At 47.5% G+C, this 57,671-nt stretch carries 48 protein-coding genes, 2 pseudogenes and 2 riboswitches (1 of these 52 running past the window's edge); of the genes and pseudogenes, 33 read left to right on the forward strand and 17 right to left on the reverse strand.

The genetic code is table 11. The features are described from left to right. A pseudogene (locus tag KVT36_RS16600) lies at positions 1-951 on the reverse strand (glycine dehydrogenase (aminomethyl-transferring)); the annotation flags it as partial. Between the two features lie 354 nt (positions 952-1,305). Between KVT36_RS16600 and KVT36_RS16605 the strand changes: the two are divergent. Beyond that, on the forward strand, positions 1,306-1,797 hold the full coding sequence (locus tag KVT36_RS16605; RefSeq protein WP_217604599.1) for a YkgJ family cysteine cluster protein: 492 nt from the start codon (positions 1,306-1,308) through the stop codon (positions 1,795-1,797). Between the two features lie 126 nt (positions 1,798-1,923). Here the strand turns inward: KVT36_RS16605 and KVT36_RS16610 are convergent, their stop codons facing one another. After that, complete coding sequence (locus KVT36_RS16610; protein ID WP_217604600.1) at positions 1,924-3,180, reverse strand: MFS transporter; 1,257 nt, start codon at positions 3,178-3,180, stop codon at positions 1,924-1,926. A 211-nt stretch (positions 3,181-3,391) separates the two neighbouring features. Between KVT36_RS16610 and KVT36_RS16615 the strand changes: the two genes are divergently transcribed. The 3 genes from KVT36_RS16615 to KVT36_RS16625 all read left to right on the forward strand — a co-directional run bounded on the left by KVT36_RS16615 (position 3,392) and on the right by KVT36_RS16625 (position 7,421). Continuing rightward, positions 3,392-4,597 carry a sorbosone dehydrogenase family protein gene (locus KVT36_RS16615; RefSeq protein WP_217604601.1) on the forward strand — a complete coding sequence of 402 codons (1,206 nt, stop codon included), beginning with the start codon at positions 3,392-3,394 and terminating at the stop codon, positions 4,595-4,597. Between the two features lie 84 nt (positions 4,598-4,681). Then, complete coding sequence (locus KVT36_RS16620) at positions 4,682-6,814, forward strand: carboxy terminal-processing peptidase (protein WP_217604602.1); 2,133 nt, start codon at positions 4,682-4,684, stop codon at positions 6,812-6,814. A gap of 88 nt (positions 6,815-6,902) precedes the next feature. Next, the gene (locus KVT36_RS16625; RefSeq protein ID WP_217604603.1) at positions 6,903-7,421 is read left to right on the forward strand and encodes an N-acetyltransferase; all 519 of its coding nucleotides are present in this window, start codon (positions 6,903-6,905) and stop codon (positions 7,419-7,421) included. Positions 7,422-7,491: 70 nt separating this feature from the next. Here KVT36_RS16625 and KVT36_RS16630 read toward each other — a convergent pair whose 3' ends face one another. Both KVT36_RS16630 and topA read right to left on the reverse strand, forming a co-directional pair. Beyond that, entirely contained in the window at positions 7,492-8,364 is an 873-nt protein-coding gene (locus KVT36_RS16630; protein ID WP_089913692.1) for a transglutaminase-like domain-containing protein, read from the reverse strand. Positions 8,365-8,452: 88 nt separating this feature from the next. Next, positions 8,453-10,804 (reverse strand): type I DNA topoisomerase, encoded by a 2,352-nt coding sequence (gene topA, locus KVT36_RS16635; RefSeq protein WP_217604604.1) that lies wholly within the window; start codon positions 10,802-10,804, stop codon positions 8,453-8,455. A 227-nt stretch (positions 10,805-11,031) separates the two neighbouring features. On the opposite strand from topA, the gene KVT36_RS16640 reads away from it, so the two are divergent. The 4 genes from KVT36_RS16640 to KVT36_RS16655 all read left to right on the forward strand — a co-directional run bounded on the left by KVT36_RS16640 (position 11,032) and on the right by KVT36_RS16655 (position 14,091). Continuing rightward, positions 11,032-11,802 carry a Rossmann-like and DUF2520 domain-containing protein gene (locus tag KVT36_RS16640; protein ID WP_217604605.1) on the forward strand — a complete coding sequence of 257 codons (771 nt, stop codon included), beginning with the start codon at positions 11,032-11,034 and terminating at the stop codon, positions 11,800-11,802. A 151-nt stretch (positions 11,803-11,953) separates the two neighbouring features. After that, complete coding sequence (locus KVT36_RS16645; RefSeq protein WP_089913683.1) at positions 11,954-12,475, forward strand: HAD family hydrolase; 522 nt, start codon at positions 11,954-11,956, stop codon at positions 12,473-12,475. Between the two features lie 81 nt (positions 12,476-12,556). Further along, positions 12,557-13,498, forward strand: a complete 942-nt coding sequence (locus tag KVT36_RS16650; protein WP_217604606.1) for a geranylgeranylglycerol-phosphate geranylgeranyltransferase — start codon at positions 12,557-12,559, stop codon at positions 13,496-13,498. Beyond that, complete coding sequence (locus KVT36_RS16655; protein WP_217604607.1) at positions 13,498-14,091, forward strand: nucleoside triphosphate pyrophosphatase; 594 nt, start codon at positions 13,498-13,500, stop codon at positions 14,089-14,091. The genes KVT36_RS16650 and KVT36_RS16655 overlap by 1 nt, the downstream gene beginning before the upstream one ends. Before the next feature lie 57 nt (positions 14,092-14,148). Here KVT36_RS16655 and KVT36_RS16660 read toward each other — a convergent pair whose 3' ends face one another. Then, on the reverse strand, positions 14,149-15,330 hold the full coding sequence (locus KVT36_RS16660) for a homoserine dehydrogenase (protein ID WP_217604608.1): 1,182 nt from the start codon (positions 15,328-15,330) through the stop codon (positions 14,149-14,151). Positions 15,331-15,424: 94 nt separating this feature from the next. After that, entirely contained in the window at positions 15,425-16,603 is a 1,179-nt protein-coding gene (locus KVT36_RS16665) for a PLP-dependent aspartate aminotransferase family protein (protein ID WP_217604609.1), read from the reverse strand. 118 nt (positions 16,604-16,721) lie between these two features. Further along, positions 16,722-16,840: riboswitch (SAM riboswitch) on the reverse strand. 138 nt (positions 16,841-16,978) lie between these two features. On the opposite strand from KVT36_RS16665, the gene KVT36_RS16670 reads away from it, so the two are divergent. Further along, positions 16,979-18,277: a DUF2851 family protein gene (locus KVT36_RS16670; protein WP_217604610.1), complete on the forward strand. Its 1,299-nt coding sequence runs from the start codon at positions 16,979-16,981 to the stop codon at positions 18,275-18,277. Positions 18,278-18,427: 150 nt separating this feature from the next. Here KVT36_RS16670 and KVT36_RS16675 read toward each other — a convergent pair whose 3' ends face one another. Next, on the reverse strand, positions 18,428-18,835 hold the full coding sequence (locus tag KVT36_RS16675) for an OsmC family protein (protein ID WP_217604611.1): 408 nt from the start codon (positions 18,833-18,835) through the stop codon (positions 18,428-18,430). 222 nt (positions 18,836-19,057) lie between these two features. On the opposite strand from KVT36_RS16675, the gene KVT36_RS16680 reads away from it, so the two are divergent. The 5 genes from KVT36_RS16680 to KVT36_RS16700 all read left to right on the forward strand — a co-directional run bounded on the left by KVT36_RS16680 (position 19,058) and on the right by KVT36_RS16700 (position 26,927). Beyond that, positions 19,058-19,867, forward strand: coding sequence for a hypothetical protein (locus tag KVT36_RS16680; RefSeq protein ID WP_217604612.1), 810 nt, complete (start codon positions 19,058-19,060; stop codon positions 19,865-19,867). 120 nt (positions 19,868-19,987) lie between these two features. Then, a complete protein-coding gene (gene lipA, locus KVT36_RS16685; protein WP_089913659.1) occupies positions 19,988-20,884 on the forward strand; it encodes a lipoyl synthase in 897 nt (298 codons plus the stop codon). A 285-nt stretch (positions 20,885-21,169) separates the two neighbouring features. Continuing rightward, positions 21,170-22,498, forward strand: a complete 1,329-nt coding sequence (locus KVT36_RS16690) for a TolC family protein (RefSeq protein ID WP_217604613.1) — start codon at positions 21,170-21,172, stop codon at positions 22,496-22,498. Between the two features lie 68 nt (positions 22,499-22,566). Then, a complete protein-coding gene (locus tag KVT36_RS16695) occupies positions 22,567-23,694 on the forward strand; it encodes an efflux RND transporter periplasmic adaptor subunit (RefSeq protein ID WP_217604614.1) in 1,128 nt (375 codons plus the stop codon). A 53-nt stretch (positions 23,695-23,747) separates the two neighbouring features. After that, positions 23,748-26,927, forward strand: a complete 3,180-nt coding sequence (locus KVT36_RS16700; RefSeq protein WP_217604615.1) for an efflux RND transporter permease subunit — start codon at positions 23,748-23,750, stop codon at positions 26,925-26,927. A 69-nt stretch (positions 26,928-26,996) separates the two neighbouring features. Here KVT36_RS16700 and KVT36_RS16705 read toward each other — a convergent pair whose 3' ends face one another. The 4 genes from KVT36_RS16705 to KVT36_RS16720 all read right to left on the reverse strand — a co-directional run bounded on the left by KVT36_RS16705 (position 26,997) and on the right by KVT36_RS16720 (position 31,713). After that, positions 26,997-27,392, reverse strand: coding sequence for an SdpI family protein (locus KVT36_RS16705; protein WP_217604616.1), 396 nt, complete (start codon positions 27,390-27,392; stop codon positions 26,997-26,999). Positions 27,393-27,484: 92 nt separating this feature from the next. Beyond that, the gene (locus KVT36_RS16710; RefSeq protein WP_217604617.1) at positions 27,485-30,154 is read right to left on the reverse strand and encodes an AsmA-like C-terminal region-containing protein; all 2,670 of its coding nucleotides are present in this window, start codon (positions 30,152-30,154) and stop codon (positions 27,485-27,487) included. A gap of 121 nt (positions 30,155-30,275) precedes the next feature. Beyond that, entirely contained in the window at positions 30,276-30,752 is a 477-nt protein-coding gene (locus KVT36_RS16715) for a cytochrome P460 family protein (protein WP_217604618.1), read from the reverse strand. A 13-nt stretch (positions 30,753-30,765) separates the two neighbouring features. Next, positions 30,766-31,713, reverse strand: coding sequence for a heme-binding domain-containing protein (locus tag KVT36_RS16720; protein WP_217604619.1), 948 nt, complete (start codon positions 31,711-31,713; stop codon positions 30,766-30,768). Between the two features lie 171 nt (positions 31,714-31,884). Between KVT36_RS16720 and KVT36_RS16725 the strand changes: the two genes are divergently transcribed. The 7 genes from KVT36_RS16725 to KVT36_RS16755 all read left to right on the forward strand — a co-directional run bounded on the left by KVT36_RS16725 (position 31,885) and on the right by KVT36_RS16755 (position 37,262). Then, positions 31,885-32,463: a Crp/Fnr family transcriptional regulator gene (locus KVT36_RS16725; RefSeq protein ID WP_217604620.1), complete on the forward strand. Its 579-nt coding sequence runs from the start codon at positions 31,885-31,887 to the stop codon at positions 32,461-32,463. Positions 32,464-32,505: 42 nt separating this feature from the next. After that, entirely contained in the window at positions 32,506-33,123 is a 618-nt protein-coding gene (locus KVT36_RS16730; protein WP_217604621.1) for an RNA methyltransferase, read from the forward strand. Positions 33,124-33,577: 454 nt separating this feature from the next. After that, the gene (locus KVT36_RS16735) at positions 33,578-34,024 is read left to right on the forward strand and encodes a MarR family winged helix-turn-helix transcriptional regulator (protein WP_217604622.1); all 447 of its coding nucleotides are present in this window, start codon (positions 33,578-33,580) and stop codon (positions 34,022-34,024) included. 266 nt (positions 34,025-34,290) lie between these two features. Then, the gene (locus KVT36_RS16740) at positions 34,291-35,544 is read left to right on the forward strand and encodes an MFS transporter (RefSeq protein ID WP_217604623.1); all 1,254 of its coding nucleotides are present in this window, start codon (positions 34,291-34,293) and stop codon (positions 35,542-35,544) included. 32 nt (positions 35,545-35,576) lie between these two features. Continuing rightward, positions 35,577-36,149: an isochorismatase family protein gene (locus KVT36_RS16745; RefSeq protein ID WP_217604624.1), complete on the forward strand. Its 573-nt coding sequence runs from the start codon at positions 35,577-35,579 to the stop codon at positions 36,147-36,149. Between the two features lie 24 nt (positions 36,150-36,173). Further along, positions 36,174-36,737, forward strand: coding sequence for a Crp/Fnr family transcriptional regulator (locus KVT36_RS16750; RefSeq protein WP_217604625.1), 564 nt, complete (start codon positions 36,174-36,176; stop codon positions 36,735-36,737). Positions 36,738-36,872: 135 nt separating this feature from the next. Next, positions 36,873-37,262, forward strand: a complete 390-nt coding sequence (locus tag KVT36_RS16755) for a RidA family protein (RefSeq protein ID WP_217604626.1) — start codon at positions 36,873-36,875, stop codon at positions 37,260-37,262. A gap of 60 nt (positions 37,263-37,322) precedes the next feature. On the opposite strand, the gene KVT36_RS16760 is transcribed toward KVT36_RS16755, so the two are convergent. Both KVT36_RS16760 and KVT36_RS16765 read right to left on the reverse strand, forming a co-directional pair. After that, entirely contained in the window at positions 37,323-39,704 is a 2,382-nt protein-coding gene (locus tag KVT36_RS16760) for a ribonucleoside-diphosphate reductase subunit alpha (protein ID WP_217604627.1), read from the reverse strand. 95 nt (positions 39,705-39,799) lie between these two features. Then, a pseudogene (locus KVT36_RS16765) lies at positions 39,800-40,771 on the reverse strand (ribonucleotide-diphosphate reductase subunit beta). A gap of 120 nt (positions 40,772-40,891) precedes the next feature. After that, positions 40,892-41,050: riboswitch (cobalamin riboswitch) on the reverse strand. 175 nt (positions 41,051-41,225) lie between these two features. Between KVT36_RS16765 and KVT36_RS16770 the strand changes: the two are divergent. Continuing rightward, positions 41,226-41,864 carry an ATP-binding cassette domain-containing protein gene (locus KVT36_RS16770; RefSeq protein WP_217604628.1) on the forward strand — a complete coding sequence of 213 codons (639 nt, stop codon included), beginning with the start codon at positions 41,226-41,228 and terminating at the stop codon, positions 41,862-41,864. A 91-nt stretch (positions 41,865-41,955) separates the two neighbouring features. Continuing rightward, on the forward strand, positions 41,956-43,065 hold the full coding sequence (locus KVT36_RS16775) for a hypothetical protein (RefSeq protein WP_217604629.1): 1,110 nt from the start codon (positions 41,956-41,958) through the stop codon (positions 43,063-43,065). A gap of 6 nt (positions 43,066-43,071) precedes the next feature. On the opposite strand, the gene KVT36_RS16780 is transcribed toward KVT36_RS16775, so the two are convergent. Next, on the reverse strand, positions 43,072-43,635 hold the full coding sequence (locus tag KVT36_RS16780; protein WP_217604630.1) for an NADPH-dependent FMN reductase: 564 nt from the start codon (positions 43,633-43,635) through the stop codon (positions 43,072-43,074). A gap of 53 nt (positions 43,636-43,688) precedes the next feature. Further along, positions 43,689-45,098, reverse strand: coding sequence for a hypothetical protein (locus KVT36_RS16785; RefSeq protein WP_254640055.1), 1,410 nt, complete (start codon positions 45,096-45,098; stop codon positions 43,689-43,691). 391 nt (positions 45,099-45,489) lie between these two features. Between KVT36_RS16785 and leuC the strand changes: the two genes are divergently transcribed. From leuC to KVT36_RS16810, 5 genes are all read left to right on the forward strand, one after another. Further along, positions 45,490-46,887, forward strand: coding sequence for a 3-isopropylmalate dehydratase large subunit (gene leuC / locus KVT36_RS16790; RefSeq protein ID WP_217604632.1), 1,398 nt, complete (start codon positions 45,490-45,492; stop codon positions 46,885-46,887). 16 nt (positions 46,888-46,903) lie between these two features. Further along, entirely contained in the window at positions 46,904-47,650 is a 747-nt protein-coding gene (locus tag KVT36_RS16795; protein ID WP_217604633.1) for a class I SAM-dependent methyltransferase, read from the forward strand. A 4-nt stretch (positions 47,651-47,654) separates the two neighbouring features. After that, positions 47,655-48,254 carry a 3-isopropylmalate dehydratase small subunit gene (leuD, locus tag KVT36_RS16800; RefSeq protein ID WP_217604634.1) on the forward strand — a complete coding sequence of 200 codons (600 nt, stop codon included), beginning with the start codon at positions 47,655-47,657 and terminating at the stop codon, positions 48,252-48,254. An 83-nt stretch (positions 48,255-48,337) separates the two neighbouring features. After that, the gene (gene leuB, locus KVT36_RS16805) at positions 48,338-49,417 is read left to right on the forward strand and encodes a 3-isopropylmalate dehydrogenase (RefSeq protein ID WP_217604635.1); all 1,080 of its coding nucleotides are present in this window, start codon (positions 48,338-48,340) and stop codon (positions 49,415-49,417) included. Positions 49,418-49,448: 31 nt separating this feature from the next. Further along, positions 49,449-50,954, forward strand: coding sequence for a 2-isopropylmalate synthase (locus KVT36_RS16810; RefSeq protein ID WP_217604636.1), 1,506 nt, complete (start codon positions 49,449-49,451; stop codon positions 50,952-50,954). Between the two features lie 73 nt (positions 50,955-51,027). On the opposite strand, the gene KVT36_RS16815 is transcribed toward KVT36_RS16810, so the two are convergent. Both KVT36_RS16815 and KVT36_RS16820 read right to left on the reverse strand, forming a co-directional pair. Next, complete coding sequence (locus KVT36_RS16815) at positions 51,028-52,761, reverse strand: thiamine pyrophosphate-dependent enzyme (RefSeq protein WP_217604637.1); 1,734 nt, start codon at positions 52,759-52,761, stop codon at positions 51,028-51,030. Between the two features lie 406 nt (positions 52,762-53,167). Further along, positions 53,168-53,872 (reverse strand): M15 family metallopeptidase, encoded by a 705-nt coding sequence (locus KVT36_RS16820; RefSeq protein WP_217604638.1) that lies wholly within the window; start codon positions 53,870-53,872, stop codon positions 53,168-53,170. 112 nt (positions 53,873-53,984) lie between these two features. Between KVT36_RS16820 and KVT36_RS16825 the strand changes: the two genes are divergently transcribed. The 5 genes from KVT36_RS16825 to KVT36_RS16845 all read left to right on the forward strand — a co-directional run. Next, entirely contained in the window at positions 53,985-54,767 is a 783-nt protein-coding gene (locus KVT36_RS16825) for an SDR family NAD(P)-dependent oxidoreductase (protein WP_217604639.1), read from the forward strand. Positions 54,768-54,801: 34 nt separating this feature from the next. Continuing rightward, complete coding sequence (locus KVT36_RS16830) at positions 54,802-55,554, forward strand: hypothetical protein (RefSeq protein WP_217604640.1); 753 nt, start codon at positions 54,802-54,804, stop codon at positions 55,552-55,554. A 105-nt stretch (positions 55,555-55,659) separates the two neighbouring features. Beyond that, positions 55,660-56,511 carry a fumarylacetoacetate hydrolase family protein gene (locus tag KVT36_RS16835; RefSeq protein ID WP_217604641.1) on the forward strand — a complete coding sequence of 284 codons (852 nt, stop codon included), beginning with the start codon at positions 55,660-55,662 and terminating at the stop codon, positions 56,509-56,511. A gap of 35 nt (positions 56,512-56,546) precedes the next feature. After that, positions 56,547-56,882, forward strand: coding sequence for an L-rhamnose mutarotase (locus KVT36_RS16840; RefSeq protein ID WP_217604642.1), 336 nt, complete (start codon positions 56,547-56,549; stop codon positions 56,880-56,882). Positions 56,883-56,966: 84 nt separating this feature from the next. After that, positions 56,967-57,671 carry the 5' portion of an amidohydrolase gene (locus KVT36_RS16845; RefSeq protein ID WP_217604643.1) on the forward strand. The gene runs 126 nt beyond the window's last position, so 705 of the gene's 831 nt are visible here — the first part of the coding sequence; its start codon is at positions 56,967-56,969; the stop codon falls past the right edge of the window.

A 57,671-nucleotide genomic window follows, 5' to 3' on the forward strand; every position in this document is an offset into this window, starting at 1 on the left:
GCGTTTATTGTGCTGCTCGCGGATTTGCAGGGCTATACGCAGTGCGCGGTTGCCCTGGGCGTCAATACTTACGCCAATGATACGGCCGGGAATAGCGCGTTTAAAATCATCTTTCACAGCAAAAAAAGCAGCGTGCGGGCCGCCAAAGCCTAAGGGTACGCCAAAACGCTGGGCAGATCCCAGGGCAGCATCCGCACCCAGCTCACCCGGAGGGGTAAGCAGGGTAAGCGCCAGCAGGTCTGTAGCCATGGCTACATAAGCGCCGGCAGCATGTACCTTTTCAATAAAGGCGCGGTAATCTTCTACTGCACCCAGATCATTGGGGTATTGCAGCAGGGCGCCAAAATAGGAATCATCCGGCTGGGCGGTTTTATAATCGCCGTACACCACTTCAATATCCAATGGGGTAGCGCGGGTAAGCACTACATCTTTGGTTTGCGGGAATACGTTGTTATCTACAAAAAATTTAGGACGGGCCAGGTGATCATGATCGCGGTTCAGCGCGTTGAAGAACATGGTCATGGCTTCTGCTGCAGCGGTAGCCTCATCCAGCAGGGAAGCATTGGCAATAGGCAGGCCGGTAAGGTCGCTCACCATGGTCTGGAAGTTCAGCAGGCTTTCCAAACGGCCCTGTGAAATTTCTGCCTGGAAAGGCGTATACGGGGTATACCATCCCGGGTTCTCAAAAATGTTACGCAATATCACGCTGGGGGTAATAGTATCGTAATAACCCTGGCCAATATAGTTACGGAACACTTTGTTCTTCAGTGAAACCTCTTTCAGATGACGCAGGTAGTCGCTTTCACTCATGGAAGCCGGTATAGCCAGCGGCTGCTGCATGCGGATGTTACCGGGTACGGTTTTATCCACTAAAGCTTCCAGGGAGGGTACGCCGATGGTGTCCAGCATCTGGTTGGTTTCAGATTCATTTGGCCCGATATGACGGGACACGAACTCATTTTGTTGAATATCAAAAAGATTCATGATATAAAAGCAGGTAGTTTGAATAGAATGTGCAAAGCTATAACGATTTTAAGCAACTGCCAAACGGGCGGCAGGGTTGTGGAAACTGTGGTGATAAATGAGTGATTGGAAGCTGTTCTATTGTCATGGATTTGTTGCTTCGCTGTCACTACGCGGTCGATGGTCCATCGTCCATGGCATACACCAAGGTGAAGGTACTGCGAATGAATGCAGTAATCAGGCAGGTGTGCAGGGATTAATACCTCCATTCCCCGAAGGGCTCGTTCCCATGATCTATGCAATGGACGATGGACCATCGACTTTTCTTACCTTTGCGCTCAAATGAACCACTTACTAGAGAACTGGGAGCTGAAGGCAAAAGAAAAGCAGAAGGCCAACAAGCAATTCCTGCAAAAGCTGCAAACCAAAAGAGGCAAGGGCGTAGAAAAGCTGTTGCCGGAGCTGCATGAGGAAGCTTTTAGCCATATTGACTGCCTGCAATGCGCCGGTTGCTGTAAAACCATTAGCCCCCGGTTTAAAACGCCGGATATTAAACGCATTTCCAAACACCTGGGCCTGAAAGAATCCGTATTCATTGAAACCTATCTGCGCCTGGATGAAGAGGGCGATTATGTAGTGAAAAGAACGCCCTGCCCTTTCCTGGGAGCAGATAATTACTGTGGCATTTACGACGTGCGTCCCGGCGATTGTGAGAATTACCCCTATACAGATAGTTACGATTTCTTTAAACGGCCTAATACCACTTTCCTGAACAGTACCATTTGCCCGGCAGTGTATTATGTGCTGGAACGGTTAAAGACGATCATGAAATGACCGGGAAAGCAGGATCTAAGAGGTAAGCTGGATGGCCTGACGTGGACTTCACCAGGGATGGACCAGGGAAAAACATGGGATCTAGTAGGGAAAGACATGAGAAACTCATGGGAAACCCATGAAGTTTTACGCCTTCAGATCCAGCTTGCGCATAGCCGGTGAAATAATGTAAGTAGTGATCACCACTCCCAGGGTTACACATCCGCCAAACACCACAGAGGGCACCAACCCCAGCGCCCGCGCCATAAACCCGCTTTCAAAAGCGCCCAGCTCATTGGACGATCCTACAAACATAGAGCTTACAGAAGCCACGCGGCCCCGCATATCATCCGGTGTTTTCAGCTGCAGGATAGTTTGACGGATGATCACACTAATACCATCCAGCATACCGCTTAGCAGCAGCGCAAAGAACGACAGGTAAAAGCTTGTGGATAAACCGAAAATAATAATACACAACCCAAAGCCGAAAACTGCCGCCAGCAGCTTAATGCCTGGCTTGTTCACCAGGGGCCGGTAAGCCAGTATGAACATAGTAACCAGCGATCCCACAGCCACTGCCGCCCGCAAAAAGCCAAATTCCAGTGAGCCCACATGCAGCACATCTGTAGCAAAAGCAGGCAGCATAGCGGTGGCGCCGCCAAATAATACGGCAAACATATCCAGCGCCATAGCGTTCAGCACTACCTTGGTATTCCAGACAAAACGCATGCCTTTGGTAAGGCCTTCTATAAAACCTTCGCCCTGTGATTTATAGTAAATGGGTTTGGGCTTTATCTGCAACAGGCAAAACATAGACAGTATAAAAAACGCCACTACCACCAGCATAGACCAGTGCACGCCAAACAGGTGTATGAAAAGCCCGCCCAGCGCAGGACCCGTCATGCCGCCTATTTGCCAGGCGCTGCTGCTCCACGTAGAGGCATTGGCGTATAATGAACGCGGTACCAGTAACGCCAGCATAGAAAAGTTGGAAGGGCTGGTAAATGCCCGCACAATACCACCCAGGAACACCAGCGCGTAAATAAGGTTCAGCACCAATTGGGTAGAGAAACCCTGCACAGCACGGTCCCAGGTAAGCAGGAACAAACCGGTGCCTATTACAATGTAAGAGATAATACAGGCCAGCAGCATGCCCCTTTTTTCCCGCTTATCTACCATATGGCCGGCAAAAGGAGCCAGCAGCACGGCGGGTATCACCTCTGCCAAACCTATTAAGCCTAATGTAAAGGGATCATGGGAAAGAGCATACACCTTCCATTCAATAATGGTGAACTGCATGCTAAGGGCAAATACAATTGCAAAACGGATAACAAGGTAAAAGTTAAATTCCTGTATGCGTAGGGAGGCATATGGATCATTCTTTGCAGGAGTCGCCGTGTCCAAGCTGATGCGTTTTATTGAGTGATAAGGTGATACAAATTTAAAATAATTGCTGAAAAGTTAAGAACGAATTATGGAAATGCGCTACAGCAGCGGGCTGCAGCGTATCTGTATTATACCCGGAAGGGAATAACCTGAACGGAGTATAATAATTGTTGAACGGTAGCAGCTATCACTTTAAGATGATTATTTTTATAGTAAAGAAGCTCCGTTTATGAATGCATTTCGTTTATTGATGGCCGTACCTGTGCTGGCCTTTTCCATTGCCTGCCAGGCTGCCCCTTTATTGAAAGAACCTCCTGCGCGTAAAGCCCGTTTACAACTGGTAACCAATAAATTCATTTCTCCTGTAGCATTGGGCGTACCGGGTGATGGCAGCGGGCGTTTATTCATTTGCCAGAAAGAAGGAAAAGTATGGTTAATACAGAACGGGCAAGTTGCCGCACAGCCTTTCCTGGATGTAAGCAGTGAAATGGTGAAGATCAACCCCGGTTATGATGAACGTGGATTGCTGGGCATAGCTTTTCATCCGCGGTTTAAACAAAACAAAAAGTTTTATGTGTATTACAGCGTGCCTTCCAATACGGCCGGCAGCAACCATAAAAGCCGTATTTCAGAATTTACGGTATCAGCCAGTAACCCCAATGTAGCTGACCCGGCCAGCAAGCGGGTAATAATGGAAATAGAGCAGCCGGAATCCAACCACAATGGCGGCGACCTGGTATTTGGCCCTGATGGTTATTTATACATAGGCCTGGGCGATGGCGGCGGCGGTGGCGATAAACATGGCACTATAGGCAATGGCCAGAACCTGAATACTTTGCTGGGTAAAATTTTACGTATAGACGTTAACGGTAATCCGTACAATGTACCAAAAGATAATCCCTTTGTAGGTAAGCCAAATGTACGGCCGGAAATATGGGCCTATGGCCTGCGAAACCCCTGGCGTATTTCTTTTGACAAAGCCACCAAACGGCTGTTTGCCGGCGATGTGGGACAGAACAAGTATGAGGAAGTGGATGTTATTACCAAAGGTGGTAATTACGGCTGGCGTATTATAGAAGGTTATCATGATTTTAACGTACCGGCTGGCGCAGATAAGAGTAAGCTGATAGCCCCTATTGATGAATATAGCCACGACCTGGGGATTAGTGTTACAGGCGGGTATGTGTACCGTGGAAAGGCCCTGCCGGCCCTGAAAGGCAACTATGTATTTGGCGATTATAACGGTAAATCCTGGGTGCTGGTACAAAATGGCAGTAAATGGGAACGGGCCGACCTGGAGCTGGAAGGGCGCCCCGCCGAAGGCTTACAAATATTAAGTTGGGGCGAAGATGAAGCAGGTGAGCTATATATGCTTTGCAGTTCTTCTACAAGTGAAGGTTTTAAAGGATCCGTGTATAAATTGGTAGGATTTTAGCGGTAATGTTTTGTTAAACCAACGCTAACCCGCTCTGACGGGAGCCAATTTTAGTTTAAATTTGATAAAGTTCAATTGTTCCATATGAGAAGAATGAAAGTGATTATTCCGGTGTTGCTAATAGTTATCTCCGGCGGCGTACTGGCTTTCAATAAGTTAGGCAAAACAGACGATCCTCCCGGGCGGTATGAGATTATCATGAACCTGGTAGGGCAAATATTAAAAGAGGGCCATTACCAGCCCAAAGCACTGGACGATGCATTTTCTAAAGAGGTATTTACCAAGTATTTGAAAGACCTGGACAGTGAAAAGAAGTTCCTCCTGAAAAGTGATATACAGAAGCTGAGCACTTTATCAACCCACGTTGATGACGAGCTGCAGGGCGCTCCGCTGGATTGCTTTAACAGCGTAAATGCCATCATTAAACAACGGGTAAGCGAAGCCGCTTTGTTATACCCGGCCATTCTGTCCCAGCCTTTTGATTTTACCAAAGATGAAAAAGTAGTGTTGGACCCCGACAAAATAGATTACCCGGCTGATGAAGCAGCCCGCAAAGAAGCGTGGCGCAAAGTGCTGAAATACCGCACCCTGGAAAAATTAACCGATCTGCAGGAAATGCAGGCAAAAGATAAATCCAAACCGGACGCTAAACCCAAAACCGACGCAGAGCTGGAAGTAGAAGCCCGGGCCAAGGTAAAACAGCTGTACGACCGTTATTTTGACCGCCTGAAGAACAAACAGGATGATAACGACCGCTTTAGCCTGTATGTAAATGCCATTACCACTACCATGGACCCGCACACGGACTTTATGCCGCCTGCAGAGAAAAGGTATTTTGAAGAGCAGATGGCCGGTAAGTTCTTTGGCATTGGCGCTCAGCTGAGGGAAGAAGATGATAAGATCAAGATCGCGAGCGTAGTAACCGGCAGCCCCAGCTGGAAACAAGGCCAGCTGAAAGCAAATGATGTGATCCTGAAAGTAGCGCAGGGCGATAAGGAGCCGATAGACATTACCGGTTATACCGTAGAAGATGCCGTAAAGATCATCCGCGGGGCTAAAGGATCTACCGTTAAGCTGACCGTAAAAAGTACCGATGGTACGGTAAAAGAAATAGCCATTGTGCGGGATGAGATCGTGCTGGATGACACCTTTGCAAAATCTGCCATTATCAATGGCCAGCATAAAATAGGATACATTTACTTACCGGAATTTTACGCTGACTTCCAGGACAGGAACGGCGCACGTTCTGCAGTAGATGTAGCTAAGGAAGTACAGAAGCTGAAAGCGGAAAATGTAGAAGGCATTATCCTGGATCTGCGCTATAATGGCGGCGGTTCCCTGCAGGATGTGGTACAAATGGCCGGCCTGTTTATTCCGGATGGCCCCATAGTACAGGTACGCTCCCGCGGTGGTGATAAGGTTGTACTGCCTGATCGTGATAAGAATGTACAGTATGATGGCCCGCTGGCTATTATGGTAAACGAATACAGCGCCTCTGCCTCCGAAATTATGGCAGCAGCCATGCAGGATTATAAACGTGCAGTGATCATAGGCAGCGGATCTACCTTTGGTAAAGGCACCGTGCAGCGCATGTATAACCTGGACGACTTTTTCCCCAGCAAGCCTGAAATTGGCGCGCTGGGCGCTTTGAAACTTACTGTGCAGAAGTTTTACCGTGCAAACGGTGGATCTACCCAGTTAAGAGGTGTGAGCTCTGACATTGTATTACCCGATCCGTATGCTGAAGTAGGGGAGAAGAAAGATGAAGATGCGCTGGCCTGGGATGAAATACCCAAAGCTAACTACACCACCTGGTACGATCCCGTGAATGTAGAAGCGCTGAAAAAGAAAAGCGAACAACGGGTAGGCAGCAGCGAAGCATTTAAGACCATGACGGAAAATATCAGCGCCATTAAGAGCATAGACAAACAGGAATCTTACCCGCTGAATATGCAAACGTATAAGACCGAACAAAAGAACAATACCGCAGCATTGAAGAAATATGATTCTGTAAATGATAAGGTGAAGGAGCTGAATATTGCCAGCCTGAAAACAGACCTCGACAAGCTGGGTAATGATACCGGCAAAGTGGCCCGTAATAAGGATTGGTTAAAATTCCGCGCAAAAGATCCTTACCTGGATGAGGCTGTGAATGTGATGAATGACCTGATCGTAATGTCTTATCCCAAAATGAAAGGAAAACAGGAAAGCAATTAAAAGCTTAATGCAAAACATATAATGCAGAACGCTGATCACCACGAAGGGATCGGCGTTTTGCTTTTTATATTATCAACCACCAGTGTATATGAATGCCAAATTCACTATTGCCACCCTTAGCAGCCAGCCGGCAACTATTGCCGCCCTGGCAAACCTGATCATTGACACGGTTGCCAATGGCGGCTCCATTAGTTTTATGCACCCCTTAGCGCCTGAAAAAGCTACCGCCTTCTGGGAGGCCTCACTGGCAGCTGCCGGCCGTGGAGAACGGGTAATACTGGGCGCCTATGAGGGCAGCCTGCTGATCAGTACTGTAACCTTGTTGCTGGATTGCCCGCCCAACCAGCCACACCGCGCAGAAATAGCCAAAATGATGACCCGCGTGGAATACCGCGGCCAGGGTGCGGCCCGTATGCTGCTGCAGGCGGCAGAGCGTATTGCTGTTGAACAAGGTAAAACCCTGCTTACGCTGGATACTGCGGAAGATGAAGGTGCGGCAGGGCTGTATGATAAAATGGGGTACCAGCGGACCGGGGTTATCCCGGATTTTGCATTAAAGCCACACGGCGGGCTTACCGGTACTATTATTTACTGGAAACGTTTATAAACACAAACGCTGATTGCGGCATTGTTATATGCACCAATCAGCGTTTGGCGTTAAGCTTTAGCATTCAGCGTTAATCCGCCAGCATATTGATCAGGTTCACCAGCTCATCATACCTGTACCGTTCTTTATCTTCCTGGAAACATTTGGCCAGCTCCTCCAGCAAAAAACGGATGATCTGTTTATTGGATTGCGGGCGGTAGTAGGCCGGCACCGGCGGTACAGATACCCTTTTCAGGTAGGTTTCTACATCCTGGTGGGAGTAGATCTGCCCCTGCATGGGATCTATGAAGAACAGGATGCGGTAATCATCCGGTTTGGGCGGTTCCGCAAAATCGTAAAAGGAATCAAAGTAAGCCAGTATGAATTGCCGGGGAATGTTTACGGCATATACCGGCAGGTCCAGCATGGCGCACAGGCTTTGGTAAATAATGCCGTTAGTGATGGGGTTACCCCTTTTGGCTTCCATTACCTGGTTAATGAAGAACTGGTTCTTACGCATGTAAGCCACTTCCTCGCCCTTTAGCCCAAAGTAGTTATAGATCATGCTGTTGAGCACATTGATCTGCTCCAGCGGGGTAAGATAGTTGTTCAGCTCTAACCAGATGTTGCGTTTAATGCGCTCAATCTCTGTCATTACCGGGTTGGGCTGCATATCCGGGAACTGGTAGCGGGCTACCAGCATGGCGCCCTGCAGCAGGTCCGGTGTTTCTGCGCGGGTCCAGTGTTGTATAGCTATCTGCAGGTCCTGGTAATGTACGCGGTGTATAAGCTGTTCTATCCGTTCCTGGATAGATTCATCAATTGTATTCTCCCACAAATTCTCCAGGTTGGGTATGATTTCTTTCCCAAACAGCAATATTTTACTGGCTACGGTATCAAATACTTCCTGATCCGGGTCGTCCAGCAAATGGAACAGAGCATTAATTTCTTTTGTTTCATTCATACGCGTCACAATGTGCTAATGTGCTGATATGCTAATGTGCTGATGTGGCGGAAAGTATTGCAACAGCATATATTTGCACATCTGCAAATTATTCAGTCTTCTTCTTTCTAGGCGGTGCCTTTTTCTTGGGTGGGTTGGCCTTTACATCTTCAATAATGGCTTTGGCTTCTTCCACGGTAATATCCGCAGCGTGATCAATCCTTTCCTTCGGTATCTTATAGTTCTTCAACCCTTGCTTTATATATGGGCCGTAAGGGCCTTTTAAGATCTGGATCTTTTCTTTTTCAAATACCTTGATCGTACGTTCGTCTTTGGCAGTACGTTTTTCCACGATCAGGGGCCCTATTTCTTCCAGCTCTACGGTGTAAGGGTCCATTTCCTTTTTAAGGGAGTAGAACTTCTTATCGTGCTGTGCATAGGGGCCAAAGCGGCCTATGTTCACCGTTACTTCCTGGCCTTCAAACATGCCCAGGTTACGGGGCAGGCGGAACAGCTCCATGGCATCTGCCATACTAATGGTTTCAATGCTTTGGGTGGCTTTCAGCTTGGCAAAACGGGGCTTTTCCTCATCTTCAGCCTTGCCTATCTGTATCATGGGGCCATAGCGTCCCATGCGGGCTACTACAGGCTTGCCGGATTCAGGATCCTCGCCCAGTAAACGCTCACCCTTCACCCGTTCTGCCTTTTCCAGGGTATTGGCTACATCCTGGTGAAAGGGCTCATAGAACTCGTTGAGCATTTTGTTCCAAACCTTTTTGCCGTTGGCTATTTCATCAAACTCCTCTTCAATTTTGGCGGTAAAGCCATAGTCCATTACAGAATCAAAGTACTGGTTCAGGAAGTCGGTAACGATCATGCCCAGATCTGTAGGGAACAGTTTAGACTTTTCTGCGCCGGTATTTTCTGTATCGGCGGTTTTAGTGATATTATCCGCTTTCAGCGTCATGATACGGAACTCACGTTTTATCCCTTCTTTATCGCGCTTTTCCACATAACTCCGTTTCTGGATGGTGGTAATGGTAGGCGCGTAGGTAGAGGGGCGGCCTATGCCCAGCTCCTCCAGCTTTTTTACCAGGCTGGCTTCCGTATAACGGGGGGCCGGGCGGGTAAAACGTTCGGTAGCCTTCATTTCTTTCAGGTCCACCACCTGTTTTACTGCCAGGGGAGGCAGCACGCCTTCCTGGTCTTCTTCATCCGAATCTTCATCATCGCGGCCTTCCATATATATTTTCAGGAAGCCGTCAAATTTCAGCACTTCACCGCTGGCTGTCAGCTCCTCGTGATTGGTGGAAATATCAATTTTAGCGATGGTTTTTTCCAGTTCTGCATCGGCCATCTGGCTGGCAATGGTACGCTTCCAGATCAGCTCATATAAACGGCGGGTATCGCTATCATCAATAGTAGCATTGTCCATGTAGGTAGGACGGATGGCTTCGTGCGCTTCCTGGGCCGATTCGTTCTTGTTCTTGAACTTACGGTGCTGGTGGTAACGCTGGCCATAGCTCTTTTCAATGGCTTGTTTAATATCAGTAAGTGCGGTATCGGACAGGTTTACGGAATCCGTACGCATGTACGTGATCTTACCGCTTTCGTACAATTTTTGGGCCAGCAGCATGGTTTTGGAAACGCTGTAGCCCAGCTTACGGCTGGCCTCCTGCTGCAGGGTGGAAGTGGTAAAAGGCGCTGCCGGCGATTTTTTGGCCGGTTTTACCTGTATATCCTTTACCGTATAGGTAGCGCCTATGCACTGTTGCAGGAATTTTTCCGCATCTTCCGCCGTTTTAAACCGGGAAGGGCCTTCGGCCTTAAAGCTCAGGGATCTACCCTGGTTATCCTTAGCGGTAAAAAAGGCTTCTACCCTAAAGCTGCTTACTGAGTTAAAGGTATTGATCTCCCGCTCCCGCTCTACAATGAGCCTTACGGCTACTGATTGTACGCGGCCGGCAGAGAGGGAGTTGCGCATGCTCATTTTGCGCCATAGCACCGGAGACAGCTCAAAACCCACAATACGGTCCAGTATACGGCGGGCCTGCTGGGCATTCACCAGGTTCATATCCAGCAAACGGGGCTGTTGTACGGCCCTTTCTATGGCAGGTTTGGTAATTTCATGGAAAACTATGCGTTTGGTGGTCTGGGGGTCCAGCCCCAATACCTCACATAAATGCCAGGATATGGCCTCCCCCTCACGGTCCTCATCCGTTGCCAGCCATACTTCGTCGGTATCCTTGGCTAACTTCTTTAACTCCTTCACTATCTTTTCCTTATCTTCGGGAACAGCATATTTAGGTTTGAAGTTATTATTAATGTCGATACCCATATCGTCCTTTTCCAGGTCGCGTATGTGACCAAAACAAGATTTTACCTCAAAGTCACTTCCTAATATCTTTTCTATGGTCTTAGCCTTGGCCGGGGACTCAACTATAACTAGATTTTTTGCCATGAATGCCTTCTTTATTGCGAGCTAAATATGCAAAATTTAATATAAAAAATAACAATACGATTTTTGCAAGTATAGAAATTAAGGGTGAAAATAAAAAATAAGGCTTTGTTTTATTGCGTTATAGGTTGTTTTAATGTGAATAATGGCAAGGGGAAGGTTACATATGGCCGTATATTCATATATTCGGCGTCGCAGAAGATTAAAAACGGATAAAAAGGACCAATTCTATGGAGATTGTAATTATAGGTGCCGGTAATGTAGCACATGCTTTCGGACAATTATTAAAGATCAACGGGCACCAGATCAAGCAAGTCATCAGTCGCAGCGCAGAGAGCGCTAAAGAGCTGGGCGAGGTATTACATGCGCCTGCTACCAACGATCTACTGGATATTTATATGGAGGCGGATGTGTATATACTGGCGGTAAATGATACGGCCATACCGGCGTTGAATGATGAGCTGCGCCTGGGCCGGCGCATAGTAGCGCACACGGCAGGGGCCGTACCTCTGGATGCTATTAGCCGTATATCCACCCACACAGGGGTATTATATCCGCTGCAATCCCTGCGGAAGGAAATTAAGACCCCGCCACCCATTCCAATTATGCTGGAGGCCGGTAATGATGAGACCCTGCGCCGTTTACAGTCCCTTGCGCAAAGCATTGCTTCCCGCATAGAGATCGTAGACTCGCACCAGCGTCTGCAATTACACCTGGCTGCGGTGCTGTGTAATAACTTTACCAACCACCTGATTGCCCGGGCAAAGGTATATTGTGAGCAGGAGGGGCTTGATTTTAGCCTCCTGCAGCCTATTATAAGGGAAACTTTTGAGCGCCTGGATAAATATCCGCCGGAGGCGGTGCAAACAGGGCCGGCTATGCGGGGCGATACAGCTACCATGCAGCTGCACCAGCAGCTATTGGGTAATGATGCCCTGTTCCAGCAGCTTTACAAAGTACTGTCAGACAGTATTTACCAATTCCAGGCAAATAAACTTTAGCCAATAAAACATATTTTTGCGATCTGCTGAGTAACCTGTATTACGCGAATGCCACACCATATATATAATATGGTCACGCGCGCACTACAGGTTACCCAGGTATCATTAAAAAGACACACTGATTTCCCGCTTCCAATCATTAAATCAAAGAATGAACGTTTTATCACTTTTCAAGCCTATCACCACGTTTGTATTGGATGTGGACGGTGTGCTTACAGACGGTACGGTGCAATTGCTGCCCGGTGGGGAAATGTCCCGGAAAATGAGTGTAAAGGATGGTTATGCGCTGCAGCTGGCTGTGAAAAAAGGCTACCGGATCGTGATCATTTCCGGCGGCAGGTCTGAAAGCACGGTGAGCCGCCTGCAGGGGCTGGGTATAAAAGATATATACCTCAACGTTACCCATAAAGAAGAACGCCTGCAGGATTATGTAATAGAACATGACCTGCGCTGGGAAGAAATGTTATATATGGGGGATGATATACCGGACTACCGCTGTATGCAAATGGTAGGGCTGGCAGTGTGCCCGGCTGATGCGGTGCCGGAGATCAAAGGCATTTGCCGTTATATATCACCTCTTAATGGCGGCAACGGCTGTGTGCGGGATATACTGGAAAAGGTATTGAAGCTGAACGGGCATTGGGAAATTGATGAAACCATCGCGTCGAAATAGTTACAGTTGCCAGTTTGGAAATACTTTATATTGCCAGCTACAACCAATTGCAACTATATATTCAAATTGTGAAGAACTTTTATGAAACTACTGGCTGCATTTTTAAAGCTGATACGCTACCCCAACCTGATCTATATCGGGTTAACGCAGTTTTTACTGCAATTCTGCGTAGTAGCGCCGGTACTGGCAAACAGCGGGGAACGCCCTTCTCTTTCTGTGCTATGTTTTGTGCTATTATGTATTTCCACGGTGCTGGTAGCTGCCGGTGGTTACATTATTAACGATTATTTTGATATTAATATAGATATCGTTAATAAGCCGGATAAAATGGTGCTGGACAAGATCATCAGCCGCCGCTGGGCCATGGCCTGGCATACCCTGTTTAATATGGCCGGCGTATCCATCGGGTTTATAGTGGCCTGGAAAATAGGGCAGATCTACCTGGGCTTTACCCAGGTGCTGTGCTCCCTTTTATTATGGTTTTACTCCACCTCTTTTAAACGGCAGGTGCTGATAGGCAATGTGGTGATCTCTTTATTAACGGCCCTGTCTGTAGTGGTGGTGGGCTTTTATGAAAAGCAGATCTACGAAAGCCTGGAAGCCATTATGTCTACGGCCGGGCGTAAGCTGATACAGATCATTGGTGTATATGCAACCTTTGCCTTTGTAATATCTATGATACGGGAAGTGGTGAAAGACCTGGAAGATATGATCGGCGACAGTAAAGACGGCTGCCGTACTATTCCTATTGTATGGGGTGTGCTGCCGGCCAAGCGCTTATGTTATGGCCTGCTGCTGGTATTGCAGGTATTGCTGCTGCTGGTGGAGATCAGGGTAGCTATACCCGGCTGGTACCTGGCCATTGCCTATTTGCTGCTGCTGGTGCAGGCGCCTGCTATTTATATATGGTTCCTATTAAAGAAGGCGCATTTGACGGAACATTATCATAAAGTAAGCTCGCTCATAAAATGGGTAATGCTTAGCGGCATTTTATCCATGATATTCTTTAAAATCTATCATTAATGTATAAGGGACAACGTGTGGTATTGGCATCGCAATCGCCCCGGCGTAAGCAATTGCTGGAGCAGGCAGGCATTCCTTTTGAAGTGAAGGTGGTGGAAACAGCGGAAACTTTTCCGCCGGATATGCATATACCGGATGTGCCCGTACATATAGCCCGCCAAAAGGCAGCTGCCGTAACGGTGCTGTGCGATAGTAATGATATTATAATTGCGGCAGATACCGTAGTAGTGCTGGATGATACTATTATTGGCAAACCCAAGGACCGGGAAGATGCTGTTAACATTCTTACTACCCTGAGCGGCCGCATTCACCAGGTAATGACGGGTGTAGTTATTAAACAGGGCCCTGCCCATGAGGTTAGTTTTGTAGATATTACAGAAGTGCATTTTAAACCCCTTACACAGGAACAGATCATTTATTATATAGATCATTACAAACCCTATGATAAAGCCGGCGCCTATGGGGTGCAGGACTGGATAGGCGCTGTGGGCATTGACCGTATTAACGGCTGCTTTTACAATGTAATGGGGCTGCCGGTAAGCAAGGTAGTAGAGCAGCTAACACGGTTGGCAACAGCAGCAGCAGTGCAATAATAAAAAACGGTCCACCGCCTAAAAGGCCGTGGACCGCGGACTGTGAACCGTGGATACTTATTCCAGCACCAGTAAGTTCACATCTTTATTCCTCAGCCAGTTATTTTCTTTCAACTTTTGCAGGTTAATAATGCCTACTACATAGCGGTAGGTAGGGGATTCGTATTTCTCTGAAATGTTGTAGAACGCGGTCAGGTCTACCTGGTCAGGTGTTTTATAACGCAGGTATACTTTCAGCTGCACATCGTTTGTAAAGGTGGGCTGGTTGTTTTGCTTGATCTTTTTATACTCGTAGCGGTAGTTATACAGCAGCGCTGAAATATCAGACAGCACTGCGCTGCCGGTGGCTGTACCACCTGCGCCCTTGCCTACAAAGAACTGCTTATCTGTAAACGCGCTTTCCAGCAAAATACCGTTATACTCGTTGTATACATCATACAGCAGGTTATGCTCTTTAATAAGGTGTGGCAGCACATAAGCATTTACATGCCCGTTCTGCCGGCGGCAGTTACCAATGAGCTTGATGGTGGAGTCGCGCTGGCGGGCAAACTGTATATCAAAATCATTGAGGTGATGAATGCCGAAGTTGAATACTTCTTCCGGTTTTACAAAGGTGCCAAAAGCATGCAGCAGCAGGATCACTATTTTAAACTTGGGGTCATAACCTTCAATGTCCAGCGTAGGATCCGTTTCTGCAAAACCCAGCTCCTGCGCCTGTTGCAGGGCGGTTTCAAAGCTCAGGCCTTCTTCAAATATTTTGGTGAGTATATAGTTGGTGGATCCGTTGCAGATGCCTTCTACTGCATTCAGCAGATCATTGTCATAATACTCTTCCAGGTTGCGGATAATGGGAATACTGGCGCAGCTGGAAGCTTCATACAGGAAGGGTACCCTGTTCTCTACCTGCAGCTGGTACAGAGCGGGCAGGTTTTCCGCAATCATACGTTTGCTGGCGCTTACTACGGCTTTGCCATTACGCAGGGCGGTGCTTACGATCTCAAAAGCTGCTTCTGTTTCGTTGATCAGCTCTACCACTACATCAATGGTAGGGTCTTCCAGTATCTCGTTCTTGTCCGTGGTGAAATAGCTCATGTCTATAGGACGAGCTTTGTTAGGGTCTTTAATGCATATTTTTTTGATGCGGGCATTAATGCCTTTTGTTCTGTTCAATACTTCGTAAAGTCCCTGTCCTACGCATCCAAATCCGAAAATGCCAAGGTTAATGATCTTACTTTCCATAATTTAATTTAATGCTTAGTGCTTAACGCTTAATGCTGAACGCTTCCTGCCATGCTTAAAGGCGTTTTGCGTTAAGCGTTCGGCGTTTAGCTTGCTATTGTAAAACGGTGGTTTGTTTGCCAGATGGTTGGTTTAATTTATCTAAAGCCTGTTTCAGGTCGCTGATCAGGTCATCTGCATCTTCAATACCTACAGACAGGCGTATGCAGCTATCCTGCAGGCCGGCACGCTTACGGAAGTCTTCCGGTATGTTACGGTGCGTCATGGTAGCCGGGTGATCCAGCATACTTTTTACGCCGCCAAAACTTTCTGCCAGCTTAAACAGGCGCGTTGCATTTACAATACGGATGGCGTTTTTGATATTGTCGCTTTTAAGGGAAAAGCTCACCAGGCCGCCATACAGCTTTTGCTGCTTGCGGGCTATGTGATGGTTCTTGTGGGTGGCCAGGCCCGGGTAAAATACTTTATCTATCGCCGGGTGGGTAGCCAGCCAGCTGGCTATGGACTGTGCATTGCTGCACTGTTTTTCCAGGCGCAGGTACAGGGTTTCAATACCCCGTATGGTAAGCCAGGCTTCAAACGGGCTCAGGATGCTACCGGAAATGTTCTGGTTAAAACGCAGCTGGTCGGCCAGTGATTTGTTGTTCACCACTACCAGGCCTGCAATTACATCCGTATGGCCGGCCAGGTATTTGGTGGCGCTGTGTATTACAATGTCGGCCCCCATTGGTATGGGCTGCTGCAACAAGGGCGTACACAGGGTATTATCTACTACCAGCAGGGTGTTATGCTGCTTGGCTATTTTGCTGATGGATTTAATGTCGGAGATCTTCAACGTAGGGTTGGTGGGTGATTCCAGCCATATGAACTTTGTTTTGGGCGTAATGGCGGCCGTTACGTTATCAATGTTGCTGGTATCTGTAAAGTTCACTTTAATGCCAAAACGCTCAATCATGTGGTTGAACATCTGGAAAATGCCGCCGTAGGTATCTTCTACCGCCAGTATTTCGTCGCCGGTCTTTAACAGCTTTAACACCGCATCTATGGCTGCCATACCGCTGGCAAAGGCAAAACCTGCATAGCCTTCTTCCAGGGTGCAGATGAGGTTTTCCAATACTTTGCGGGTGGGGTTGTTGGCACGGGAAAACTCAAAACCTTTATTAATGCCGGGCGATTCCTGCACAAAGGTGGAGGTTTGATAGATGGGCACAGAGATGGCGCCTGTGAGCTCATCTACCGGGATGCTATGAATGAGTTGAGTGGCTGTTTTCATGCAAATAAAAAAGTTCTTTTTAATGGTGTTATCCGGAAAGGGGTGGAAATAAAAAAGGGCTCTTCCTGTAGTTGGAAGAGCCCCTTTTAAATATTATGCGGGAAGAATTACCTCTGCCAACTTATCTTTCCCCGGTATGTACCGGGGCAGGAATTAGCACCTTTTTTCTGCTGGTAACAGCAGAATTGGTTGCTAAGGCATCGCAGGGCCAAGTCCCTCCGCCTTTCTGGATAAGTGATGTTTAAGAACTGGGTGCAAAGGTAATAGTACTTTTATGAATTTTCCAAATTTGGAAAACCGGAGGGAGGGATGTATATTGCTAATAATTTTAGCAAAGAGAGTGCTTTTATTGTTGACCTTTAAACACCAAAACCAATGATCGCAAGCGTTAGCCCTTTATTAACCGAAGATCTTTTTCAGCATATCTGGAAATGCCGTTTATTTAATACTACCGGTTTAACAACGATTGATGGGGTTCCGGTAGAGGTGCAGTATACCGGCGTGCATAACCATGATGCAGGGCCTGATTTTACGGCAGCTAAAATAAAGATCGGTAATACCCTGTGGGCCGGCAATGTGGAGCTGCATGTGCGCACATCTGACTGGTACCGCCACGGGCACCAGCACAACCAGCAGTACAGCAATGTGATCCTGCATGTGGTATTTGAGCATGATGTAGATGTTTATGATACGGATCATATGCCCCCCTGTATAGCCCTGGAGCAGCAAATTCCAAAAATGTTGCTGAGCCGTTATGAGGATTTCCGGCAAGCATCCGTGTTTGTACCCTGTGAATACAGTGCCAGTGAGGTGCCGGACCTGATCTGGCATAACTGGAAAGAGCGCTTACTGATAGAACGCTGGGAGCGTAAAACCACTACCCTGCATACCTGGCTGCTGCAAACTAAATATAACTGGGAAGAAGTTTGTTACCGGGCCATTGCCCAAAGTTTTGGCGTGCCGGTAAATGCACCGGCGTTCTTACAGCTGGCGCAAAGCTTACCCCATAATTTGCTGACCAGGCACCGGCCCAGCCTTTTACAGCTGGAGGCTTTGTTATTTGGCCAGGCCGGTATGCTGCAGGAAGCCTTTGAAGATGAATATCCGCTGGAACTGCAACAGGAATATAATTACCTGCGGCATAAATATAAGCTGCAGCCTATACCCACACATTTGTGGAAATGGCTGCGCATGCGCCCTGCCTCATTCCCTACCTTACGTATAGCTTCCCTGGCGGTTTTGCTGCATAAAACGCCTCACCTGTTCTCTAAAATACTGGAAACGGAAACTATTACCGGGTTTGAGCAGCTGTTTTCCATACAGCTCTCTCCCTATTGGCATGAACATTATCATTTGGATGGGCCGCTTACGCAAACTTATTGCCCCGGCAAGCTGGCCGTACATAATATATTGATCAATACTATACTGCCCCTGTTATTCCTTTATGGCCGTGAGAAAGGATTGAGCTATTACCAGGACCGTGCATTAGACCTGATAGAACAGCTGCCTGCAGAAGAAAACCGCATTACCCAGGGCTGGGATGATATTGGCGTTTGCCAAAAAAGTGCGCTGGATTCCCAGGCGCTGTTACAGCTAAAGCAAAACTACTGTGATAAAAAGCGCTGCCTGGAATGCGCAATAGGAGCTAAGCTGCTGCGGCAGGGAATAATCTGATGTGCAGATGGAAGATGTGCAGATATGCAAATGAATGTGCTCGTGCTAATGTGTTGGTCTTTGTTGATGAGTGATAGTGATATATGGTTGGTGATTGTGTGAATGTATTTCAACAAAAACCAGCACATTAGCATACCAGCACACTAACAATTACCAGTTAAAAGTTACATCCTGTAATATATCCGGGTGTACGCTTTTAGCTACCGGGCAGGTAAGGGCCGCTCTTTCCAGAACAGTCTTTTCCTTATCACCTAAAGTATGGTTGGGCGGAAAGTCAAACACCACCTTTACGCCGGTAATACGGCGGGGCTCTGTGCCCATGATCTTTTGTATACCTACCTGGGTGCCTTCTATCGACCAGCCATTTTCGCGGGCCTTAATACCCATAATAGTAAGCATGCAGGATCCCAGGGCAGTAGCTACCAGGTCAGTTGGGGAAAAACGTTCCCCCTTGCCGTTATTGTCTACCGGGGCGTCTGTTTCTATGGTAGTGCTGCTTTGCAGGTGTGTGGCGGAAGTCCGTAATTCGCCGTTATATACGATCTTGGAGGTTTGCATATGATAAGAGTTTTATTGGCTGCTGGTTTAATTAAAATGTAAAGTAAAAGCATTTTTTATAATGGACCAGGCCAATTTATATATGCACAGAAAATCGGGTAAGTTTGTAACAATAAATGAAAACCGGCGTTTATTATAGGAGGCGTTTGAAGAGGAGAGTTTGGGATTTTCATTACATTTGATACAAATAGCCCAATTACTGTGAAAAAATTACACTTATTCTTGTTCTTATTATTAGTGGCAGGCAGCTTGCAGGCCCAGTCTGATAAAGAAACCAAAAAACAGGAGCGGGAACAAAGAAAGCTGAAACGCATTTCCCTGTTCAGGGAGCTGGAAGAAGGGGAGAATAATTATGACCGGGAGTTTTCTATAGGGGGCCGGCTAAACACAGACGGTTGGAGCGGCTTTTTTGAGCTGGGCTACCGCAAGAACCGGAAAATAGTGAACTACTTCCAGTTTGAATTTGCAGAAAAGAAAGACCCCAAGGAAGATAAAAAACCGGGCGCCTTTGTACCGGTAGGCGACTTTGCTTATTCAGAAAAGCCTTACATCTACGGGAAACAAAATAATTTTTACCAGGCCAAACTGGGTATAGGCCAGCGCTACCTGATAGGCGGCAAAGGCAATAAGAATGGGGTAGAGGTAAATGCCATTTATTATGGTGGTATTTCTATAGGCCTGCAGAAACCCTATTACCTGAAAGTAGAAACCCCCAGCGGAGAAGTAAAGGATATTAAATATGGTACGGATCCTGACCTGGACACCGCCTTTATTACGCCCTCCAAGATCATTGCCGGCGGCGGTTTTGGCAAAGGCTGGGGCGAGCTGACCGTGGTACCCGGGCTGCACGCCAAAGCAGGCCTGCGGTTTGACTGGGCCAAGTTCAATGAAGTGGTAAGCGCCCTGGAAATAGGTATAAATGCAGAATACTATACTAAAAGTGTACCCATACTGGTGTACCAGGATAATAAAAAGTTCTTTTTCAACGCGTACCTGAGCCTGCAGTTCGGCAAGCGTTGGGATAAGAAGTAAATTATTGGATGGTTATATTGTTAAATGGTTGATTATCTGATGGATAATAGCCCTGCAACGGTATAACCATTTTTAGTGAATAATAGGTAACTTTGTTGCTCTTAAAGAAAGGAGTTAGCGATGCAAGAACAAACCGTATGTGGAACACCGGCAGCAGCCCCCAGGACCAAAAAACCAGATTGGCTGCGTGTGAAATTACCAATAGGAGAAAGCTACAAACAGGTACGTAACCTGGTTGATACCCATAAATTACATACTATTTGCGAAAGCGGTAACTGTCCTAACATGGGAGAATGTTGGGGCGCAGGCACCGCTACCTTTATGATACTGGGCAACATTTGCACCCGTAGCTGCGGCTTTTGCGCCGTGGCCACCGGCCGCCCTGAAGCAGTTGACTGGGATGAGCCCCAGCGTGTGGCAGAAGCCATTTATTTAATGAAGGTGAAACATGCCGTGTTAACCTCTGTAGACAGGGATGAGCTGAAAGATGGCGGCTCCATCATCTGGGCCAATACCATCAAAGCCATCCGTGCCCTGAATCCTGATACCACCCTGGAAACCCTGATCCCCGATTTCAGAGGCCAGTGGGAAAATCTGCAGCGCATTATAGAAGTAGCGCCGGAAGTAGTATCCCATAACCTGGAAACAGTGGAAAGGCTCACCAAGCAGGTACGTATCCAGGCCAAGTACCACCGCAGCCTGGAAGTTATCCGCCGGTTAAAAGAAGGCGGCATGCGTACCAAAAGCGGTATTATGCTGGGATTGGGTGAAACCAAGGAAGAAGTGATACAGGCTATGCAGGACCTGTATGATAATGGGGTAGATGTAATAACCCTGGGCCAGTACCTGCAGCCCACCCCCAAACATTTACCGGTAGTACGCTTTGTACACCCCGATGAGTTTGCAGAATATCGTGAAATTGGCTATGCCATGGGCATTGATTACGTAGAATCAGGCCCGCTGGTACGCTCCTCTTACCATGCGGAAAAACATATTCATAGCGGACGTAATAAATAATGCATGGTTAAATAGGTATTTAACCACTTAACCAGATATCCATATAAATTTGGATTGCATTGCTATCTTTGCGTAACATTTAACACCTAAAACCTACCTGATACGCAGTTGGGGCATCGCCCAACGGCTTAGCAACCTTAATAGCGGGCTATTAGCGGATTTAATATTCCGTTAATCAACTTTTTGTAATAATTGTATAAATTATTACGAAGTGGCGTACTTATAACCATTTACGGGTGCCCGTTGTTATATTCTGATTGGTATAAGATGAATTGATCGTTAAATATGAAAAAAACACTTTTCCTGGCGGTGATAATAGGTATGGCTTTCCATACCAGTTATACATACGCACAGCAATTACCTGATTCATTATTGCCCGATGCCAATTTACGCGATTGTATCAAGTATGCATTATCTCACCAACCGGTAGTAAGGCAGTCCATGATAGATGAAGCGATTACGGAAGCTACGATCAAAAGTAAGCTGGCAGACTGGTATCCGCAGATCAACCTGGATTATAATATTCAGCATTACCTGCAGGTGCCCACCAGCTATTTTAACGGCAGCCCCATTAGGGCAGGGGTGGAAAACAGCTCCACAGTAGGCTTTTCCCTGAATCAAAACCTCTTTAACCGCGATGTACTATTGGCCAGCCGCACGGCAAGGGATGTACGTAACCAGGCTAAGCAAAACACCGCCAGCAGCCAGATAGATGTGATCACCAATGTAAGCAAGGCCTATTATAATGTGCTGCTTACCAAACGGCAGATCTCTGTGCTGGAAGAGGACATTATTCGCCTGGAGCGCAGCCAGAAAGATGCGTATAACCAATACCAGGGCGGCATTGTAGATAAAACAGATTACAAGCGCGCCAACATTTCCCTGAACAATGCCAAAGGCCAGCGCAAAACCGCGCAGGAACAGCTGAACAGCGCCTATGCACAGCTGCGCCAGCTAATGGGCTACCCCAATACCGGCGACCTGAAGCTGATAGATGATACGCTGCAAATGGAAAGCGAAGTATCGCTGGATACATCCGTTACCGTTACTTACGAGAACCGTATAGAATACCAGCTGCTGCAAACACAGCAACGTTTGCTGCAGGCAGAGCTGACCTATAATAAATGGAGTTTTTTGCCCACCGTATCGGCCTTTGCCAACTATAACGCCGCATACCTGAATAATGAGTTCTCCAAACTGTACAACAATAATTTCCCTAACTCTTTCTTTGGGTTAAAATTGTCTGTACCTATTTTCCAGGGCACCAAACGTACGCAGAACATACGCGCAGCAGAGCTGCAGCTGAAACGTACCGACTGGGATTTTGCATCGCTGAGAAGCCAGATCAGTACAGAGTATACGCAGGCCATGGCCGCTTATAAAAGTAACTTCTATAACTATACGTTACAGCGGCAAAATATGCAGGAAGCCAAAGAGGTGTATGACCTGATTGCCCTGCAATACAAGGAAGGTGTAAAAACCTACCTGGAAGTGATCACCTCTGAAACAGACCTGCGCAGCGCACAGCTGAATTATTTTAATTCACTGTACGATGTACTGTCCAGCAAAATAGATCTGCAGAGATCATTAGGAACGTTAACAGCTAATAATTAAAAAAGATAACCTGTCCGGATGGGCCTTCACACAGCTTTTCCGGCCAATGCAAGACAAACGATTATCAGATGAAAAATGAATTCGTAGTTATTATTTGCGCTTTCGGCATGCTTTCCTGGACCGCCTGTAAGGGTCCGGCTCAAAAAGGTGCCCCTGTTATGCCGCCTACCCAAGTGAATACAGTGGTGGCACAAGAAGCCCCCGCCATTTATTATGATAAATATCCTGCCACGGTGGTAGCTGTGAACAGTGTGGAGCTGCGTGCGCAGGTATCCGGTTTTATTACCGGCATCTTCTTTAAAGAAGGGGATGTAGTACAAAAGGGTAAAGCCCTATATGAAATTGACCGCCGCAAATATGAAGCCGCTGTTCGCCAGGCAGAGGCCAATATCCTGAGCGCCAAAGCTAATTTTATCAGGGCCCAGAAAGATATGGACCGTTACCAGCGCCTTGCAGAGCAGGACGCCATTGCCCGCCAAACGCTGGACAATGCTACGGCCACACTGGAAGCTAACCGCAGCCAGGTAGCCGCCGGCGAAGCCAGCCTGCTTGCAGCCCGTACAGACCTGGATTATTCCATCATCAAAGCCCCGTTCACCGGCCGCATTGGTATATCACAGGTAAAGCTGGGCGCACAGGTAAGCCCCGGCACTACGCTGCTGAACACTATATCCAGCGAAAACCCCATTATGGTGGATTTTGTGGTGAATGAAACAGAAATAAGCCGTTTTGCAAATATGCGTGGTAAAACCATTAACCCGGCAGACAGCACTTTCCGCCTGCAGCTGCCCGGCGGCGGTATTTATAAACATACCGGCCATATCACCACTGTTGACCGCGGGGTAGATAACCAAACCGGTACCATTAAAGTAAGGATAGAGTTTGAAAACCCGGACGATGAGCTGAAAGACGGTATGAGCTGTGTACTGAATGTACTCAATGACCTTTCAGGTCAAAGGCTGATCATCCCTTACAAAGCCGTAACAGAGCAAATGGGCGAATTCTTTGTGTATGTAGCTAAAGATTCTATTGCCCTGCAACGTAAAGTGCACCTGGGGCCCAAGCTGAAAGACCGGATCGTGATCGTAGATGGGATACAAGCCGGTGATAAGGTGATCACAGAAGGTTTCCAACGTTTACGCGATAGCGGTAAAATACAGTTAGGCGCACCCCCGCAACAGGGCGGCAAGCCATAATGTGAAAGGTGAAAGTGAAGTAAAACAGATTGAATCAATAGAAGACAACGATCATGATTGCAGATACTTTTATACGCAGACCAGTTACCGCTATAGTAATTGCTATTGTATTGGTGCTGGTAGGCTTACTGGCAATGACCACCCTGCCGGTAGGGCAGTACCCGGATATTACACCACCCACGGTGCAGATCACCGGTACCTATACCGGCGCTGATGCACAAACGGTGGAACAAACCGTGGCCACACCGGTAGAAGTACAGGTGAATGGTACACCGGGCATGACCTACCTGCAAAGTAACAGTACCAGTAACGGTGCAGTAAGCTTAACAGCCAACTTTGAAGTAGGAACAGACATTAATATTGCAGCGCTGGATGTGCAGAACCGTGTAGGTATTGCACAACCTACCCTGCCACAGGAAGTACAACGTTTAGGCCTGATAGTGAGAAAGCGTAATCCCAGCATCTTAATGCTGGTTGCTATTTACTCACCCAAAGGCACGCACGACATTACTTTCCTGGATAACTATACCAACGTATTTGCAAAAGATGCGTTGCTACGTGCAAAAGGGGTGGGTGATATCTTTACCCGTGCAGATGATTTTAGTATGCGCGTGTGGCTGAAGCCTGACCGGTTAGCCGAAATGGGGGTTACCGCCAATGAGGTAAGAGCTGCCATCACAGAACAAAATGCGCAGATCACCGCAGGTACCGTAGGCGCCCCGCCTGCGCAGGCCGGCCAAACGTTTGAATACACCATACAGGTAAAAGGCCGTTTGGTTACCCCGGAGGAATTTGGTAACATCATTATTAAAACCAAACCGGAAAATGGTAACCTGGTGTACCTGAAAGATGTAGCCCGCGTAGAGCTGGGTAAATTCAACTACGCCAGTAACTCTTATGTGGATGGCAAACGCGCATCCTACCTGCTGGTATACCAGGCGCCGGGTAGTAACGCTATTGCAACTGCCGAGAATGTATATGCCACTATGGAGCAGCTGAAGAAAAGCTTTCCGGTTGATGTGGATTATGTAGTGCCGTTTGAATCTGTTACCGTAATCCGGGTATCCATACACGAAGTGGTAGAAACGCTGCTGGAAGCCCTGGCGCTGGTGGTAGTAGTGGTGTTCCTGTTCTTACAGAGCTGGCGCGCTACGCTGATCCCTGTACTGGCTATCCCGGTATCTATTATTGCAACATTCATCTTCTTTATACCATTAGGTTTTACCATTAACACCCTTACCCTGTTCGGGTTTGTGCTGGCCATTGGTATTGTGGTGGATGATGCCATTGTGGTGGTGGAAGCGGTGCAGCATAATATTGACCATGGGCATATGACGCCTAAAGAGGCCACAACGCAGGCCATGAAGGAAATATCCGGGCCTGTAATTGCCATTGCATTAATATTGGCGGCGGTGTTTGTGCCGGTAGGTTTTATACCCGGTATTGTAGGCCGTTTGTACCAGCAGTTTGCCATCACCATCGCCATCTCCGTACTGATCTCCGCTTTTGTGGCCTTATCGCTTACACCGGCATTGTGTATTTTGATATTGCGCCCCATGCATCTGGATAAGGATTCCAAAGGTTTGAACCAGTTCTTCTTCCGGTTTAACCGCTGGTTTGGGCATACTACCTCCCGCTACTCTGTAGGGGTGAAGAAAAGTATCCGCTGGTCGCGGTATGTAATGATATTGCTGCTGTGCATATGCATAGGCGCTGTATTATTGTTTAAGAACAAGCCTTCCGGTTTTATTCCTACGGAAGATGACGGCCGTATGTACATTACCTTCGATCTGCCGGAATCTTCCGCTACAGAGCGTACCATATCGGTAATGAGCCAGATGATGAAGATACTGGACAGCGTGCCTGCCATTGGCCACTATGCTGCATTAGGTGGCTTGAACGTGGTGAACTTTGCTACCAAATCAAACAGTGCTACCATCTTCTGCCAGCTGAAACCCTGGGATCAGCGTAAGAAAAAATCTGAACAGATCTTTGGCCTGGTAGCGCAGATACAACAAAAGCTTTCCCGTTTCAAGGAAGCCAACGTGGTGGTAATTCCGCCGCCGGCTATTCCTGGTCTGGGTCAAACAGCCGGTTTCTCCTTCATTTTACAACAAAGGAGTGGTACGGATATTAAACAGTTTGAAGGGGTGCTGCAGAAATTCACTGCCGCTATTAACCAGCGGCCGGAAATACTCCGCGCCTTCTCTTTCTTCACAGCGCGCACACCCGGTTACCTGCTGGAAATAGACCGTGAAAAAGCCAAGAAGCTGGGCGTACAGGTATCAGACATAGCTACTGCCCTGCAAACCTATATGGGTAGCGCTTATATCAATGACTTTACGATATACGGACGTAACTTCCGCGTGGTAACGCAGGCTGACTCCATATACCGCGGGGATATTAAGAACCTGGGACAATACTATGTACGTAACCAGGCCGGTGGTATGGTGCCATTAAGCACCTTAACCAGCTATAAGGTAATAGAAAGCGCACCGGTAATTTCCCACTACAACCTATTCCGCTCCGCGGAAATAAACGGTAGCCCGGCGCCGGGTTACAGTAGCGGCGATGCAATCAGAGCGCTGCAGGAAGTAGCTGCACAGGAACTGCCGGATGGGTATGGGTACGAGTTCTCCGGCCTAAGCCGTGAGGAATTATTATCCGGCTCCAAAACCGTATATATATTCGCGTTATCCATCATTTTCGTGTTCCTGTTCCTGGCAGCTTTATATGAAAGCTGGGCCGTACCATTCTCTGTACTGCTGGCAGTGCCAATAGGTATGTTCGGCGCCATCCTGGTGCTTACTTTCCTGCCTAATTTAAGTAACAACGTATATGCACAGATAGGTATGATCACACTGATAGGTTTGGCGGCTAAGAACGCCATCCTGATCGTGGAATATGCCAAAGAGCGTGTGGACAGGGGGATGGAGCTGGTAACGGCCAGCGTAGAGGCAGCCAAGCTGCGCTTACGCCCCATTATCATGACCTCTATGGCGTTCCTGCTGGGTATATTACCACTGGTACTTTCCTCCGGCGCAGGTGCAGAAGCACGTAAAACCATGGGCTGGACGGTATTAGGCGGTATGTTCACCGCTACCTTCCTGGCCATCTTTATTGTACCGGTATTATTTGTGATAATTACACGGCTGGCTTATGGTAAAGCCAAGCTGGAAAAAATGAGAGAGAATTATACAGCTATCCCTGATCACGATGTGCAGGGTGGTTAAAACTCGATAGATTTAAGTACAGTGTTTTAAGTAAGGGCGCTCCATTTTGGGGCGCCTTTTTTTGGGAGGTTATTCCGGTTCCGTATCTGCAGGGTCGCGTTTGTTGCCTTCTTCGTCAAATTCCTGTCCCAGCATCCATTCCGTATAACCTACCATGTATAAGGCGCCAATTACCACCGGGCTAATAGTTACATAAAAGAAAAGTTCCGTTTGCTTTTCAAAGAACAGTGCGCTGGCAATACCAAATACAAACAGCAATATGCCTATACGGAGGGAGATATGCGAGGCATAGGTATTGGCGGCACGCCAGGTTTCAATATTCTGGGTGGAGTAAAAGCTGCGGTAACCATACCAGGTTTTTAAACTTTTAGGAGGATACCGGCGAATGAAATAACCCATAAAAAGGAACAGCAAACCTGCCAGCAGACTGGCATTGCAATAGGTGCTATGCAGCAATGTTGTCATGAACTTGGCATTTAAGGTTAGTATAAGATACGAAAAAAAACCGTCCCGGTGGCTGGCCGGAACGGTGAGTATATCTGAAATCGCAAATCTAATTATTGCTCTTTTTTCTTTTTAAGCAGGCCATTCAGCGTATTCTTTAAAGTTTGTTCTGCCTGTTTGCCTGTATTCTGAGCCGGTTGTTTGTTAGCGGTATCTTTTTGCCCGCTCAGCTGTTTTGCCAGCTGGTCTTTGATGGCATTGGTGGCATTGTTCTTTATCTGGTTCAGTGAATCTTTTACCGTGTTCTTTACAGTGTCTACTTTATTCTTCACCAAAGCAGCGGCCTGGTCTTTCAGACCGGCAGCCATGCTGGAAGCTGTTTCCTGCAGATCTGTTTTATAAGTGGGTTTGGCAATGTTACCACCCAGCAATACCTGCAGGTGCACACTATCGCTCACGTTAACAGGTACGCCCTTATTGGCGGCCTGTGTAACCAGGTTATTAATAAGTGAGTTAGCCTGCGCGCCCATAACGCTGCGGGGCAGGGCCAGCTGCAGCGTATAGTCCAGCGACTGATCAAAGCCGTGGGAGCCGGCTATGGCCATATTAATGTTGCTTACCTTTATTTTGAACGGATTTACTTTTACGCGGCCGTTCTCAAATGCAAAATAGGTTTTAACATCACGCAGGGAAACATCTTTCAGCTGGCTTACATTTAATTGACTGGCCAGCTGATCTACCGGTGCAAATTTTTTCAGGAAACCTTCTATCAGCAGCAGGTTGCCATCGCCGTTCAGGGAGCTTAATTGCGGCATCATATCCTTACCCAGCTTGCCTGCCAGCTTTAGCTGGCTGGTGATCTTACCGGAAAGGAACTGCCCGATAGGCATTAGTTTTTGTACGGTATTAAATGCATTAAAGGTTTGCTGTACATCCAGGTCCTGCACATTATAAGCCAGGTTAATATCCGGGTTTTGCTTACTGTTCTTGGTGCTGTAGCTGCCATTCACTTCCATGCTGCCCTGTAAGGCATTACCTTTTATTTGTTGCAGGGTTACTGTTTCATCTTTTATCTGCAGGCTGCCGGTTAAGTTGGTCATGTCCAGCTTATCATAATGCACTTTGCCTACCTGTGCCTGTAAGTTCAGATCCAGGTTGCCGGGTACGGCAAAAGGCGCTGTAGCGGCGGTATCTGCGGTAGTAGTAGTGGCTGTGGTCGTGCCCATCCATTTGTCAAGATCTACCTGGTCTGCTTTCATATTCAGCTTACCATCCAGCGGGGCATTTTTAAACATATAGGCCAGCAGGTTATTTACCTCGCCATTTGCCTGGAAGTTGGTGCCCATATACTGCCCGTCAAACTTTTCCACGGTTACATTACGCGGGTTAAATTTCAGGGAAAGGTTATTCACCTTTACGCCATCCGGGTAATCTTTGCTGCGGTACAGCAGGTTATTTACCAGCAGGCTGCCGGCTGCATAAAAACGGTCGTACTGCTGTTTTTCAATAGCGCTCATATTGCCTTTGGCGCTGATGTCTGCATCCAGCAAACCGGTAAGCTGTGTGCCGGATTCCAGTTTTACAAACTGGGTTACCTTGGAAAGGTCTAAGCGGCCTTTTGCCGCGCCATCCACATACATATCAGATACCGGTGTTTTTACCAGCAGGCGCAGGTCCAGCGGGGTATTATCCATTTCAAGATGGGCGGAAGGCATGTCTACCACAGTATGGTCGGGCACCCCATCCGGGTTGCTCACGTTAACGGCTAATTGAATATTTTTTACCGGTTTAGGCAGGTCAGGATATTGGAAGAAACCATTCTTCACGGCCAGGTGCAAGCCAAAGGCCGGCATTTGTGTGCTGCTATAAGTACCTTTTACAAAACCGTCAAATGCGGCTGTACCTTCTGTTTTAATCTTATTAAAATCCTGCTGATACATAATAGGCACCAGTGATAATAAGTCTTTGAAGTTGGTAGAGGGCGCTTTAAAGCTCAGGTCCATACCATAGGTACTATCATTCACCAGCCTGAAAAAGCCCTGTACGGCTACTTTCAGGTTATTGAGCAATACATTGCCATCCTTGAAGGTATAGGTGCTGGTTTTATTATCTACGCTGATATCTGCATCTATTTTAGCGGCTGTGTTGGAGAGGTAAGGCACCAGGCCGTAGCGGTAAGTTACTGCCTGCGCGGTGGTGCTGGTTTCCAGGGTAAACAGGTCCTGGGTAAAATCACCTTTGCCTTCGTGGTCCAGGTGTTCTATAATGGCCTGCATGTTACCCTGCTGATCGTCATAATTTACATAGGCATCAGCGATCTTATAACTTTGCAGGCTCATGGAAAATTTGCTGGCAGCGGTATCTGCGCTGGCCTGCGCGGTGTCCGGTTTGGTAATGTTCCAGTTCACTTCCCCGTTACTGTGCACAATTGCATGTATGCGGGGCTGGTCCAGCGTTACGTTATAGATCTCCATTTTATCGCCCTTTATTACGCTCATGAGGTTCAGGGCAGCATCAATCTGTTTTACGGATACCAGCGTATCGCCCTCAAAGGGAGCTACGTTAATAACCTGCAGCTCCTCTAAACCTACGGCCAGGCGTGGGAAATGGCGGAACAGGCTAATATCCACATCTTTAAAATCTACTTTGGCTACCAGGTTTTTGTTAAGCTCTGTTTTTACCAGGGCCATGATCTTATCTTTAAAGAAATAAGGGATGGCAAAGGCGGCTATAATCAGCACCAGTAATAATACGAGTACGACTTTCAGTACTTTTTTAAACATAGGAATGTTGTGTTTGTATAGAACGGTGAAGATAAGGAGGTAATTGTAATTACCAAACCGGTTACTTTATCATTGCTAACCAATTACTTATCGTAGAGGACACCGTAAATGTTCACAAACCTCATGGAAGTACCGATGCTTTTTGGCCTAAAATATACTTAATCCTGGTCAGGCTATCTGCCGGAGAAGCCAGCGTAAGGTCAGCGCCTTCATATTGGCGGTAGGTGGCTGTTGTGCCGCTGCCGTTTGCTGCCATTGTGCTTACCAGCTCCAGTGTTTGCAGCTGGCCGGGTATGCTGGCGCCGTACCAGCGTTTATCTTCCTGCTGTTTCCAGGTTACCAGCGCTAAAGCTGCGCCGGGCGGGTAGCTGCCGGAGGCGCCGGTGGTGGCGTATTTGAAAGCTGCCTCATTTCCATAAAGGGTAGACATAGTAGCCTGCTGCCGGTTAATAAAAGAGGTGATCACCTTCCAGCCCTGCTTATTAAAGTTAAAGGCAGCCGGTAATGATGCGGTTTTATTAAGTGTTCCGGCATCTTCCATTTTGTTGGTGCAGCTAACTAAAAAGAGTGCAGCCAGTAAGATATATGTATACTTCATTGTTGACAGGGTTTTAAAATTTAACAGGCATGGTAAAAACAAAGTCGTTGTCTTTTACGGGGCGGTGGCAATTGATACATTCCATGGTGAACATTTTATCTTTCCCATAAGGTTTCAGCTCCGGTGTTTTCCAGCGCGCCCAGCCCCAGCCTTTGGTATCAGCATATTTTTTATCGTCTTTGATCATGTATTCCACCTGTTTAAACGCGCCGGTGCGCACATTACCATCTGCATCCTGCAGCTGATCCCAGGCTACTTTTGCAAAGATGGTACCGTTGGGCCAGGGGTTAATATGGTTTTCCTGAATGGCTTTAATGGCAACATCGTTACCATATATCACACGCATGGTGCCGTTATCAAAACGGTCTGTAGTGCTTACTACCTGCCAGTTCTTGTAGTCGGGCAAATAGTCAATGCCGTTGGGTGTGGGCTGTACCTTACTGTCTGCAACAGCGGCTGTTTTCCATTTATTGTACTGCTTATCCGCTGTGTTTATCAGGGCAGTATCCGCCGGTTTAACGGACACCATGCCGGCTACATAATGCTTTAAAACAGCTACATCATTTTCAGAGAGCACGGCATCCCGGTGTACCAATGCATAATCTTTCAGCGGCATAGCGCCTGCCTGCACCTGGTTAAAGGATTCAAACAGCTTGCCCTTCTGATCTGCCGGGGACAGGTTTTGCCATTCGGAAAAGTTTAATCCCTTTCTGCCATCTTTTATATGTTGGGCCACCCGCCAGTAGGCCGGTGCAATCTGGTCGTACCAGCGTAGCTGCGTTTGGTTGGAGTGGCAGTCGTAACAAGCTCTTTGCAGTATACTCTTTACTTCCGGTGGGGCCTGCAGGTCGCCGGTAACAGGTGGGTGGGGCACTTCCGGCCTTATGAACTGCAGCAGTATAAACACAGCGCCCAGCAATACGATCACCTGCAATATTCTTTTTCGGGTAGTTGTTTGCATGGTATCAATTTTTATTGTACAAAGAAAGGTTATACGGCCTTACCTGTAAAGATGCCTGCCGTGAATAAGGCAGAATAGGGGATGAACCAGGCATAAATGCAGGTGGAGGTACAAACCGTAGCTTTGTAAATGAGGTAGCTTCTGTTTATTTTTATGGAGTAAAGGTACTTTATGTTCAACCAGTTAGATGCATCTGTAGCCCGTTTTATTCAGTTAACAGCAGAAGAGCTGGAACTGTTCCACTCTTTGCTGCAATTTAAAAAAGTAAAGAAAAAGCAGTTCCTGTTACAGGAAGGAGAGGTGTGCGATTTTGAGGCTTACCTGTTAAAAGGCTGCTGCCGCTCCTATTACCTGGATAAAGAAGGTACGGAAACTATTTTGCTGTTTGCGGTAGAGGACTGGTGGGTGAGCGACCTGTCCAGCTTTTCAGAGCAAACGCCTTCCAACATGTTTATAGAAACAGTAGAAGATTGCGAGATGCTGCTGATCAACTACGACAATAAAATGCAGCTGTTTGAGCAGGTGCCTAAGTTTGAAAAATTCTACCGCCTGCTGGTGCAGCGCTCTTTGGGTGTGCTGCAGAAACGTTTTTATGCATCTGTTTCACAAACGGCAGAGGAACGCTACCTGGCCTTTATGGAAAAGTACCCGCATATTGTACAGCGGGTGCCGCAGCACCAGATAGCGCGGTATATAGGTGTATCGCCGGAGTTTTTGAGTAAAGTAAGGAGTAATATGTATAAGAAGTAATACATAGGTATTTATTACTTTTGACCCCAGCAAAACCGGATTATGACACCTGAACGCAGGGAACGATTAACAGGCGTGTTAAACAAGCGCCAGCCCGACCTTACTGTTGTACTGGAAAATGTACAGGACCCGCATAACATTTCTGCCGTAATGCGTACCTGCGATGCTGTGGGCATACAGGAAATATATGTGCTTACCAATAAAATACCACGGCATAAGAAATGGGGCGCTAAAAGCTCGTCCAGCGCGGCTAAGTGGCTTACTATCCACCAGTTTGAAGATGCTGCAGCGTGTATGGCTGCCCTGCGGAAAAAATATGATAAGATCTACACCACTCACCTGGCGGCTGATTCCATTAGCTTATATGAAATAGATTTTACCAGTTCTGTAGCCCTTGTGTTTGGTAATGAGCATATGGGTGTAAGTGAGGAGATCCGTGCACAGGCAGATGGGAATTTCATTATTCCGCAAATGGGTATTATCCGTTCCCTGAATATTTCTGTGGCTTGCGCCGTGAGCATTTATGAAGGGCTGCGGCAAAAAACAGCGGCCGGGCATTATGAAAAGCGCCGCCTGCCGGATGGGCAGTATAATGAACTGTGGAAACAATGGAGCAGCCCGCATGCAGATGCTGAGCCGCTGAAAGGGGGCGAGGAGTGAGGGCGGCTGCATTTATTCCATTTGCATTGGCAAGCCTTATCGCTGCTTACAGGATTTTTATTTATTGTATTGTTTCATTTGCATTGGTAAGCCCTATTGCTGCATGTAGCCCTCTTTATTCTAAACCTTGTTTTTCCCACTACGCTTATTTAACGCATTTACCGGCCGAAGATCCGCTGAATGATCAACCCAACAGAAAACCAGGAGAGATGCAGGTGATGACCACCATTTCACCACATTGTTTTCAATGTTCCCTGTAAAGTTGTGTAACCGGTGGAGGATGGCTGCTCCCTCTTGATTATTGCCATAGTATCCCCTGTAAAGCTGTGTACCGGCTGGCGCGTATAGTTTCCCCATGCGATCATTACCTTTCTGTTACCAGCCAATTGGCCTTTGCCAAAATGTGATAATTCACTAACTTTGTAAAGTTACTTTATTAATTTACTTTATTATTATGAATCGTGCCCAGGATATAGCGCTGGCCTCAGATATGCGGGCTGCTTTGTCGCGCTTGTTGCGCCAGTTTCGCAAGCAGGCAGTGCCTTACCAGGTTTCTGTAACAGAAAATACTACCCTGGCCTTGCTTGACCAGCATAAGCAGCTATTGCCTTCTGAGCTGGCTGCCATGGAAAAAGTAACGGCCCAGGCTATGTCGCAGATACTGAATAACCTGGAGGCGCAGGGTTATATTAAAAGAACACCCCTGGAAGATGATAAGCGTAAAGTGCAGGTATCGCTCAGTAAAGAAGGCGCCAGGGTGCTGGCTGAAATAAGGAACATCCGGGCTGAATGGCTGGCCAGGGCTATGGGCGTGCTGTTAAATGCAGATGAAATGAAAGTGTTGAAGCAGGCAGCTGGTATTATACAGCGGCTGGCGGATTACGATGAGCCGAAAGCGTAAAGCGCAAAGCAGAAAGCTTAATGCTGAATGCTTAACGCAGAACGCTGAGGGCGCAAGGCAGAAGTATAAAGCTTAATGCAGCATGCTGCCGCGCAAAGAAGAACGCAAGCCTAAATGCTTAGTGTAAATGTTTAAAGTTTAATGTGGCAACCAGCTTCGATGCTTTTGAACATAACATTTAGAATAGTTCAAAGTTCATAATACAGGCGCCAGGTAATTTAAACATAACACTGGCAGCGTTCAGCATTAAGCATAAAAAAACCAATTTGAAACCATCTCAACTATTCCGTTCACTAAGATCACGTAACTACCGGTTATACTTCACCGGGCAATCCATTTCCCTTATTGGTACCTGGATGCAGCGCATGGCGGTAAGCTGGCTGGTATACCGGCTTACCCACTCCCCGCTGATGCTGGGTGTTGTAGGTTTTGCAGGGCTTATTCCTTCTATGCTGTTCTCACCTTATGCCGGTACACTCTCTGACCGGCATAGCCGTTATAAGATATTACTCATCTCGCAAATTGCTTCCATGATACAGTCCGGCGTGCTTGCGGGGCTGGTATTGTTTAAGTTCTATAATATCACAGCTATTATATTATTAGCCATTGCGCAGGGCATTATTAATGCATTTGATACCACCTCCCGTCAATCCCTGATGATAGACCTGATCGATAACAAGGAAGACCTGCCTAATGCTATTGCGCTCAATTCCTCAATGGTAAACCTGGCGCGGCTTTTAGGCCCTGCTATTGCAGGGGTGATATTGAGCGTGTTTGGGGAAGGTATTTGTTTCCTGATAGACTTCCTCACGTTTATTGCCGTAATTATTTCGCTGCTGATGATGCGCTTACAGCTCCTGGCGCCTCCTAAAACAGATGCCAATATCTGGGAAGGGTTAAGAGAGGGATATGTTTATTTAAAACAATCACCCAACATAAGATCTGCTATTATGATACTGGGGGCTTCGGGCCTATTCCTGATGTCGTTCAGTACATTAACGCCTGTTTTTGCCAAAGAGGTGTTTGGCGGTGATGCGGAAACGTATAGCTGGTTTGCCAGTGTTACCGGCCTGGGCGCGCTGATGAGCGCCATTTATATGGCAGGGCTTAAACCTGGTAAAGACCTGTTAAAGTTCATTGGCATTGCGGCGGTAGTATTTGGGATAAGCGTGGTCCTTTTTTCACGCGTTACCTCGTTGCCGCTGGCCTTGTTCTTCATTATGCTTTCAGGTGCGGGTATGATGGGGCAGATCGCAGCTACCAACACGTACGTACAAACCAATGTACCCGGGTATATGCGTGGCCGTATGATCAGCTATTATGCAATGGCTTTCCAGGGCACGCTGCCGATAGGCAGTTTGCTGACCGGTTTGGTGGCACACCAGATAGGCGCGCCGCTTACGGTATGTTTGCAGGGTACTGCTGGTATTATTTGTGCAGGATTATTTATCTGGGGTATACGCAGGCGCCGGCAGGCACAGGCGCAAAAGCCCACTCTTGAGTATAGTGATATTGCGTAACACATATTTTTCAAAGCACTAAAAAACATGCTATGGCTATTACCACATTAGACCAACGGACGGCACTGGTATTAATTGACCTGCAGAAAGGTGTTGCCCAAAATACCGTACCACCGGTAGCAGACGTAATTACAAATGCCATTAGTTTAATAACAGCCTTCCGGGCTGCCAAATTGCCCATTGTGGTGGTGAATGTAAGCTTTGCAAAGGACTATGCAGATGCGCTGAAAACCCGCACAGAGGAAAAAGGCAGCCGCACATTTAGCGGGGATTGGGATCAGCTGTTGCCGGAGCTGCCGCTGCAGCAGGACGATATTTACATCACTAAACACAACTGGAGCGCCTTTTATGGTACTGACCTGGACCTGCAGCTGCGGCGCCGCGGTATTACCAATATTGTGCTGGCAGGCATTGCTACCAGCATTGGCGTAGAAGGTACTGCGCGCAGTGCGCATGAAAGAGCTTATAACCTCACGTTTGCCAAAGACGCTATGAGCGACCGTTCCCTGCCGGCGCATGAGCACAGCTTACAGGTTATTTTTCCAAGAATAGGGGAAACCGGCACTACCATAGAGATCATTGAGCAGCTGAAGGCGCTGAAGTAATGTAGTAGTATAATGATAAATAACATGCAGCAAAAACTCCGGGAACATATAGAAAAAATAGTGCCGCTCACGGATGATGAGTTTGCGTTTGTGCTCTCTCATTTCACTACTAAAAGTTATAAAAAGCGCGAGTTCCTTATCCGGGAAGGTAACAGTGTAAAGTATGCTTATTTCGTGGTCTCAGGGCTTTTAATGCTGATATATAACAACGAATCGGGAAAGCAGCATATTGTTTCCTTTGCAATGGAAGACTGGTGGGAGAGTGATTTCCTGGCCTATCATACGCAAACAAAGGCCACCATGTCGTTACAGTGCCTTGAAGATACGGATGTGTTTTGCCTTTCTTTGGAAGATTACCAGCAATTATGTGCAGGCCTCCAAAAGATGGAACATTTTTTTCTTAGAAAAGCCAATGCCGGTCACATTGGATCGCAGCAGCGCATATTGTCTTTCCTTACCTCCAATGCAAAGGAGCGTTATGAACAGCTGCTTAAACGATATCCTTCCCTGTTTCAAAGAGTACCTAAATCCCTGCTGGCTTCCTATTTAGGTGTTTCGCGCGAAACCCTGAGCCGGCTTGCCCGCTGATCTTATTTCCATCCATTTTAAATTGTGATGTTTGTCACGCAGGGGAATTGCCTGTTGTGCCCATCTTTGCAGGGTACAATTTTTTTATTAATTGTTTGTATCAGCTGCAGAGGTGCAAACTAAAAAAGTAAACTCATGGAAAAACGGATCATTAATCCCTGGCAATGGCAGAATGAACGCAGCTATGTGCAGGCCGTTGAAGTAAAACAGGCAGCAGGTACGCTCTATTGTTCAGGACAAGCTGCGGTGCATGCTGACGGACAATCAAGCACCGATGATATGAAAACACAATTGATCCTGGCCATACAAAACCTGGAGCAGGTTATCAGTGAGGCTGGTTATGAATGTAAGTGTATTGTGCGGTTAAATGTGCTTACCACTTCTTCAGCGGAATTTTTCACCTGCTTTAATGTTTTGCAGGACTGGATAGCTAAGCATGGCATTAAGCAAGCCACCACTTTGTTTGAGGTGAAAACCCTTTTTGAAACATTAAAAGTTGAGCTTGAAGCTACTGTAGTGAAATAATCATCCACAAAAAAGGGACCGGCAATCGCCGGCCCCTTTTGCTTCTATATAGTTACACTTTTACGCACTGCAGGTTACGCAACCTTCTTCCATGGTGCAAACCGCGCCTTCCGGAATATCTTCCAGCATGGTTTGTCCCGCTTGCGCTGCGGCTACCACAGGCTCCATTTGCTGGCCGCCCTGTTTTTCTACCGTAAACTGTACGGCTTGTGTGGCTGCCTGTGTACGCAGGTAGTACATACCGGTCTTTAAACCTTTCTTCCAGGCATAGAAGTGCATGGAGGTGAGCTTGGCGGCAGACGGTGTATCTACGAACAGGTTCAGGGATTGTGACTGGCAGATGAACGCACCGCGTTCTGCCGCCATATCAATGATGGTGCGTTGTTTGATCTCCCAAACGGTTTTATACAGTTCCTTCACGTTAGAAGGAATTTCATCTATCTGTTGTATAGAGCCATTGGCAGCAATGATCTTGTTCTTCATGTCATTATCCCACAGGCCCAGCTCTACCAGGTCTTTCAGGAGGTGTTTGTTCACTACCACAAACTCACCGCTCAGTACACGGCGGGTGTAAATGTTGGAAGTGTAAGGTTCAAAACACTCATTGTTACCCAGTATCTGGGAGGTAGATGCTGTAGGCATGGGCGCCAGCAGCAGGGAGTTACGGATACCGTGCTCCACTACGCTTGCCTTCAGCGAATCCCAGTTCCAGCGGTCGGAGGGTTTTACATCCCACATATCAAACTGCAGGATGCCTTTGGATGCAGGTGAGCCGGGAAACGTTTCATATGCGCCATGTTCTTTGGCCATATCGTTAGAGGCGGTTAAGGCTGCAAAATAAATAGTTTCAAAGATCTCTGAGTTCAGCTTGCGTGCTGCTTCGCTTTCAAAGGGATAACGGAGCAGGATAAACGCATCTGCCAGGCCCTGTACGCCCAAGCCAATGGGGCGGTGACGCAGGTTGCTGCGGCGGGCTTCTTCTATTGGGTAATAGTTGTTGTCAATGATCTTGTTCAGGTTCAGGGTAGCCTGGTAGGTTACCTCGTACAGCTTCTCATGATCAAACTTACCATCTATTACAAAGCGGGGCAGGGCCAGGGAAGCCAGGTTACATACTGCTACTTCATTGGCATCTGTATATTCAATGATCTCTGTGCAAAGGTTAGAGCTTTTGATAGTACCCAGGTTCTGCTGGTTGGATTTGCGGTTGGCAGAATCTTTATACAGCAGGTAAGGTGTACCGGTTTCTATCTGTGCATCCAGGATGGCAAACCAAAGGTCCTGCGCTTTCACGGTTTTACGCGCGCGGCCTTCCTGCTCGTATTTTGCATATAGCGCTTCAAACTCAGTACCCCAGCTGTCGGCCAGTCCTGGTGCTTCGTGCGGGCAAAACAGGCTCCAGTCGCCGTTGGATTCTACGCGTTTCATGAACAGGTCCGGTACCCACAGGGCATAGAACAGGTCGCGGGCGCGCATTTCTTCCTTACCATGGTTCTTACGCAGGTCCAGGAATTCAAATACATCAGCATGCCAGGGCTCCAGGTATATGGCAAAAGCGCCTTTACGCTTGCCACCGCCCTGGTCCACATAACGGGCAGTATCGTTAAACACACGCAGCATGGGAATGATACCATTGGAAGTACCGTTGGTACCGCTAATGTAAGAACCTGTAGCGCGGATGTTGTGAATGCTTAAACCAATACCACCGGCGCTCTGGGAGATCTTGGCGGTTTGTTTCAGCGTATCGTAAATACCATCAATGCTATCGCCTTTCATAGTGAGCAGGAAGCAGGATGACATTTGCGGTTTGGGCGTACCTGCATTGAACAGGGTAGGAGTGGCGTGTGTGAACCAGCGCTCACTCATAAGGTTATACGTTTTAATGGCCGCATCAATATCCTCTTTATGGATGCCTACCGATACACGCATGAACATATGTTGCGGGCGCTCTGCAATTTTACCGTCTACCTTCAGCAGGTAAGAACGTTCCAGTGTTTTAAAACCGAAATAGTCAAAAGCAAAGTCACGGTCATATATAATATTGGAATCCAGGATCTCCGCATTTTTATTAATGATCTCCCACACGTCGTCAGATAACAGCGGAGCAGGTTTACCTATTTTCGGGTCCACATATTCGTACAGCTTCTTCATCGTTGTGGAAAACGATTTCACGGTATTTTTATGCAGATTGCTAACTGCTATGCGGGATGCCAGCAGCGCGTAGTCCGGGTGTTTGGTAGTTAAAGAGGCGGCGGTTTCTGCTGCCAGGTTATCCAGTTCTGTAGTGGTTACGCCATCATACAAACCCTGGATCACTTTTTTAGCTACGTCAATGGAATCCACATACTCTGATGCAAGTCCATAACACAGCTTTTCAATACGTGCGGTGATCTTATCAAACTTTACCGCTTCTTTGCGGCCATCTCTTTTTTTTAGAAACATTTGTATTGAAATTTAAGAGGTTAGTAAAAAAGGGCTATTAGCTGTTAGCCGTTAGCTCTTAGCTAGCTAAGAGGCTAATGGCTAACAGCTTTTTATTAAAAGTCTTCGTCTAAGCTGAATGTTTGTGTGTCTTTGCCGGACAGTACACCCGGTTTCTGGTAAACGGCTCCCCGTCTTTCTAAGAAGTTGGTCTTTCCCTGCAGGGAGATCATTTCCATATAACCTAAGGGGTTAGCGGCATTGAACATTTTGGCGTATCCCAGCTCAGATAACCAGCGGTCGGCTACAAACTCAATGTACTGGGCCATCAGGCGGCTGTTCATGCCTATGAGGTCAACTGGCAGCGCATTGATAATAAAATCTTTTTCAATGGCTACTGCGTCGCCAATAATTTGGTGTACTTCTTCCTGCGTAAGTTTCTGCTGCAGCATGCTGTATAACAAACAGGCAAATTCGCAGTGCAGTCCTTCATCGCGGGTGATCAGCTCTTTGGGGGACCTAAAGCCGGGCACCAACCCTCTTTTCTTTTACCAGAAAATAGGGCCGAAACCCCCGCCGAAGAAAATGCCTTCCCCGGCCGCCAAGGCTTCCAGGCGTTGTGCCAAGTTGCCGTTCTCAATCCAGCGCAGTGCCCATTCTGCTTTTTTCTTCACAGCAGGCACCGTATCAATGGCATGGAATAAGCGATCTTTTTCAGCAGGATCTTTTACGTAGGTATCGATCAATAAAGCATAGGTTTCTGAATGTATATTCTCCATCATGATCTGGAGGCCATAGAAACAGCGGGCTTCCGGGTTCTGTACTTCGCTCATGAAGTTTACAGCCAGGTTCTCATCCACAATACCATCGCTGGCCGCAAAAAAGGCTAACACATGGGTAATAAAATGGCGTTCACCATCGTTCAGGGCACCCCAGTCTTTCAGGTCTCCGCTAAGGTCAATTTCTTCTGCTGTCCAGAAGCTGGCCTCATGCCGTTTATACACTTCCCACACTTTCGGATAATTAATGGGCAGCAATACGAAGCGATCTTTGTTCTCTTTTAACAAGATCTCATTTTCATGGTTCATACGCCAAATATTTTTTTATTAACTGTACTCTAAAAATGGATAAGGGGGGTTGACGGGAGATACCTATCCATGGAGTGAGGAAGGTGTCACTTGCGTCAATACCTTATACGCGAAGGTTGATGACAAATTGTTGCGCCTGGCAGGTATCTGGCTTCCCTGATCAAGAACATCACATGTGGGGGGATCAGGAATCACAGTAGCGCGTCTGCTCGTGATTCTAACACGATTCCCTATTAATTCCGGGGGTTTATTCCGGAAACCATTGCAACTAAGTCAAGAACTGACACAAATGTAGTACGAAACAGATGGGCGCCATTTTAAAGTTTTTAACACGTGTGGAAAAAGAAGCTTCTATTTTTGGAAACGCAGCGCCCTATTGAGAGAAGGTGTGAAAAAGTAATCATTAAGCATTAGATGCGTTTTTAATACAAGATTTATTTTCTAATATTAACATATGCTCACACTACAACATATACAAAAAAGGTACTATGATAGGCTGATAATCAACATCCCGCAGCTGGAGCTGCCGGCCGGCATTTACTGGATGCAGGGCGGTAATGGCGCGGGCAAAACCACCTGCCTGAAAATTATGTCTGGGTTAATTCCTTTTGATGGAGAGGTGAGGATCAATACTGATATAAGTAGTAAGCAGCATCCCGTACGGTACCGGCAGCTGGTGAACTATGCGGAGGCAGAGCCTTTATATCCTGCTTTCCTTACGGGGCGCGACCTGGTGCAGCTGCACATTACTACCAAGGGTGCAGGGCATGAAGATATCCACGCACTATCCACATCGCTGGGTATCCCTGATTTTATTAATAACCCGGTAAGCAGCTATTCAAGCGGTATGTTAAAGAAATTATCCCTGCTGCTGGCCTTTACCGGCAAGCCCTCTTTTATATTGCTTGATGAGCCGCTGATCACGCTGGATACTGCTGCTATACAGGAGCTATACACCTGGATACACCGCTTTCATACGCAGCATAACGTTTCTTTCCTGATCACTTCCCATCAGCCGCTGTTAGATGGCGCACTGCCGGTGCGCGCTACACTTGTTCTGAGCGACGGGCAATTAATAATTAAGAATGAATAATTAACATAACGGGAATAGTACAACGATGAAAAATAAGTTGATCATATTGAAGTATTATTGGGCGCTCCGCTACGGTTATTAATTGTTAATTATGCTAACGATCCTCAGCAAGATATTTATACAACGTTTTTACGCGCGTAATACGGGCTTTTTCTTTTTACTTTTTTATTTATTGTTCGGGATTGTACCGGGCGGGCAGCTGGTATCCTATCATTACGGGTTAATGACGGGCATTGTGAGCACTACTGGTTTCCTGTTGCTGGCGCTGGGTTTGTGGCTGCTGTATAATTTAAAATGTATGGGCCACGTACTGAGTACTATGAGTGCAAAGGAATATAACTTTTTATATCAGACTGTAGGCGCTGTAGCTGCCCCGCGGCAACGGCTTAACTGGTGTATGGTGCACCTGGGTATTTATGCGCCGGTATTGGTGTATAGCTCAATAGCCGCAGTAGTGGCTGGCTCTAAAAGATATTACGGAGTAGTGGCCGTGTTGCTGGTTTTTAATGTGCTGATGTGTTTATTACCCGTGTTTGTATATCATCGTTTGATACAACAACCTGGTGCTGTCTTTTTTTATCACCGCTGGATACAATGGTTCAACCGACGGGTGCATAAACCTTTGTCACTATACTACATTTATGAGCTGGCTACCAGCCGTACACGCACGCTGCTGATTGTAAAAGTATTGTCGTGTGTAATACTGATCGCAACTTTTAGTTTTATGGAAGATGGGTATGATATACGGGTGGTATTAACCGGTTTATTAGTTTCCCTGCTGCTGCATAGCATACTGGTATTTGAGCACCGGCATTTTGATGATCAGTATTTAGCGTTTACCCGCCACCTGCCCATACCGCTCTGGAAGCGGTATGGCATGTTGTGTATCACCTACAGCTGTTTATTGCTGCCGGAGTTTGGCCTGCTCATCGTACATACATTACCGTATAATAGCTGGCATTGGTTGCTGCTGGTGGCTTTTGGTGCATCTTTACTGCCGCTGTTCCGATGTTTGCTTTACTTTCCCCGGCTGGACCAGGATAAATACCTGCGCTGGGTGTTCCTGGTATTTTGCGTGCTGTTGTTTATGACCCTGGGATATTTATATAGCTGGGCTATTGTAGGCATGCAGGTGGCAGCCTTTGTGTTATTTACAGGAAGGTTTTATAAGTATGAGCCGATGTATGAGCAGGTGCAGTAGGACTTATTATACGACGCTTAGTTTCTTACTTAGTTCTGTGAGCGCTGTAAGCAATTGAGGTATTAACTTCTTCGCTGTTTCATCCGTTAAGTTACCATCTTCATCAAACTTAGTTTGCGCAGCAGCGATCATTACTTCCGGCCGGTTTACGGCATAAGCATTTAAATATACCATTACCTGCCTTAAATGATATTGCATACGCGCCGTACCCAATGGCCCCATGCTGGCGCCCATAATGGCCACTGCCTTGTTATCAAACGGTTTATTAGGATGGCGGGAAAGTATGTCTATGGCATTTTTCAATGCGCCGGGAATAGAATAATTGTACTCCGGGGATACGAACAGCACACCATCGGCTGCTTTGATCTTTGCTACCAGGCGTTCCACACTGTCCGGAAATCCGTCTGAATGCAGGTCGGCATTGTAAAAGGGAATATCGCTGATGCTTTCCTGTTCAATGGTAATATTTGCAGGGGCTAATTTTTGTGCGGCTTTCAGGGCCATTGTGTTGTAGGATCCGTGACGTAAACTGCCGGAAATAGCAATAACGTGAAACTGTTTTTCAGACATGATCAGGTTTGGTTTTTCAATGCGCTAAAGATAATAAAAGGCGGTAATCTTACCTAGATCCTGGGCTCCTTTTTCAGGAACTTCCGCTTAATTACCTCCTGCACCGGTACGCCTTCTATCTTACTTTCCAGCCAGCTGATAATATCCAGGTACAGGAAAGAGCGGCGCTCATACGGGTTCCTGGATATCTGCACCAGCCTTTCCTTCAGGTCGGCAAACGCGCTGCGTAAGGCCTTGGGATGGGCATAGATATTCTTGCGCAGGAACTTCAGGATCTCTTCCATCGTTTGCCCCAGATCCTTATTCTTGGCAATAAAGTGGTATACGGATTTTATCAGGTATTCCACCAGCCCGTAGTTCTCCAGCTCATAATGCGCTATCAGGTGCAGAATGCGGGCAAAACACTGTATATCCGCCCGCAGGGCGCCTATGCGTAAATGAATGATCTTATTCAAGTACACAATGGCCTTGTTATTATCCCCGCTGCCAAAGTACAGGCAGGCTATTTTGTAGTAAAATACCAGTACGCGGTGCTGGTCTACCTTCAGCTGGTGTTCGGCAATACGTTCTTCCAGCTCCGGCACCAGGCTAAGCCCTTCGCTGAAAGTGCCTTCCAGGAAATGCCGGTTTATTTTGGCGGTGTACAGGTACACAAAGGCATTGGTACGGGTGTTCTCGCTGAAATTCTCCTGGTTATCGTCAATAAAATTTTCCATTTCCTGCAGCACGGCGGTGAACTTCTCATCGTTCATGGTGTAAAAGTGCGCGGTGAGCAGGTTGTGCATGGCTTTAATGTACATGTCCACATCCGTTTTCAGCAGGGAAGGGTATTCCTTGAACAGGTTCACCCATTTCTGCGTATAACGGTAGTACATTACAAAGTCCTGCAGAATATAGTAATACCAGCAGTAGGCCTGGTACAGGTAGATCTTCTCGTAAAAGCTCATATGCGTTTTAGCGAGCTGGGGCGCATTCTCTTCAAAAAAGCGCTTCACCATTTCCGCGTCCTTCTCATTACGGGCATGGCCCAGCTTCAGGTACAGGCCGTACAGGCGCAGTGATAAGGTGCTGAGGCGGTTAATGCTGGATAATTGCTGCTCTATTACCCGGGATTCCTCGCTCAGCTCCTCTGCCCGGTTTTCCAGGCTGCGGGTAATATGGCGGGACTCTATCAGCTTCTCAAACTCCACAATTTCGTAGGTAAGCATTACCTCTTCCTGCTCCATTGCCATGCTTTTGGCGCGGGAAAGGAGCTTAAGGCTTTGGGTGTACAGCCCCTTGTTATAGAGTACCCGGGCATAATCCAGCTGCTCGCGCAGGTCTATCAGCGGGTCTTTTTGTTTGTACAGCAGGCGCAGGCTGGTAAGCAATTGTTTGTACAGGTGGGCTTTTACATTACTGAGCTGCTGTTTCTTGATGGCCGGTATCTTCTTCAGGATCTGCTCTTCATCGTAGTCCTTCATTTTGTCCAGGGTGTTAAATAGCTGGATGAAGAGTACATCCTCTTTGGTGTTGTTTTTATTAAAAGCCAGTTGGAAATTCCTTTTTTCTGCTTTTGTAAGCGTTTTTATGAGTATGAATAGCGCGTCATGCTGACTGTTGGGCATCGTTATTAAAGTCTTGTAAGTAATTGTTTTTCAATTAAATAATGGTTTTCATTTCACCTTAAAGATCGTAATTATACCAAATTTAACGATATGGCAATTAGCTATTGACCATTAGATTTGGAGATATAAACTATCAGGAAGCATAAAAATACTCAACAAAGACCAATTTACGCGTTAACAGAACCGGCTTTCCGGCAGGAAAATAACGGGCAGCTATACACGGGAATAGGTTGTAAAGCAATTACGGATGGGAAAAACATTGGTTGATAAGATATGGGATGCCCACGTGGTGGTGAGTAAACCGGGATTTCCGGATGCCGTGTACATAAACACGCACTTTATTCACGAGGTAACCAGCCCCCAGGCTTTTGACGGGCTGCGTAAGAGAGGTATCCCGGTGTTCCGCCCGCAAAAGACGAGGGCCACGGCAGATCATAATGTACCTACCATTGACCAGCACTTGCCCATTAAGGAAGCGCTGAGCCGCCACCAGGTGGAGATGCTGACCAAAAATACTACTGAATTTGGCGTAGAGCTGTACGGCCTGGGCCACCCTTACCAGGGTATTGTGCATGTAATAGGGCCTGAGCTGGGTATTACCCTGCCGGGTATGACCATCGTTTGCGGGGATAGCCATACCAGCACCCACGGAGCTTTTGGCGCTATTGCCTTTGGCATTGGCACTTCTGAGGTAGAGCAGGTGCTGGCCACCCAGTGCATTTTGCAGTACCGCCCCAAACGCATGAAGATCGAGATCAACGGCCAGCTGAAGAAAGGCGTGGTATCCAAAGATATTATCCTGTATGTCATCTCTAAGATCTCCGCATCCGGCGCTACCGGCTATTTTGTGGAGTTTTGCGGGGAGGCCATCCGCAGCCTGAGCATGGAAGCGCGTATGACCATCTGCAACATGAGCATTGAAATGGGTGCCCGCGGCGGCCTTATAGCCCCGGACGAAACTACATTCAGCTACCTGCAGGGCCGCGAGTTTGCACCCAAAGGGGCTGACTGGGATAAAGCCCTGGCTTACTGGAAAACCCTGCAATCCGATGCGGATGCAGTGTTTGATACCACCCTCACCTTTGATGCTGCGGATATTGAGCCTATGATCACCTACGGTACCAATCCCGGTATGGGCATGGGTGTTACCCAGCACATTCCGGCACTGGAACAGCTGGAAGCACAGGAAAGACCCTCCTTCAAAAAATCACTGGACTATATGGCCCTGGAGCCAGGCAGCGCGCTGCTGGGTAAAAAGGTAGATTATGTATTTATAGGCAGCTGTACCAACTCCCGCATTGAGGACCTGCGTATGGTGGCCGATTTTGTGAAAGGCAAGCACAAGGCCAGCGGAGTGGTAGTGTGGATAGTGCCAGGCTCCAAGCAGGTAGAGGCGCAGGCTAAGAAAGAGGGGATTGACAAGATCTTTGAAGAAGCCGGGTTCCACTTACGGGAGCCGGGTTGCAGCGCCTGTTTGGGCATGAATGAAGATAAGGTGCCGGCAGGTATGTACTGCATCTCCACCTCTAACCGCAACTTTGAAGGCCGGCAGGGGCCCAATGCCCGCACCCTTTTAGCCAGCCCCTTAACAGCAGCAGCAGCGGCTATAACAGGGAAGGTGATGGATGTAAGAGAAATGGTGTAAATCTAAGATCAGCAACATGTCCTGGAACGCAAACTTATATAAAAGCAACTACGCCTTTGTTTTTCAATACGGCAACAGCCTCATTGAATGGCTGCAACCGCAGGCCGGCGAACATATACTGGACCTGGGCTGCGGCACCGGCGAGCTTACCGCCAAGCTGGCGGAAACCGGCGCACAGGTAACCGGGCTGGATGCTTCCGCTTCCATGATAGAAAGCGCACAACGCAACTTTCCGCAGCTGGATTTTGTAGTGGCCAATGCCGCTTCTTTTTCCCTGCCCAAACAATACGACGCTATTTTTTCAAATGCAGCCCTGCACTGGATGCTGGACAAAGAGGCCGTAGCCGCCCGCATGTACCAGCACTTAAAACCCGGTGGCCGCTTAATACTGGAAATGGGCGCGCAGGGTAATGTAGCCAGTTTGCTACAGGCACTGGAACAGGCCATGCAGCAGCACGGGTATAGCTACACACCGTTCTGGTATTTTCCCTCTGTAGGCGAGTATACCTCCCTGTTAGAGAAATACGGTTTCAGCGTGCAGCAGGCGCTTTATTTTGACCGTGCCACGGAACTGGCCGATCCGGAGAATGGCATTATTGACTGGTTTAATATGTTTGGCGATCACTTTTTTGAAAATATGCCGGCTGCAACGCGTACAGCCATTTTGCAGCAGGCGCAGGAAAGCCTGCGGCCCACCCACTTCCGGGAAGGCAAATGGGTGGCGGATTATGTGCGGTTAAGAATAGCAGCGGTAAAACATTAATAGCATGAAAAAGAATTTTCAACATCTTATTTCCACAGCGGTACCCTTACCGATCGAAAATATTGATACAGACCAGATCATCCCTGCACGCTTCCTGAAAGCCACCACCCGGGAAGGTTTTGGAGAGAATTTGTTCCGGGACTGGCGCTTTGATGCCCATAACCAGCCCAAGCCGGATTTTGTGCTGAACAATCCTTTATATAAAGGTGAGATCCTGGTGGCCGGTAAGAACTTTGGCTGCGGCTCCTCCCGCGAGCATGCTGCCTGGTCGCTGGGCGATTATGGTTTTAAAGCAGTCGTGAGCAGCTTTTTTGCTGATATTTTTAAGAACAATGCGCTGAACAATTTCATTTTACCCATCCAGGTGAGTGATGCGTTCCTGCAGAAAATATTCAAAGCCATTGAGGCCGATGCGCAGGCCCGGCTGGAAGTGGACCTGCAAGCGCAGTTCATTAAGATCGTTGCCACGGGTGAGCAGGAGGGTTTTGACATTAACCCTTACAAAAAGGCCTGCCTCATCAACGGGTATGATGATATTGACTATCTCCTGAGCCTGCGCAGCAATATAGAGGCGTATGAGGTCAGCAGGGAATTTAACTTTTGATACTAATCAAATGTCCTGCACCGTTATGGAGCAGGACATTTGCATATAATTACAAACCAAATTTAATAACCTAACAAAACCACATGGGTGTCGCTAAAAAGATACTGGTAATTCCGGGAGATGGCATAGGACAGGAAGTAACCGCCTGGGGACAGAAAGTACTGTCTGCTATTGCTGAAAACTTCAAACACGAATTCACTTTTGAAGAAGGCATTATGGGCCATGTGGCTATAGAAGCCACCGGCAACCCGCTGCCCGACGAAACACTGGAAAAAGCCAGGAAAAGCGATGCCATCCTGTTTGGCGCTATCGGTCATGCTAAATACGATAACGACCCCACACTGAAGGTGCGCCCGGAACAAGGCCTGCTAAAGATCCGCAAGGAGCTGGGCCTGTACGCCAACCTGCGCCCCATAAAGCTGTTTGACGAGCTGCTGGAAGCATCCAGCATTAAGCCGGAAATACTGCGCGGCTCCGATATCCTGTTCTTCCGCGAGCTTACGGGCGACGTATACTTTGGAGAAAAGAACCGTACAGCAGACCGTAATACAGCTTCTGACCTGATGATCTATCACCGTTATGAAGTAGAGCGTATAGCCCGCAAAGCATATGAAGCTGCCCGCACCCGCCGCAGCAAGGTATGTTCTGTAGATAAGGCAAACGTACTGGAGGCCAGCCGCCTGTGGCGCGAGGTAGTACAGGAAGTAGCCAAAGAATACCCGGATGTGGAAACAGAACATATGTTCATTGACAATGCCGCCATGCAGCTGATCAAAGATCCGAAACGGTTTGATGTGGTAGTAACCGGCAACCTGTTTGGTGATATACTGACCGATGAAGCCTCACAGATAGCCGGCTCCATGGGAATGCTGGCCTCAGCCTCCATAGGCGACAGCACCGGGTTCTACGAGCCCATACATGGCTCTGCACATGATATTGCCGGTAAAGGGCTTGCCAACCCGCTGGCCTCTATATTATCAGCAGCGCTGATGCTGGACATTTCTTTTGGATTAAAAATGGAATCCCAGCGTGTGATCAAAGCTGTAGAAGCTACGCTGCGCCAAGGTTACCGCACCATGGATATTGCCAATAAGCATACGGAAAATGCCCTGATCATGGGTACGGATGCGATGGGAGGAAAGGTGTTGGAGAACCTGAATTAAATCTTGTTTACGTTTAAAACCTACATATAAAATGGATAAAAATCGTGTATACGTTTTCGATACTACCCTTCGGGATGGGGAACAGGTGCCAGGCTGCCAGTTAACTACTGTAGAAAAGATAGAAGTGGCAAAAGAGCTGGAGGCATTAGGCGTGGATGTTATTGAAGCAGGTTTTCCCATTTCCAGCCCTGGTGATTTCCAGAGCGTGGTAGAGATCTCCAAAGCCGTATCAGAGCCGGTGATCTGCGCGCTTACCCGTGCCAATACCATGGATATTGATGCCGCAGTAGATGCCCTGCGTTTTGCCAAACGTAAACGCATTCATACGGGTATCGGCTCATCTGACATGCACATTAAGTATAAATTCAACAGCACCCGGGAAGATATATTGAAACGTGCAGTAGATGCGGTGAAGTACGCCCGCAAATTTGTAGACGATATTGAATTTTATGCGGAAGATGCAGGCCGCGCAGATGATGAATACCTGGCCCGTATGATAGAAGCAGTGATAGCTGCAGGCGCTACGGTTGTGAACATACCGGACACCAATGGCTACTGCCTGCCCGATCAGTATGGCGCAAAGATCAAGTACCTGATGGATCATGTATCCAACATAGATAAAGCCATTATTTCCGTACACTGCCATAACGATCTTGGCCTGGCTACTGCCAACACCATTGCCGGTGTAATGAACGGCGCCCGCCAGGTAGAGTGTACCATTAATGGTATTGGCGAACGCGCCGGTAATACTTCGCTGGAAGAAGTGGCCATGATCCTGAAAACGCATCATGCCCTGGGATACCATACCGGTATTAATTCCAAACAGATCTACGGCATCAGCAACCTGGTATCTACTATGATGCGTATGCCGGTGCAGCCTAACAAAGCTATCGTTGGCCGCAATGCTTTTGCGCATAGCTCCGGCATTCACCAGGATGGGGTGCTGAAACACCGCGAGAACTACGAGATCCTGAACCCGGAAGATGTGGGGCTGGCTACCAACTCCATCATCCTTACCGCGCGCAGTGGCCGTCATGCATTAAAACATCACCTGCAACGTTTGGATTATAAGCTGGATAAGATCAACCTGGATGAAGTATACCAGCGCTTCCTTATTATGGCCGATCAGAAAAAAGAGATCAGCGATGCCGACTTACAGCAGCTGATGGGAGATGGCGATGAAAAAAACTACGATGACCGGGCTATTAAAGTAATCCTGCTGCAGGTGGTATGCGGAGATCCGCTGCGCCCTATGGCTACTGTGAAGCTGAAGATCAATGGTACCGAAAAAGAGGCAAGCGCCGCGGGCAACGGCCCGGTGAATGCTACCATTAATGCCATTCACGAGATCATTAAAGATGATATTGACCTGGACGAATTTAGCATACAGGCTATGCACGGCGGTAGTGAAGATGTGAGCAAGGTGAATATGCGCGTTAAGCACAATGGGCAATCATACTACGGTTTCGGTTATTCTACAGATATTGTGAATGCCTCTGTGAATGCGTATGTGGATGCGTTGAATAAGATCTATTAAGCGTAAAGCATAAAGCAAAAAGCGAAGCCAGTGCATATTTAGGTGCGCCGGCTTCGCTTTTTTATAAGTATTGTTACAGCAGCTCTGTTAAATGTTTATAATTCGATTTTACGGTGTCAAGGACTTCGTCCATACGCCCGCCCAGTATCAGTTTGCTCATGGATAAGGCATAACCCTTTACCTGCTCCCATTCCACTTTAGGGGGCATGGCCAGCGCCGCGGGGTTGGTCATAATATTTACCAGCACCGGGCCCTCATCATCAATAGCGGTTTGCAGCGCAACTTTTACGCCTTCGGGGGAGTGTACTGTAATGCCTTTGAAACCCATGGCCCTGGCTATTACGCCAAAATCCGGGTTCACCATATCCGTTTCATTATCCGGTAAGCCCTGTACTTCCATTTCCAGCTTTACCATACCCAATGCGCGGTTGTTGAACACAATCAGCTTAATGGGCAGGTTATACTGGCGTATGGTGGCCAGGTCGCCCAGCAGCATGGATAAACCGCCGTCGCCGCACAGGGCAAATACCTGCCGGCCGGGATAGGTAAGTGCAGCGCCAATGGCCATAGGCATGGCATTGGCCATAGAACCGTGGTTAAAGGAACCCAGCATTTTGCGTTTGCCCGTAGCTGTTATATAACGGGCGCCCCATACGCAGCACATACCGGTATCCATGGTAAAAATGGCATCACCGGCAGCCAGCTCGTTCAGCGTAGCTGCTACAAACTCAGGTTGTATATTATTATTAGTGCCGGTTTCCTGTACAAATTTCTGCAGGTGCTCCTTTACCTTATCATACAGCTCCAGCTGTATCTTTAAAAAGTGATCATCCGTTTTAGGCGTAAGGTGAGGCATCAGCGCACGCAGGGTATCCTTAATGTTGCCGCACAGGCCCATTGCCAGCTTAGCACGCCTGCCCAGTCTTTCCGGCTTTTCATCGATCTGCACGATCTTGTTCTTCACCGGCATAAATGGCGTGTAGGGGAAATCGGTACCCAGCAGCAATACCACATCTGCTTCGTGCATGCTGTGGTAGGCAGAGGGGAGCCCCAGCAAACCGGTCATACCTACCTCATAAGGGTTGTTATATTGTATGCCCATTTTACCGCGGAAAGAGTAACCTACCGGCGCCTGTAACCTGCCGGCCAGCTCCACTACCTCTTTATGCGCAGCCGTTGCTCCCACACCGCAAAAGATAGTCACTTTGCTGCTTTCATTTAAAAGGCCGGCCAGGGTTTCCAGCTCATGGTCTGCAGGCCGCAGCACAGTATCGCTTTTATAATTCTGCATAGCTGTAATGCTTTCTTCCGCTGCCATGGCAGATACATCGCCCGGCAACCCGAATACCGCTACCCCTTTATGGTGAATGGCGTGCTGTATGGCGCTTTGCAACATACGCGCGGCTTGTGCGGGGGTGCTGGCTACCTGGTTATAACAGCTGCAATCGTCAAATAATTTAATAGTATTGGTGCCCTGGAAATAATCTGTACCAAATTCCGGGGTGTTAATGGTGGAAGCAATGGCTATAACAGGTACGCCTGTACGGTGTGCATCATATAAACCATTTATCAGGTGCACATGACCCGGCCCGCAGCTGCCTGCACAACACGCCAGCCCTTCCAGTTCGGCTTCCGCGGCCGCTGCGTATGCGCCCGCTTCCTCATGCCGTACATGGATCCATTTGATCTGGCCATTCCTTCTTACAGCATCATTCAGCTCATTTAAACTGTCTCCGGCCACAGCGTAGATCCTTTTTACGCCGTTTGCTATCAGCATATCCACTACCTGGTCTGCTACTTTTCTCATGATTCCTTGGTTTTAAAATGAAAAGAATAAATATGGTTTCCTGAAATGGGGTGCATCCGAATGGTAAAGTTAGTGTTTTACAGCCCGGTCCGCTAACCGTAACTTCTATAAGCTGAGTTGCAAATCTTGTTCCTGCTTTGTCCCGTTCTTAGAAAAAGATCCTAAAAACAGATGTTTTTCGTATAGCTGACGGCTATAAAAATGCCGTGTTTGTACTGTGTCCGGTAGGTGTTGCATCTAAATAATCCGGTTTAAGGTTTGCAGCAGGTGGTAGTGATCCTGCTTACAGTTTACAGAACAGGTTCATATTTTCAGCTCCCAGCCGTTCAACGGGCATGAGGCTGCCAGGGCGCAACGTTAGGCGCACCAACAAGGCACGGAACAATAAGCTTGGAAAGTTTATGGGTTATCGGAAGGTATCAAAACCCAGGTCCAGTAAAGGGTATTTTTGATAGTCTGAGAGGTAAAAGTGCCACCACTCTGTTTCCAGGGCAGTAAAGCCGTGCTGCTCCATTATGCGGCGTAACAGGGCACGGTTGGCGAATACAGCGGTATCTGCAGGGCGATAGCTGTAATGTGCTTTTTCTGTAAAATCATCATAACCGGTAGGCATGGGAATGGTATCCCCGCTGGATATTTGTATAAGGGTAAGATCTACCGCTACACCCCGGTTATGCCCGCTGCCTTTGCGCGGGTCAGCAGCATAGCGGTCGTCGGGTACAATGGTCCACATTTTTTCAGTGATGGCATAGGGCCGGTAAGCGTCGAATATTTTTAAGGCAAGTCCCCGGGTGCTGAGCTGCTGCTGCACGGCCTTTAAGGCTTTAGCAGCAGGCAGGCGTAATAAAACCCTGGTATGCGGGTACAATACCTGTTGTGTAAAGTTATGCGTGGTGGCATAACGCACATCTGTACGAATGCCGGGAATATAACGGGTCACATCTACCAGCTGCTGATTACTATCTGCTGCAACCTGCTGCCGGTACAGGGCAGGGCTGTTCACTACCGGCAAACCATAATGGTTTAAAGGTATTTGCTGTGCAAATGAGCTGTGCCAACCTGGCATCATTAACAATAATAAGCTAATCCAGTTGTAGAAAAATACCCTCATCGTTATATGGTTTTCTTAAAATTAGTCAAGAAAGTATACATTACAGGTAAAAAACAATTGTAAACCCCGGCTGAAATTAGGTATTTTAGAACCCTTAAAAAACTAAGGGAAGATGAGTTTATTTCGGTTAGATAACAAGGTGGCGGTAGTTACCGGTGCCGGTAGCGGTATAGGCCAGGCTATTGCCAAATCTTTTGCGGAGCAGGGTGCTTTTGTGCACATTATAGAGCTGAATGAAGATGGCGGTAAAGGCACGGTGGCTGATATTGTAGCTGCAGGCGGCAAAGCAAAGGCACATGGCTGTAACGTGGCACAGCAGGCCGATGTGATCAAAACCATTGACAGCATACAGGCCGCTGACGGCCGTATAGATATATTGGTGAACTGTGCGGGCATTGCCCACATAGGTAAGCTGGAAACCACTGCTGAAGCAGATTTTGACCGCGTGTTCAGCGTAAATGTTAAAGGCACCTATAACTGTATGTACGCTGCTATCAAACACATGAAGCAGCAGGGTGGGGGCGTTATCCTTAACATTGCCTCCGTTGCCTCTACCGTAGGTATCCCTGACCGTTTTGCTTACTCCATGAGCAAAGGCGCCGTATTAACCATGACCCTTTCCGTAGCTAAAGATTATATACATGATAATATCCGCTGTAACTGTGTATCACCTGCCAGGGTGCATACCCCGTTTGTAGATGGGTTCCTGCAAAAGAACTACCCGGATAATGTACAGGAGATGTTTGAAAAATTATCCAAAACACAGCCTATTGGCCGTATGGCTAAACCGGAAGAAGTAGGCTGGCTGGCGCTGTACCTGTGCTCTGAGCAGGCTGGTTTTATTACCGGCTGTGATTACCCGATAGATGGTGGTTTTATAAAATTGAATAACTGATAGCCCTTATATTGCAGGATATATCAATCACCGTATGCAACATTTCAGCAAAGTAATTTTAATAACGGCGCTTTCCACCAGCCTGTGGGCCTGCGGTGGCGCCGGTACACAGTCCGGCAGCAGGCAGGATAGCACCGCTACAGCTTTTACACCGGCAAAACCTGCCGGCACCGTACAGGTATCTTTTGAACAGGATACAGATACGCCGAAAGTAAAGATCCATTTTGCTATTGCCGATAAAACAATAGACAAATCTTTTGAGCTGCCGCTGGCGCAGGATATGGATTCAGAAGACCTGTACCGCACCGTATGGGACCAGCCAACCAGCTGTTACATTGGCGTGTTAAAAAATAACCGCGGCACCCGTTATTACCATGCCAGCCAGGGAGAAGACGGCGGGCTGAAAATTTTCCAGGTAGGTACGCCGCCGGAAGCTGTATGGCATTATGCAGAGGGTGAGCTGGGGCTAGGCAAGGCCACCAATAAATCAAAACTAACAGATCATTACAAAAGGAATGTAACCTCCGGTAAGATCATTGCTGATTTTATTGTGCGGCTGGAACCGGCTGCCAGTAAAGATTCTGTACAGCTGTACACAGAGTTTGGCGGTTTAAATGAAAGAAAAACGCTGCAGGTGCCAGGTGGTTATGCGCCTAAGATACAACCCACAGAAGACCCTGAGCATTGCATATTCGGTTTGCAGCGTGATGATGGATTTGATCCGGTGCTGGATATAAAAGTGGAGAATGCGAAGCTGATATTGAAAGAGCTTGGGAGAGTGCAGTAAAGCTGAACGCTTAACGCAAAATGCTTAACGCAAAATGGCTACTCTACGCTGCATTAAGCGTTTAGCATTCAGCTTAAGCATTATTTAACAGGAAAATATTTACAAATGAAACTGATACGATTCGGACAACCGGGTGAAGAGAAACCAGGTGTAGTTACAGCAGATGGCAGCTTTGATGTAAGCGCTTTCGGAGAAGATTACGGCGAAAAATTCTTTGAGACCAATGGGCTGGAACGCCTGGCGAAATGGTGGGCTGCCAATAGTGGAACAGCGCCCCGCATACCGGATAATACGCGCCTGGGATCGCCCATACAGCGGCCTTCCAAGATCATTTGCATTGGCCTGAACTATGCGGATCATGCTAAGGAAAGCAATATGCAGATCCCTACGGAACCGATCGTGTTCTTCAAAAGCACCTCCTCACTGGTAGGCCCCAACGATAACCTGATCATTCCTAAGAACAGTAAAAAAACAGATTGGGAAGTGGAGCTGGCCGTAGTGATCGGCAAGAAAGCCACCTATGTGGAAGAAAAAGACGCAATGGATTATATAGCCGGTTATGCGCTGCATAATGATTATAGTGAGCGTGAGTTTCAGCTGGAACGTAACGGGCAGTGGGTAAAAGGCAAAAGCGCTGATACCTTTGCGCCGCTGGGCCCCTGGCTGGTTACCAAAGATGAAGTTAAGGATGTAAATAACCTGGGCATCTGGTTAAGCCTGAATGGTAAAAAGGTGCAGAATGGCACTACCGCCAACCTGATATTCAGCGTGCCTTTCCTGGTGTCTTACCTGAGCCAGTTTATGAGCCTGTTGCCGGGTGATGTGATCTCTACCGGTACGCCGGCAGGCGTAGGCCTGGGCATGAACCCGCAGGTATATATTAAGGAGGGTGATGTAATGGAGCTGGGCATTGATGGTTTGGGCACCTCCAAACAAACGGCCTTTGCCTGGAAATAACAATTATTCCACTCAATGTGTTAATGCAGATAGTTATGAAAAGATATTGCCTGGCACTGGACCTTAAGAATGATCCGCAGCTGATAGCGGAGTATGAAAAATATCACCAGGAAGTATGGCCGGAGATCAGGCAAAGCATTAGCGGCAGCGGTATTGAAAACATGGAGATCTACCGGGTTATGAACCGTTTGTTCATGATCATGGAAGTGAATGAAACCTTTTCCGCTGAAAAGAAAGCGGCTGCAGATGCCACCAATCCTAAGGTACAGGAATGGGAAGCGCTCATGTGGAAATACCAGCAGGCATTGCCAATTGCAAAACCCGGAGAGAAGTGGATAGTGATGGATAAGATATTTTCTTTAAATGCATAGCTGAAAGCATAAAGCATAAAGCTGAAAGCATAATGCAGGTAGCTTTTTGCTTTATGCTTTGCGCTTTCTGCTCAAATTCCAATTATGGTCATCGATTCCCATCAACATTTCTGGAAATACCACCCGGTGAAAGATGCCTGGATCACAGACGATATGAAAGTGATACAGGATGATTTTTTGCCGCATAACCTGCTGCCCGTATTACAACAGAACGCTGTGGATGCCTGTGTGGCCGTACAGGCCGATCAGTCGGAAGAGGAAACACAATTCCTGCTGGACCTGGCCGCTGCACACCCCTTTGTGAAAGGCGTGGTAGGCTGGGTAGACCTGCGTGCAGAGAACCTGGAAGAACGCCTGCAGCACTATACACAATTCAAAACGCTGAAAGGATTCCGCCATATTGTGCAGGGAGAGCCTGATCCGGCCTTTTTGTTAAAGGAAGGATTTTGTAAAGGCATCCGTGCATTACAGCCGTATAATTTTACGTACGATATTCTCGTATATCCCATACAGTTACCCGCGGTAGAAAAATTCGTGCAGCTGTTCCCGCAGCAAAAGCTGGTCATAGATCATATGGCCAAGCCTTATTGCAAAACGGGTGATATAGCTGTATGGGAAAAAAGCATGCGGACTATTGCAGCATCATCCAACGTATACTGCAAGATCAGCGGGCTGGTAACGGAAGCCGACTGGCAAAACTGGAATGCCGGTATGTTTAAGCCTTACCTGGATGTAGTGCTGGAAGCCTTTGGCCCCCAGCGCCTGATGTATGGATCCGACTGGCCGGTA

It is taken from the genome of Chitinophaga sp. GbtcB8 (assembly GCF_019091455.1).
Taxonomy (GTDB): domain Bacteria; phylum Bacteroidota; class Bacteroidia; order Chitinophagales; family Chitinophagaceae; genus Chitinophaga.

Coding starts and splice junctions, on each gene's coding strand:
- KVT36_RS16605 (WP_217604599.1), top strand. CDS start 1,306: ATGAACCACTTACTAGAGAACTGGGAGCTGAAGGCAAAAGAAAAGCAG.
- KVT36_RS16615 (WP_217604601.1), top strand. CDS start 3,392: ATGAATGCATTTCGTTTATTGATGGCCGTACCTGTGCTGGCCTTTTCC.
- KVT36_RS16620 (WP_217604602.1), top strand. CDS start 4,682: ATGAGAAGAATGAAAGTGATTATTCCGGTGTTGCTAATAGTTATCTCC.
- KVT36_RS16625 (WP_217604603.1), top strand. CDS start 6,903: ATGAATGCCAAATTCACTATTGCCACCCTTAGCAGCCAGCCGGCAACT.
- KVT36_RS16630 (WP_089913692.1), bottom strand. CDS start 8,364: ATGAATGAAACAAAAGAAATTAATGCTCTGTTCCATTTGCTGGACGAC.
- topA (WP_217604604.1), bottom strand. CDS start 10,804: ATGGCAAAAAATCTAGTTATAGTTGAGTCCCCGGCCAAGGCTAAGACC.
- KVT36_RS16640 (WP_217604605.1), top strand. CDS start 11,032: ATGGAGATTGTAATTATAGGTGCCGGTAATGTAGCACATGCTTTCGGA.
- KVT36_RS16645 (WP_089913683.1), top strand. CDS start 11,954: ATGAACGTTTTATCACTTTTCAAGCCTATCACCACGTTTGTATTGGAT.
- KVT36_RS16650 (WP_217604606.1), top strand. CDS start 12,557: ATGAAACTACTGGCTGCATTTTTAAAGCTGATACGCTACCCCAACCTG.
- KVT36_RS16655 (WP_217604607.1), top strand. CDS start 13,498: ATGTATAAGGGACAACGTGTGGTATTGGCATCGCAATCGCCCCGGCGT.
- KVT36_RS16660 (WP_217604608.1), bottom strand. CDS start 15,330: ATGGAAAGTAAGATCATTAACCTTGGCATTTTCGGATTTGGATGCGTA.
- KVT36_RS16665 (WP_217604609.1), bottom strand. CDS start 16,603: ATGAAAACAGCCACTCAACTCATTCATAGCATCCCGGTAGATGAGCTC.
- KVT36_RS16670 (WP_217604610.1), top strand. CDS start 16,979: ATGATCGCAAGCGTTAGCCCTTTATTAACCGAAGATCTTTTTCAGCAT.
- KVT36_RS16675 (WP_217604611.1), bottom strand. CDS start 18,835: ATGCAAACCTCCAAGATCGTATATAACGGCGAATTACGGACTTCCGCC.
- lipA (WP_089913659.1), top strand. CDS start 19,988: ATGCAAGAACAAACCGTATGTGGAACACCGGCAGCAGCCCCCAGGACC.
- KVT36_RS16690 (WP_217604613.1), top strand. CDS start 21,170: ATGAAAAAAACACTTTTCCTGGCGGTGATAATAGGTATGGCTTTCCAT.
- KVT36_RS16695 (WP_217604614.1), top strand. CDS start 22,567: ATGAAAAATGAATTCGTAGTTATTATTTGCGCTTTCGGCATGCTTTCC.
- KVT36_RS16700 (WP_217604615.1), top strand. CDS start 23,748: ATGATTGCAGATACTTTTATACGCAGACCAGTTACCGCTATAGTAATT.
- KVT36_RS16705 (WP_217604616.1), bottom strand. CDS start 27,392: ATGACAACATTGCTGCATAGCACCTATTGCAATGCCAGTCTGCTGGCA.
- KVT36_RS16710 (WP_217604617.1), bottom strand. CDS start 30,154: ATGTTTAAAAAAGTACTGAAAGTCGTACTCGTATTATTACTGGTGCTG.
- KVT36_RS16715 (WP_217604618.1), bottom strand. CDS start 30,752: ATGAAGTATACATATATCTTACTGGCTGCACTCTTTTTAGTTAGCTGC.
- KVT36_RS16720 (WP_217604619.1), bottom strand. CDS start 31,713: ATGCAAACAACTACCCGAAAAAGAATATTGCAGGTGATCGTATTGCTG.
- KVT36_RS16725 (WP_217604620.1), top strand. CDS start 31,885: ATGTTCAACCAGTTAGATGCATCTGTAGCCCGTTTTATTCAGTTAACA.
- KVT36_RS16730 (WP_217604621.1), top strand. CDS start 32,506: ATGACACCTGAACGCAGGGAACGATTAACAGGCGTGTTAAACAAGCGC.
- KVT36_RS16735 (WP_217604622.1), top strand. CDS start 33,578: ATGAATCGTGCCCAGGATATAGCGCTGGCCTCAGATATGCGGGCTGCT.
- KVT36_RS16745 (WP_217604624.1), top strand. CDS start 35,577: ATGGCTATTACCACATTAGACCAACGGACGGCACTGGTATTAATTGAC.
- KVT36_RS16750 (WP_217604625.1), top strand. CDS start 36,174: ATGCAGCAAAAACTCCGGGAACATATAGAAAAAATAGTGCCGCTCACG.
- KVT36_RS16755 (WP_217604626.1), top strand. CDS start 36,873: ATGGAAAAACGGATCATTAATCCCTGGCAATGGCAGAATGAACGCAGC.
- KVT36_RS16760 (WP_217604627.1), bottom strand. CDS start 39,704: ATGTTTCTAAAAAAAAGAGATGGCCGCAAAGAAGCGGTAAAGTTTGAT.
- KVT36_RS16770 (WP_217604628.1), top strand. CDS start 41,226: ATGCTCACACTACAACATATACAAAAAAGGTACTATGATAGGCTGATA.
- KVT36_RS16775 (WP_217604629.1), top strand. CDS start 41,956: ATGCTAACGATCCTCAGCAAGATATTTATACAACGTTTTTACGCGCGT.
- KVT36_RS16780 (WP_217604630.1), bottom strand. CDS start 43,635: ATGTCTGAAAAACAGTTTCACGTTATTGCTATTTCCGGCAGTTTACGT.
- KVT36_RS16785 (WP_254640055.1), bottom strand. CDS start 45,098: ATGAAGGACTACGATGAAGAGCAGATCCTGAAGAAGATACCGGCCATC.
- leuC (WP_217604632.1), top strand. CDS start 45,490: ATGGGAAAAACATTGGTTGATAAGATATGGGATGCCCACGTGGTGGTG.
- KVT36_RS16795 (WP_217604633.1), top strand. CDS start 46,904: ATGTCCTGGAACGCAAACTTATATAAAAGCAACTACGCCTTTGTTTTT.
- leuD (WP_217604634.1), top strand. CDS start 47,655: ATGAAAAAGAATTTTCAACATCTTATTTCCACAGCGGTACCCTTACCG.
- leuB (WP_217604635.1), top strand. CDS start 48,338: ATGGGTGTCGCTAAAAAGATACTGGTAATTCCGGGAGATGGCATAGGA.
- KVT36_RS16810 (WP_217604636.1), top strand. CDS start 49,449: ATGGATAAAAATCGTGTATACGTTTTCGATACTACCCTTCGGGATGGG.
- KVT36_RS16815 (WP_217604637.1), bottom strand. CDS start 52,761: ATGAGAAAAGTAGCAGACCAGGTAGTGGATATGCTGATAGCAAACGGC.
- KVT36_RS16820 (WP_217604638.1), bottom strand. CDS start 53,872: ATGAGGGTATTTTTCTACAACTGGATTAGCTTATTATTGTTAATGATG.
- KVT36_RS16825 (WP_217604639.1), top strand. CDS start 53,985: ATGAGTTTATTTCGGTTAGATAACAAGGTGGCGGTAGTTACCGGTGCC.
- KVT36_RS16830 (WP_217604640.1), top strand. CDS start 54,802: ATGCAACATTTCAGCAAAGTAATTTTAATAACGGCGCTTTCCACCAGC.
- KVT36_RS16835 (WP_217604641.1), top strand. CDS start 55,660: ATGAAACTGATACGATTCGGACAACCGGGTGAAGAGAAACCAGGTGTA.
- KVT36_RS16840 (WP_217604642.1), top strand. CDS start 56,547: ATGAAAAGATATTGCCTGGCACTGGACCTTAAGAATGATCCGCAGCTG.